We start from the raw sequence: 57,671 nt of genomic DNA on the forward strand, positions 1-57,671 counted from the left end.
AATAAAACAAAAATAGTTATTGCCCCTAAAACACCTGATAAATAGGGAATTAATTCCCTGAAAATTAGAATTAAAATAAATAAAATAAGTAATAAAACAAATATTTGTCTTATTATTCTTGGTGCAATAGTATCTTTCATATGTAGTAGTTTATCGCAATTTAGAAATAAAATAAAATTAATATTATAACTATCAATTTATAAATTAACACAAATGTAATCTATACTTCTTCTCTATGTACCAAGTCTATAGAAAAAGCTGGTAAACAAACTGCCATATATTCACAAGGATCTGTAAAAGGATTTGAATATTGAACTCTGGTATTTTTTTCTATTTTAATAGATTCACCTGCAGATAAAATAATGGTTTCGCCATCTATTATAAATTGTTTTTTTCCTTTAATAATATAGGTGTATTCTTCAAACTCTGGAGTTTGAAAAGGTTCACTCCAACCAGAAGGCGCAACCATATGCGCAATACTTATTTGAGAGTTTCCATCGGTTGCTTGTCCGAAATGTTCTTCTATTATTTTACCATCTGTGGTTGGAACCACAAAGGGTGCTTTTTGAATGGTATATTTTTTCATCTGTTAAAACTATAAAATGCGGCAAGATATTCGCTTGTTATTATATTTTCTATTCTACTTAAATCATCAACGTTTTTTTCTACAAAGTAAACCGTATCTGCTTTTTCTAATTCTTCAGCATTAAATAATGAACTTGCTAAATTAGATAATTTTTTATTTGACAAATTTTTAGAACCAATCGCTAACCTAAGAGTATTTAAATGAGTGCTATCATTTAATAAACACCCTATAATACCAATAGACTCATGTTCTGACACATCTGTTTTTAAAAGAATCTCTTTTTCTTTGGAGTTTATTTTAATGTCATTATCTAAATAATATTGAAAGATAATTCTTCTTTCAAACTCAGAATTTGGTCTTAAAACTGTTCCTTCACTGTTTTCAATTGAATATGTTTTCATAAATATTGGTTTTGCGAAAGCGATTGAAACGGCATCCTTTTTATGTAAAAACTCTTATTTAATAAATATAACAAAATATTATTTATTAAATAAGAGTTTTTAAAGTATCAATTTATTTTTACATAAAAAGATATAGTTGAAAGCGCGGTTTTGTTAAAAAAATAAAGCGACAAAATTTGCCCTAAAATTTAATTAAACCAAACGATAAAAGATTTCATTTTTGCTAAATCTGGAATTTGTTCTTTTGTTACTTTTTGAGTAATCAATTCTTTTAGACCTAACTCTTCTTTATCTATAGCAACTGTTGCATTTAAGTCGTTTAAAAAAAGCGTTGCAGAAGTTAAAGTAGTCTCTATTCTGTTAATATTGTTATTGGCATTTATTTCTGAAAAACTAGAATTTAAATTAATTCCAGATGCAGTTGTATAACGCACATCATTAATTTCTATACTTTTTATGGTAGATGTAGAATCTAATTGTTGTTTTGGCAAAATTGTAAGTAACAATTTTCCTCCTTTTTCAAAAATGAAATATTCATCGTCTTCTTGAAAATAATTATCTCCTTGTGCACCTTCACTTAAATTTTTAACAATAGAATCGTTTTTAAAAATAGTACTTAATTCCTTTATTGTAGTTGTGGTTGTAAGCGCACCAACTTTACCTTTTTCTATTTTAAATTTACTAGTATTATCACAGCTAATTACAAATAGTGAAAATGCGATTGCAATAATTGGAAGGATATTTTTTTTAATCATTATAGTATGTTTGTTATTTAAATGTTCTTTTTATTTATTTCTTATTTTAATACTTTTTTTAAAATCCCAAATGCAGCTCTAATAAAAGTTGCACTTGTTAATACTTTAATTAATGGATTTTGTGCCGTACTTCTGCGTCTGGTAGTACTTCTAGAAGCTCTTTCTTCTCTTATTCTTTCCTTATCTCTTTCTTTTGCTAATTTTTCTCTTTCTTTTTTATCGGTTTCTGCTTGTATAGCTTTTGCTTCTGCAATATTAACCTTTTCTATCTTTTCATTCAATAATTCGTACGCACTTTCTCTGTCTAAATTTTCATTGTATTTATAGAAAAGACGTGAGTTGTTAATTACATTTTTTAACTCTTTATCAGTTAGAACATCCATTCTACTCATTGGAGCACGTAACATGGTTCTTGCCAACGGAGTTGGAATTCCTTTTTCGTTTAAAACGGATACAAAAGCTTCTCCAATTCCTAATTGCGTTAAAACTTCTTTCGTGTCATAATACTCAGAAGATGGATAATTTTCTGCAGCCAACTTAATAGCTTTTCTATCTTTTGCTGTAAATGCTCTTAATGCATGTTGAATTTTTAAACCTAATTGTGCTAAAATATCTTCTGGCACATCTTTAGGGTTTTGCGTAACAAAATACAAACCAATCCCTTTAGAACGAATCAATTTTACAATACTTTCTATTTGATTTAATAAAGCCTTAGAAGCTTCTTCAAATACCAAATGCGCTTCATCTATAAAGATGATTAACTCCGGTTTGTCACTATCTCCTTGCTCTGGGAAAGTTTCATAGACCTCAGCTAATAATTGTAACATAAATGTTGAAAACAACTTTGGTTTGTCCTGAATATCTGTTAAACGCAAAACAGAAATAATTCCTTTTCCGTCTTCATCTACTCTTGTTAAATCTTCTACTTCAAAAGATCTTTCGCCAAAGAATAAATCTCCTCCTTGTTGTTCTATTTCTACAATTTTACGCAAAATTGCACCTGTAGATGAAGATGAAATTCGCCCATACTCCGCTTGAATTTCTTCTTTACCTTCATTGGTAACGTATTGTAAAACTTTTTTGAAATCTTTAATATCTAAAAGGGCAAATTTATTATCATCACAATATTTAAAAATGATGGCTACGATTCCGCTTTGAGTTTCTGTTAAGTCTAAAATTCTTGATAATAAAACAGGTCCAAATTCTGAAATTGTAGCACGCATTCTTGTTCCGTCTTGTTCAGAAATCGTTAAAACTTCTATAGGAAATTTTTGTGCTGTAAACGGAAAACCAATTTTTGCGTGACGTTCGTCTATTTTTGCATGTCCTGGACTAGGTTGTGCCAAACCAGAAAGGTCTCCTTTAATATCCATCAACAAAACAGGGACTCCTTTTTCTGATAAGTTTTCTGCTAAAACTTGTAGTGTTTTTGTTTTTCCTGTTCCGGTTGCTCCAGCAATTAAACCATGCCTATTTAGAGTTTTAAGTGGTATTTTCACCAGCGCATCTGTTACGGTTTCTTCCCCTAACATTGCGGCACCTAATGCTATAAAATCGCCTTTGGTTTTGTAACCGTTATTGATGTATTCAAAAAATTCTTCTTTCTGACTCATTTAAAACTAAATTTTGATAAAAATAATCAAAGTTTGATTGTTGTGAAATTATTTAAAGAGTTTGTTTTGCTTATTTAATAATTTCTACAAACAGATCTGCAACATTGCCATTATAACTATCATAATAAGAATTTCTAGGAAAACCAGAAGACAGACTTATTATATTTCCTAAATTATCTTCTGCAATGTATAGTGGAAATCCTTTTGTAGGTAAGGTTCTAAAATTATTATTTAAAATACTATAAACTATAATTTCCTTTTTAAAATTTTTATGATTATCATAAACTTCTGAATCATTATTTGTACCATAAATTTCAGTCCCATTTTTACTAAAATTTGATGTAACTATTGGAGTAGAATAACTTACTATTTTAGAAAAGTCATCTAAAGAATAAACCGTATTTCTTTTTTTGTTTAGTAAATAAGAACTTGTTGTATTTGTTGACACATCACTATTATATTTGAATTTTAAAGGAATTTCTATTATTCCATTATTAGAGATTTCTCCTGTATTACTAATACTATAATGTATTGCTCTGCCCTCGTTATTATGACTTAAAAAAAAGTTGTTTTTATCTAATTTTGTAATTTCATAATTCTGACCTCCTTGGTGATCTGAAAAATGTGGTTTTTCATCAATTTCTACAAATTGATCTCCATTTCTTTTGTAAGTAAAAACATCATCACTGTCTGATAAAACCCAGATATTATCATCAAAATATTCAAAACTACCCATTGCCCTATATGATGAAACTAAAGAATATTTATAATTTAAGGTTTCTGCGTCGTAAATAAATAGGTTATCACTTTGAGAAAAAACTAGTTCTTTTCCATTTTCTGAAGTAATTAATCTCATTTCCACTTCTGTATACGACGTTGGTAGTTTAAAAGCTTCTGCTGTTATTTCTTGCTTGATATAATCATATTTTATCAATCTTGGCTCGTTTTTGGTATTTCTTAAATAAAAGTAAAAGGATTGACCTTCCGGATCAAAACTTAAATATTTAATATAATCAGCGTCTAACAATTCTGGTCTTATAAAAGCTGTTTCTACAACAGATTTCTCATCATTCAAGTTACTAATATTCCCAAATATATTGTGCACATAAATAGTATAAATAGGATTGTTTACATAAGGTGGGTTCTCATCTATAAAGGAGGTTGTATTGATATCCGAAATAATTTTAACGCTTTCTATATTTGGACTCGAATTTTCATTCTGATCTTGCACTCTTATCTCATAATGAGAAAAATAATAACCAGAATATTTTTCCCAAGATAAAGAAACTTCATTCTCAATTACCTCCGCATTTTTAAAAACAACATTTTCTGGAAATATAAATTCAGGGTTTATATACCTCGGATCACTTTCTCCTAAAAGTCCTTTATTAGTGTAAATTTTTAGAAAATAACACGCTTCGCTATTGGGCAAAGGTTCTTCATCTATAAAGGTATTTAAATTTACGTCTGTAATTGTCTTTAATAAAGTAGCTCCGTTTAAATTACAGTCCTTACCACTTCTATAAATCTCGTATTTTTCAAATGTATTGTAGCCGTTATATGCATCCCAACCAAATTCTATGTGATTTTCAAATGGCCCCTCTTCCTTTTTTTGAAAAGTAGCTGTATACAAATCCATTTCATTTGGTGGTAAATATCTGTAAGCAGTAAAAGTATATTGTTCTTTAACAGCGTCACCATCCGTATCTAAACTAACAAAAAACACAAAGTTATCTTTACTTAAATTTTTAATTTTTATTGTTTCATACTGATTGTTTTCATCAGAACTTAACGTAATTACTCCATTATTTAAAGTCCAGTTCAACGTATTCTGTGTCGGTTGACATCGATAAGATTCTTGATAAAGAAATTCTTCATAAGTACCAGAACTATTGTAAATAAAAAAATTTCTCCCGCACTCTTCAGTTGTTGCAGGTACAGAAGCTTCGTTTCCATCATATTCAACTTTATAAATAGACCAAGCACCCGCTAAATCTTCTATTTTAGCGTCTTTTTGTATAATTTCTTCCTCGTTAAATAAATTATCATCGTTACTATTACAAGAAAAGAATATGGTTAGAAAAGAAACAACTACTAACAGATTAAAAATTCTTTTTGTAATGCCTTTTCTATTAACAAACTCGTAATGTTGCATCATGTTTATCTAATTTTTGATAAAAATAATCAAAGTTTTATTGAACGTAAATAATTCTTTGAACTAGTTTTGAAAAAAATTAAAATTGAGCGCAATAAAAAAGAGGTATTAACTTTGTAAAGCTAAAACCTCTTTTTATATGTAAAAGACAATTGGTCTTATTTCTGAAAATACTCAGGAATTAATCCTTTTAATTTTTCTAGAGTTTCATCAACAGTTAAATCACTCATTCCTCCAGAAGCATTAGCATGTCCTCCTCCGTTAAAATGTTCTTTTGCTAACATATTAACCGGGTTTTCTGCTCCTTTAGAACGGAAAGAAATTTTCATAATTCCGTCTCTTTCAGTAAATACAATAGCAGCTTTCATCCCTTTTATTGATAAAACTAAATTTGCCAAACTATCTGTATCTCCTTTCTTATAGTGATATTTCGCCAACTCTTCTTTAGATAAAGAAATAATTGCCACATTATAATCGTATAAAATTTCTAATTTCTCACTCATTGCATATCCTTGTAAACGCAAACGAGTTTCTGTATTATTATCACTTAATTTTTCATGAATTAAATGATGTTCTACTCCTGCTGCTAAAATTTTAGCTAAAACCTCGTGTGTTCTTGGTTTTACAGAATTGAATCTAAAACTTCCTGTATCTGTTAAAATTCCTAAATATAAAGGGGTTCCTATTTTTTCATCTAACAATTCTAAATGACCAGATTGCTCTATTAAATCTATAATTAATTGTGATGTTGATGATGCTGTAGTTTCTGAAACTGTGATTGTAGGAAATTCTTCAGGGTTCAAATGATGATCTATCATAATTTTCTTACAAGTTGCTTCTTCTAACAAAACTTGCATTTCTGGACCTACTCTATTGGTTGCATTGTAATCTAAACAGAAAATTAAATCTGCTTTTTGCATTTCTACTGTTACTTCTTCCGGGTTTTCTTCCATTAAAAGAATTGAAGAAGTATCTAACCAATATAAAAAATCTGGTGCTTTATCTGGGTGACAAACAACTGCTTTCTTTCCTAACTTTTCTATAAAATGAAGTAAACCTAAAGAAGAACCTATGGAATCTCCATCTGCAGATTTGTGTGCTGTAATAATGATGTTTGAAGCAGCTTGAATTTCTGCTTCTATTTGTTGGTAAATATTCATGTCGTGTGTTTTTCAATTGCAAATACTCAGCAATTGTATTTTTTTATGAGGATGCGAAGTTAGGTTTATTATTGAAGTGAAGCAGTGAGTTCTTATTATTTAATTGCCAATAAATTATTTAAAAACAAGTTCACTAATTTTAAGATTCTAAGTAGTTAAACCTTTAAATAAAAATATTTTCTTGATAAAAACAAAAGTAATCCTTACAGAACTATTTTTATTTTAGATTTAAACCTCATTTATTTTGTTCATACAGTAATATTTAAAAAAGCATTTGATTAAACAATTACAATTTTGCTTTTATATTTTCAGTATTAAAGTAATCTATCCGCTTTATTTCTGATGTTAATTCTACTCAATTTGATTAATTTCAGCTAAAATCTCTTTTACTCTATCTATATCTGCATCATGAACTTGTAGCTCAACTTCAAATGATCCCATATGTGGCATTATTTGAGTTGTAAATTCATTTAGTAAAAAACATTTAATTCCTTCGTGCTCTAATCTGCCTTTTAGTATAAATAAATCGGAAATGTTGTGTGATTTTTGAATTGTTATTAAGCTCATAGTATTTTTTAATGAATATAATAATATTTTTACTAAATTACAATATTACTTACAATTTAATTTTAGTATTGATACATCATTAAAATGACTGAATCTTATGTTAATTAGGCGTTGTTATTTTTTTATAAAAACATCTAATCGGTTGTTGGTAGTTTTCTGAATTTTATTTCTCATAAATGAGGACCATCCCAATAAATAACCAGGAAGTCCCATTGCTTGTTTTGTCCAAGACCATAAATCAAAAGTGTCAAAATGCTGTATAATTTTACCATCTTTAAATTTAAAATCGGCAGAAACTCTATTAACCACTTTTCTTTTCTTGTCTCCATAAAGATATTCTGCTACCCAATTTGCTTTTCCGTTTTCTGCAGTTGCTTCTATATTACTAAAGTTAATAGTAGTGTCTTGTTTTTTATTAGAAAGTAGCATTTCCCACATTTTAAAAGCTCTATCTCCCTCTAACCTTCCGAATACAGCATCTTTAAAGACAACATCCTTATGATAACATTCTAACATTCCTGTTACATTTCCATTAGAAAATGATGTGTAAAACTTCTTTATTATTTCCTTATTTTCCATTTAGTTGCTGTTTTTTAATTGAGTTTAATGTTAACGATGATATCACATCGTTTCAAAGTCCAATTATCAGAAGTTAGCGAAGTTATAAGAAAATAGGTACGGAAACAAATCTAACTCTAAAACTAAAGGTTTCTTTAATAATAAATTAACGATATTAGTCAATCCAGTTCTTAAAATCTTTTACACGTTCCCTACTCACAATAATTTCACTATCAGAATAAGAATCTAAGATTAACTTTAAACGAGAATTAGAATATGCTATAATGTCTTTTATAGCATTTATGTGCACAATAAAAGTTCTGTTAACTCTAAAAAAATGTTCTGGATTTAATTGTTCTTGCCAAGTTTCTAAAGAATTATCTAGCAAGTAATTCCTATTTTCTTTAGTATGAATATAAGTAGATTTATTCTCACTATAAAAACATGTTACCTCATCAATATTTATAATTTTTATGTGCTGACCAACCTTAATCGTCAATCTCTTTTTAAATTTTCTATCTACGGGATTCACCAATAGTTTACGAATTTCATCCAAGTTTACCTGTACTTCTGCTTCTTTTGGCCGATATTCTTTAAACTTTTCTACGGCAACTTTTAGTTCATCTTCATCTAAAGGTTTTAGCAAATAATCAATACTATTTAACTTGAATGCTTTTAACGCATATTCATCATAAGCAGTAGTAAAAATAATAGCAGATTTCACTTCTATTTCTTCAAAAATCTCAAAAGACAATCCATCAGAAAGCTGAATATCTAAAAAGATCAAATCTGGATGTTCATTGTTTTGTAACCAATTTAAAGACTCTTCTACCGAGTGCAACATCTGCTGAACTTCTAAATTTAATGCTGCTAACATTCTGTTTAGCCTTCTTGCTGCAGGTTTTTCATCTTCAATTATTAATACATTCATTTTTGTAATCGCTTTTTAAGATTGTTGATCTTTTATATTTTTTTAACTCTTCTTTTTGTTAATATTCAGTTGATTTTAATCTTGCATAAATTCTTTGATTTTTTTCTCTTCCCAATTTTTATTAAAAACACCTGCAAAACCAAATGTTTTAAAAGCATCAATTAACAAAATAACTCCCCAAATTAACCAAAAAGGAATATGCTTAAATCCGTCTGAATCGTATTGATTGCTTAGCACAAAGTCACCGAAAATCTTAAAAGAAAACGTCCAAACAAATGTTAAAAATAAATTTACTAAAACATAGGTTACAACATGTTTGTAAAACTTTTTAATTTCTGCAACTCTTTGTTTTGCTTCAAAAAATCTCTTTTCGTCTAAATTTTCCATAATCTTATAATTTATGTTTCCTGAGATCTTCTTTATCCATCATTTCTTTAATTTTCTTTTCTTCCCAATCTGCGCCAAAGCCAATCGATTTAAAACCAAAAACGCCCATCCAATGAAAAAACATACCAATTCCCCAAAAAAGCCAAGTAGAATAAGTACCAAAGTTACTTATAGCATCTTCAAAATTATATCCGCTTTGCATTAAGCCAAAAATAACAACGCCACTAATAAAAATGTTTACCAAAACGTAAACCATTAAATGTACATAAAAACCTTTTATTGCTTTAACTCTTTTTTTAGCTTTAATATAATTTTGTTCTTTTGTAAAATCTCTTTCCATAACTATTTTTTTTCATTCATAAATTCTTTAATCTTTTTTTCTTCCCAATTGTTTCCTAAACCTAATAACTTTAGTCCAAAAACAGACAACCAGTGAAAGAAAAGTCCTATTCCCCAGCCACATAAAGAGAACCAAAACCAATGAAAATGAGGTTCGAATTTTAAATTTACAAAAATTATAATCGGTATCACAATACAATAAATACTTAAATGTGTGTAAAACCCTTTTATCTTTTTTACTCTTTTCTGCGCTCTAATATATTGTTGTTTTTGCGTAGTATCTGTATCCATAATTATCTTCTATAATTTTGTTCATCCATATACTTCTGAATCTTCTTTTGCTCCCAATCTTTATTCATAAACAAACTTAAACCAAAAGTATTCAAAGCCTGAAAAGCAATTCCGATTCCCCAAAAAAACCAAATTTTATAATTATGATAATTAGAAAAAGCTTCCATAAAGGTATCTCCATCATTTATATCTCCAACTATAAAAATGGCACTTAAAAAGCTGTTTACAATAATATAAGTTGCCAGGTGTTTATAGAATTTACTAATTTTTTCAACTCTTTTCTTTGCTAAAATATATTTTTGTTCTTGTGTAAGTTCCTTTTCCATTATCTTCTGTTTTTATGCTGATTCTCGGCTTCCATCATTTCTTTTATCTTTCTTTCCTCCCAATTATTGCCTAAGAAAATATTGTAGTTATTTACTTCTAAAAAGTGAAATGCCAATCCCATTCCCCATCCAAAAATTGGAAACCAAAACCAATGAAAACCTGAAGAGAACCTTAAATTGATAAAAATTAAAAAAGGAATTACAATACAATAAGCTGCTAAATTCTGATAAAATTCTTTTAACTTTTCTACTCTTTCTACTGCTTTCACGTATTTGCTATTTTCTAAATCGTCGTTGTACATAATATCGTTCATTTTATATAAGAGAGGTAAACTCACCTTAAAAGTTTTGTTATTGTTATCTATTTTCACTCCCTTTTGAGTGATCAATCCATATCTATCCGCAATATTCTGCAATCCTACTTTAGTGCTTTTCCCTATTGCTTCTTTAGGATTTACATTGTTTTCTATTATTAAATAAGTATCTTCTTCATAAATACTAACTGTTAAAGGTTTAGAAGATGAAACCACATTGTGTTTTACCGCATTTTCTAACAAAAGTTGCAAAGAAAGTGGTACAATTTTTAAGTCATTATTACTTATGGTATCTGGAATATTAAATTTCACTGCATCTTCAAAACGCATTTCTAACAACTGCATATACGTTTTTGCAAATTTTAATTCTTCTTCAATAGGTACTAAATCTTTGTTTCTTTGCTCTAAAACATATCTGTATACCTTAGATAATTTGGTTGTAAATTTTTCTGCTTGCGCAGGGTTTTCTCCAATCAAACTCGTTAACACATTTAAACTATTGAATAAAAAATGTGGATCTAATTGATTTTTTAGAGACTCAAATTTTGCAGTTTCTGTTTTTGCAACAATTTCTTGTTTGGTAGTTTCCTGGGTCATAGCACTTTTCCAATTCACCATAAAACCTTTGGCATGAAAAAAAGCAGCGACTCCTAATGAAAATATGATTGCAAATAAATGGACCCAAACTAAATATCCTTGAAAGAAGTTTTCTACTTTATATCCAAAAAGCAATATATATTGTATAAAATGAATAATTAAAACGGCAATTACTGTATAAATTACGGTAGTTATAATTCCTGCCCAAACTCTTTTGTTGGTTTCTTTAACCCAATCCCATTTGGTGTTTAAGTATTCATTAATAATTCCGTTTCCAAGTCCTAAAGTAAAAGAATACATTCCCGAAATTAAAAAGGTAATACCTGCACCTTTAAAACTAAATTGTTGGTTTATAACTATAAAAACGATCCCTATAACTATGGTAAGTTTTGTACAAAGTATAAAATCATCTTTAATTTTATTATAAATATGGTTGGTAGGTGTCTTCATTTTGGGAAATTGTTCTTATAAAAAATACGTACTAAAATTTAATTTCTAAAGATACATTTTTATCGTTAACCTTAAATTTTGCATCTTCAAATCTTGGCGGACCAAAAGTCATGTTATTGTTAGAAGCACCATAATCTTCTAAAGGCATTCCATTAGCTTTAAAATCCATTTTATCATTATCATTTTTATCATGATAACAAATAATTGCATATTCGCCTCCTTCTACGTTTTCGAAAACCACTGTACTTTTCCCTGCTTCAATTATAGCATTAGCACTCTGAATTGGTTTCATTCTAAAATTTGTTTTGTCATATAAAGCAAAACCAACTTTACCAGAATCTGAAGTAATATTTACTACAGTTGCTGTAATTGTTTTGTTTTGAGCTGTTACTAAGTTTGTAACACATAACATTGCCGTTGTTAAAATTGCTAAGATAAGTTTCATAATAAGTTGTTTTAAGTGGTTAATTATACTACAAAGATGCAAAACAACCTTAGTTCTATAAATTTAAGAATACCGAGTTGTAATTTTTTAAGGATGAATTGTAGTTTTCACATAAAATAATCAGTAATAAATAATAAGCAGTAATTTAATCACCATTAATATTATGAAAAAAAGATTTTTTAAGATATCTGTTGATTTATTTTTAACGCAAACCATAAATTTGTTTAAATTTGATAAAACTGATAAAAAAGCACTACATTTTTGATAATAATTTTTAAAAAATATTTACTTTAGCAGTATGATTACCACAAGAATAAATAATTTATGTACTACAATAGTTCCCAGCTTGCGCTTGCGCAACCGCCGTCGCTAATATTCTACTTTAGCTACAAGACAACTTATTATAGTATTTATCCATTTATTTATTTTATCGTGAACAATTCTTACAAAACTTACTTACAATCTTTCGTTATCTTAAAAAATAACAATTTACGACGTAGTTTTTCTATTCGCCCTTTGGGTGTTTAGATAATTATAGAGTTTAGGTGAGTCCGATTCTACATTCAAAAAGAACAAACAACAACTTTAATAAAATAAAAAACACAATGCAATGGAAATTGTAATTGCTAACAAGTCACATATTGTTTATGCAGATATTATTTGCAAAACAATAGAAGATGCTGCTCAGGTTAGAGGAACAGGTATCGCAAAAAGAAAACCAGAATATGTTGCCACAAAAATGGAAAACGGTAATGCTGTAATAGCATTAGAAAATGGTGAATTTGCAGGGTTTTGCTACATAGAAAAATGGGGGCATGGAAAATTTGTTGCCAACTCTGGTTTAATTGTACACCCAAATTATAGGAATATTGGGTTATCAAAAAAAATAAAACAGAAAATATTTGAGCATTCTAGAACTAAATTTCCAGATGCGAAAGTTTTTAGTATTACAACAGGTTTTGCTGTAATGAAATTAAATAGCGATTTAGGCTACAAACCTGTACCTTTTTCTGAGTTAACAGACGATCAATCTTTTTGGGATGGATGCCAAACTTGTAGAAACTACGATGTTTTAACAAGAACAGACAGAAAAATGTGTTTGTGTACGGGGATGCTTTTTGATCCTGCAAAAATAAAAAAAGAAGAGAAAACTCCTTTTAAAGAAAAAACATTTCAAAGATTAAAACGAATAAAACAAGCATTGTTTCTTAAAAAAAATAAAGAATAATATTATGAAAAAATTAGTAATAGCTTATAGTGGAGGTTTAGACACATCTTATTGTGCAGTTAGTTTATCTAAAGAATATGATGTACATGCCGTAAGTGTTAACACAGGCGGATTTACAACAGAAGAGATTAAACACATTGAAAGTAACGCCTATAAAATGGGAGTTTCTACGTACAAAAATATTGATGCAGTTTCTACCTTCTACAACAAAGTAGTAAAGTATTTAATTTTTGGTAACGTATTAAAAAATGCTACGTATCCACTTTCTGTAAGTGCAGAGAGAATTATTCAGGCAATTGAAATTGTAGAATACGCAAAGAGTATTGGTGCTGAATATATTGCTCACGGTAGTACAGGTGCAGGAAATGATCAAGTTCGTTTTGATATGATTTTTCAAACTTTGGCTCCTGGAATCAAAATTATTACACCAATTAGAGACCAAAAATTAACAAGACAAGAAGAAATAGATTATTTAAAATCTGAAGGTATTGATATGCCTTGGGAAAAATCTAAATATTCTGTAAACAAAGGTCTTTGGGGAACTAGTGTTGGTGGAGTAGAAACTTTAAAGTCAGAATTACCTTTACCAAGTGAAGCATATCCTTCTCAATTAGAAAAAGAAGGTGAAGAAAAAGTAACTCTAACTTTTAAAAATGGTGAATTTGTTGCTTTAAACGGACAAGAAAATGCTCCGGAAGTAAATATCGAAAAATTAAACGACATCGCTTCTGCATATGCAATTGGTAGAGACATTCATGTTGGTGATACAATTGTTGGTACAAAAGGAAGAGTTGGTTTTGAAGCTGCAGCGGCTTTAATCACAGTAAAAGCACACCATTTGTTAGAGAAACACAACTTAACAAAATGGCAATTACAGCATAAAGAGTATTTATCTAGTTTTTACGGAATGCATTTACATGAAGGGCAATATTTAGATCCTGTAATGAGAGATACGGAAGCTTTTTTACAAAGTTCTCAAAAAATGGTTTCTGGTAATGTAGTGGTTTCTTTGAAACCTTATCATTTTACTTTAGACGGAATAATTTCTGATCACGATTTAATGTCTAGCGCATTTAGTACGTATGGAGAAGAAAACAAAGCTTGGACAGCAGATGATGCAAAAGGTTTTATTAAAATTTTAGGAAATCAGAATAAAATATACAGACAAGTAAATAACAAATAATGTTGAATCGTGTAATTGTTTAAGTGATTATTTCACAACGATTACACAACATAACAATTACACGATTAAACAGTTACACAGTTAAAAATTTTCAAAAGCATGAAAAATTTAGAAGTAGGAATTATAGGAGGAGCTGGTTATACTGCTGGTGAATTAATTAGATTATTGTTGAATCATCCAAAGACAAATATCAATTTTGTATACAGTACTTCTAACGCTGGTAACAAATTGTATAAAGTGCATCAAGATTTAATTGGTGATACAGACATCAGTTTTACAAGTGAAATAAATGCTGATGTAGATGTTTTATTTTTATGCTTAGGTCATGGAAACTCAACTTCATTTTTACAAAAAAACAGCTTTTCTGATAACACGAAAATTATTGATTTAAGTAATGATTTTAGATTACTTGCTGATAAGAATTTTGAAGGTAAAGATTTTGTGTACGGTTTACCAGAATTAGATAAAGAAAGTATAAAAACAGCAAAATACATTGCAAATCCTGGTTGTTTTGCCACTGCAATACAATTGGCTATTTTACCTTTAGCAGCAAATGGTTTGTTAAAAGATGATGTGCATATTAATGCAGTAACAGGTGCAACTGGAGCAGGAACGTCATTATCTGCAACGACACATTTTACATGGAGAGATAATAACTTTTCTCATTATAAAGCATTTAATCATCAACATTTAGGAGAGTACAACCAAACTGTAAACCAACTACAACCTAGTTTTAATTCTGAAATTAATTTTATGCCAAATCGTGGTGATTTTTCTAGAGGAATTTTTGCAACTACGTATACAAAGTTCGATGGTTCTCTTAAAGAAGCAACAGAAATTTATAAGGCGTATTATAAAGATGCTGCTTTTACATTTGTTTCTGATGAAAGCATTTTTATGAAACAAGTTGTAAACACCAACAAGTGTTTAATACAGTTAGAAAAACACGGCAATAAGTTGTTAATTACAACCACTATTGATAATTTATTAAAAGGCGCTTCTGGTGCTGCAATTCAGAATTTAAACTTAATGCATGGTTTTGAAGAAACCCTAGGTTTAAATTTAAAAGCAAATTACTTCTAGTAGTAAGTAACTCGAGTTAGCGATTGAAACTTTTCGGCTACGCTCAAGACAGGCTCCATCCTTTTTGGTGTCGGTTTAAAAAATTTGTATCGAGAACAAAATAAGATATAGTGTAAAGCGCAACCTTTAGGGAACGTAAAAAAATATTAATTATGAAAGCAGCAATTATTGGAGCAGGAAGTTTAGGACAGTCTATTGCCAAAGGTTTATTAAAAAACAAAGTGGTGAGTTCTTTGTATTTAACAAAACGAAATACAAGTTCAATAGCAAGTTTTAACACTTATAATGAAGTAGTTTTAACTTCGGATAATGAAGAAGCTGTTAAAAATTCTGATATTTTAATATTTGCTCTTCAACCAAGGCATTTAGAAAAAATTTTAAAAGATTTAAAACCTCTTTTAAATGAAAACCATGTGATAATTACAGTTATTACAGGTTTTTCTATCGAAAAAATTGAAGCTATTATTGGAATCGATAAATTTATTATTCGTTCTATGCCAAATACAGCTGCTGCAGTTGGGCAATCTATGACGTGTCTTTCTCCGAATGTAAAAGGGAAAGAAAAAGTGGAATTAGCGAAAACTATTTTTAATAGTTTAGGACAATCTTTAGAAATTCCAGAAGAGCAATTACAAGCCGCAACAGTAATTTGTGCAAGCGGAATTGCTTTTTGGATGCGCTTAATTCGTGCCACTACACAAGGCGCAATTCAGTTAGGTTTTGAAGCCGATGAAGCCCATAAATTAGCCATGCAAACATGTTTTGGTGCGGCTAGTTTATTAAAAGAGTCAGGCAATCATCCAGAAGCAGAAATAGACAGAGTTACCACTCCTGGTGGTTGTACAATAGAAGGGTTAAACGAAATGGAACACCAAGGTTTAAGCTCTTCTTTAATTAAAGGGATCAATAAATCTTTTGATAAAATTAACCAAATTAAAAACTAATCAACGGGTGTAAACCCATTGCTACTAAAAACTATCATTATGCCATTATTTAACGTTTATCCACTGTACAATGTTACTCCTGTAAAAGCTAAAGGAGTTTATGTTTATGACGAAAACAAAACGGAATTTTTAGATTTATATGGCGGACATGCTGTAATTTCTATAGGTCATGCACATCCTAAATACGTAAAAGCGATAACCAGTCAGGTTGAAAAACTAGGTTTTTATTCGAATGCTATTCAGAATCCTTTACAAGTTCAATTAGCCGATAAATTAGAAGCCCTTTCTGGCTGCAAAGCCTACGAATTATTTTTATGTAATTCTGGTGCTGAAGCAAATGAAAATGCCCTAAAATTAGCTTCTTTTAAAACGGGAGAATCTAGAGTTATTGCGTTTAAAAATGGTTTTCATGGTAGAACTTCTGCTGCGGTTGCTGCAACCGATAATAAAAATATTATTGCACCAATTAACGCGCAACAAAAGGTTACTATTTTAGAATTAAATGATATTGATGCTGTAAAAACAGAACTAGAAAAAGGTGATGTTTGTGCGGTTATCGTTGAATTTATTCAGGGAGTTGGTGGTTTAGATCAAGCAACTAGTGAGTTTTTCGAACAAGTAGATGTACTTTGTAAAGCAAATAACACCTTTTTTATTGCCGATGAAGTGCAGTCTGGTTACGGTAGGTCTGGTAAATTCTTTGCTTTTCAGCATTATAATGTAACTCCCGATGTTATTTCGATAGCAAAAGGAATGGGAAATGGTTTCCCGATTGGAGGAATTTTAATTCACCCAGATGTTGAAGCTAAATTCGGAATGTTAGGGACTACTTTTGGAGGAAATCATTTGGCTTGTGCTGCTGGTTTATCTGTTTTAAAAGTAATTGAAGAGGAAAACTTAATAGATAATGTAAATGAAATGTCTTGCTATTTCATAAAAATTGCAAAGACAATTCCACAAATAAAGAATATAAAAGGTAAAGGATTAATGCTTGGTTTAGAATTCGACTTTGAAGTTGGAGATTTACGTAAGAAGCTAATTTATGACTATCATATTTTTACAGGTGGTGCGATGAATAAAAACCTTTTAAGAATTTTACCTCCATTAACTCTAAAGAAAGAGCATATCAATCAGTTTTTTGAAGCTTTGGTTGATGCTTTAGGAGAATAATTTGTTCTCGCAAAGGTGCAAAGATTTTTGCTTAAACTAATACTAGAAACTGCAACTGATTACTAGAAACTTAAACTATGAATACGTTATTATCAATTGAAATTAGAAATGCTGTTTTACTTACAATGGCAGAACTTCTTGATAAAGAAAGAGAAGCTATTATTTGTATCAACAAAAAAGATTTAGAAGCTTATAAAGGAGATGACATTTCTATGTTCGATCGTTTAAAAGCGGATGATAAAAAAGTGGATGAAATGATTGCTGCTGCAAAACATTTAGCTTCACAAGAAGATCCGGTTGGTGTAGAACGTTTTAGTTTTAAGCATGATAACGGAATGCAAGTCTATAATAAAACGGCTTCTTTTGGAACGATTCTTATTATTTATGAATCGAGACCAGATGTTACTGTGGAAGCTGCAGGAATTGCTTTTAAATCTGGAAATAAAATATTATTAAAAGGTGGTAAAGAATCTTTAAATTCTAACTTAAAAATTGTGGAATTATGGCACAAAGCTTTAAAACAGCACAATGCAGCTACAGATTGGGTAGAATATTTACAATTCAACAGAACAGAAACACAGGCTTTTTTAGAAAAACCTACACAAAAGGTAGATTTAATTGTGCCTCGTGGTGGCGAACGTTTAATTGCTTTTGTAAAAGAACACGCTACGTGTCCTGTTATAATTAGCGGACGAGGAAACAACTTTGTGTATGTAAGTAATGATGCTGATTTAGATATTGCAATTGATGTGATCATCAACGGAAAATCAAAAATATCTGCTTGTAATGCTGTTGATAAAGTATTAATTGATGCTAATCTTACTAATAAAGAAGTATTCATCAATAAATTAATATCAAAATTAAACGAATCTAAAATTGAAGTTCTAGGTGATGCAACTGTAGCTAAAAATCATAATTTAGATCAGATTTCATCAAACGAAGTTTGGTACGAAGAATTTTTAGATTACAAAATTGTTATTGGAGAAGTTGCTTCAAATACTAATGCTATTGCAATGATTAACAAATATGCTGGCGGACATTCATCAGCAATTATTACCAAAGAAATTAAGAAAGCTAAAGTATTTATGGAAAACGTAGATACCGCAGTTGTCTATCATAACGCTTCTACTCGTTTTACAGATGGTGGACAATTAGGTTTGGGTGGCGAATTAGCAATTAGTACAGACAAATTACACCAACGTGGGCCAATTGGTTTACAGCATTTGGTTACCAATAAATGGTACGTTTATGGAAATGGACAGGTGAGAAGTTAAAAATTTTAGTTGCTAGTTTACAATCACAGTAAACAGTTGAAAATTAAACACAATGCAAAAAAAGAAACGTATTTTATTAAAAATAGGCTCTAACACGCTTACCAAAGAAACGGATAATATTTCTAGAGGAAAAATTGAAGATATTGCGAATCAGATTGCAAAATTACAAGATACTTGTGAATTTATTATAGTAAGTTCTGGAGCAATTGCCGTTGCAAAACAGTTTGTAAAACTAGAAAGTAAACATGAAGAAGTTTTTGTAAAACAAGCTTTGGCTTCTATTGGTCAGCCACATTTAATTAGAATCTATCAAGAAATTTTTAGAGAATACGGTTTATTGAGTTCTCAATGCCTTCTCTCCTATTCAGATTTTGAAAAACAACAAAGTAAAACCAATATTGTAAACACTATTAATGTGTTGGTAAACAACAACTACATTCCTATTATTAACGAAAATGATACGGTTGCAACAGATGAAATTCAGTTTGGTGATAATGATAAATTGGCAGCTTTAACAGCTACTTTACTTGATGTAGATTTATTAATCATTGCAACAAACACAAACGGAATTTATACCAAAGAATCTTTTAAAAATAATACACCAGAAACTATTTTGGTCGTTGAAGATTTTGACCATTTAAAGGATGAAGTTGTAAATTCTAAATCATCCCACGGAAGTGGCGGAATGGCTTCTAAAATTGAAGCAGCAGAACTTGCAAAAAACGCAAACATAGAAACTTGGATTGTAAACGGTTTAGAAGACAATTTTATGACCAATGCTATGAATAATACAGTACCGTTTACAAAAATAAAATAAGACTATCAATTTCAATGGACTTAAGTACATTGTTAAAATAAAAACATGAAAAATTACACCTCCATTAACGACATAGAACATATTGACAATTGGATTCTAGAAGCAAAAGAAATAAAAAGAAAGCCTCTAAGTAATAATCACTTAGGAAAAAACAAAACATTAGGTTTGTTATTTTTCAACTCTAGCTTGCGTACACGTTTAAGTACACAAAAAGCAGCTTTAAATTTAGGAATGGATCCTATTGTAATGAATGTTTCTGGAGATGCTTGGGGAATTGAATTTGGAGAAGGAACGGTTATGAACGGTAATACTGCAGAGCATATTAAAGAAGCTGCCGCTGTAGTTTCTCAATATTGTGATGTTATTGCCGTTAGAGCTTTCCCTAGTTTAACAGACAAAGAAAAAGACGAAAGCGAACAAGTTTTAAAATCTTTTGTAGAATTTGCTTCAGTACCAGTTGTAAGCATGGAAAGTGCTACTGGTCATCCTTTGCAAGGTTTAACAGACGCAATTACTATTTCTGAAAACACTACAAAAAAGAAACCAAAAATAGTGTTAAGTTGGGCTCCACACGTAAAGGCTTTGCCACACGCTGTTGCTAATAGCTTTACACAAGCAATGCAAAAAATGGATGTCGAATTTGTAATTGCAAACCCTGAAGGTTATAATTTAAGTTCAGAAATAACAAAGGACACTCCTATTTATCATAATCAGGAAGAAGCTTTTAAAGATGCAGATTTTATCTATACAAAGAACTGGAGTTCTTACGATGACTACGGAAAAATATTAAAAACAGATTTAGATTGGATGATTACCAAAGAAAAAATTGGTGAAGCAAAATTTATGCACTGTTTACCTGTTAGAAGAAATGTTGTAGTAGAAGATGCTATTTTAGATTCTAATAGTTCTTTAGTCATAGAGCAAGCAAACAACAGAACCTATGCTGCGCAATTAGTATTAAAGAAAATATTAGAAAATTTATAACATTTGTCAGTAGAATGCAGTTGCTACCTTGTTAACACCTCGAGTGCAATCTAATAAACACAGAAACAAAAATGGAAAAACTATCAATCATAAAAATTGGAGGAAACATCATTGAAGATAAAACTTCTTTAAATGCTTTTCTAAAATTATTTTCTAACTTAGACGGAAACAAAATTTTGGTCCACGGAGGAGGAAAACGTGCCACTCATATTGCTTCTAAATTAGGTATCGAATCTAAAATGGTAAATGGTAGACGTATTACAGATGCAGAAACGCTGGAAGTAATTACCATGGTTTATGGTGGCTTGGTCAATAAAAATATTGTAGCCAAATTACAAGCATTACAAGTTGATGCTATTGGTTTAACAGGAGCTGATATTAACAGTATTAAATCAGAAAAAAGACCTGTTAAGGAAGTCGATTTTGGTTTTGTAGGTGATGTAAAACAAGTGGCTTCTAATTCTATTGATAAATTAATTAAAGCTAATTTTACACCTGTTTTTTGTGCAATTACACACGACGGAAACGGACAATTATTAAATACCAATGCAGATACAATTGCGAGTACCATTGCAGTTGGTATGAGTGAAATCTACGAAACATCTATTTATTATTGCTTTGAATTAAATGGTGTTTTAAAAGATTTTAATGATAAAAATTCTGTGGTAAAAAAAATCGATACGGATACATATAAAGAATTATTAGACGCTAAAATTATTACAGACGGAATGATTCCAAAAATAGACAACTGTTTTGATGCTTTAGATAATGGAGTTTCAAAAGTACATATTGGAAATACATCTATGCTAACAAAAGAAAACGATAATTTTACCACAATAACATTATAAAAAATGAATATTGAAAAATTAACAGAAAACGCTATTTCTCTTTTAAAGAACTTGATTGAAACACAATCATTTTCTCAAGAAGAAGAAAATACAGCAAAATTGATAGAAGGTTGGTTTATAGAAAATAAAATACCTTTTAAAAGAACAAAAAATAATATTTGGGCAACCAACAAATATTTTGATGACAGCAAACCAACCTTATTGTTAAATTCCCATCACGATACCGTACATCCAAATTCAGCATACACCAATGATCCTTTAAAAGCCATTGTAAAAGATGGTAAATTATATGGGTTAGGTTCTAATGATGCGGGTGGTTGTTTGGTTTCTTTAATGGCTACATTCACTAATTTTTATGCACAAGAAAACCTAAAATACAATTTGGTAATTGTGGCTTCTGCAGAAGAAGAAAATAGTGGTCCTAATGGACTAAATAGTATGTTATCTATTATTCCACATATTGATGTAGCAATTGTTGGTGAACCTACTTTAATGAATTTAGCGGTTGCAGAAAAAGGTTTAGTTGTTTTTGATGCTATTGTAGAAGGAACTCCGAGTCATGCTGCACATCCAAATAATAACAACTCTATTTACAATACTATTGAAGTATTACAATGGTTTAAAGATTTTAAGTTCGAGAAACCTTCTGTAGCTTTAGGTGATGTAAAAATGACCGTTACACAAATTTCTGCAGGTTCTCAACACAATGTTGTGCCAGCACATGTAGATTTAGTAGTAGATGTACGTGTAAATGATGCGTATTCGAATAAAGAAATTAATGAAATATTACAAGAAAAAGCACCTTGTACTACAATTACACCAAGAAGTTTACGATTAAACTCCTCTTGCATTTCTACAAATCATGACTTGGTAAAAGCAGGAATTGCGATGGGAAGAGAAACTTACGGTTCTCCTACGCTATCCGATCAATCTGTATTAACTTGCCAATCCTTAAAGTTAGGACCTGGAGACAGTACTCGTTCTCATTCTGCCAATGAATTTATTTATCTTGCAGAAATTGAAGAAGGAATTCAGATTTATGTAGAATTGCTGAATAGAGTAATTGTTTAAAAAGTAATATAACAAAACGTCAAAACGAGGAAGTATCACAAAGTTATCTCTCAATTAATAAAGAGATTGCTTCGTACCTCGCAATGACAACAAAATATAAAAAATATGAAACTTTGGGATAAAGGATTTTCAATAGATCAACAAATAGAAAGATTTACCGTTGGAAATGATAGAGAAATTGATATGCATATTGCTAAATATGATGTTCAGGCTTCTTTGGCTCATGCCATAATGCTAGAATCAATTGGTATTATTACTGCGGATGAATTGAAAGACTTAAAAAGAGGATTGCAAGAATTAGCGGATGATATTGAAAACGGAACCTTTGTTATAGAAGCTTCTTTTGAAGATGTACATTCTAAAATTGAATGGGAATTAACCAATAAGTTAGGCGAAGTTGGTAAGAAAATCCATACTGCTCGTTCTAGAAATGACCAGGTTTTAGTAGCACTACAGTTGTACTACAAGGAGAACTTGGCAATTATCAACGATAAAACAAAAACACTTTTTGATACCCTTTTAGGATTAGCAGAAACACATAAAGAAAGTCTTTTACCTGGTTATACACATTTGCAAGTTGCCATGCCATCATCTTTTGGTTTGTGGTTTTCTGCGTATGCGGAATTGTTAATAGACGATGTATATATGTTAAATGCAGTTTCTAGAGTTGTAGACCAAAATCCATTAGGTTCTGCAGCTGGTTACGGATCTTCTTTTCCTATAGACAGAGAATTAACCACCAAGGAATTAGAATTCGCTACCATGAAATACAATGTAGTTGCAGCCCAATTAAGTCGTGGAAAAAGCGAGCGCTCTATTGCTTCCGCCTTAGGCGGATTATGTAACACCATGTCTCGTTTTGCAATGGATGTTTGTTTATACATGAGTCAGAACTTTGGGTTTATTACTTTTCCTGACGAATTAACAACAGGAAGTAGCATTATGCCACACAAGAAAAACCCTGATGTATTTGAATTGATTCGTGGAAAGTGTAATAAAATTCAGGCATTACATACAGAAATGGTGATGATTACTAATAATTTACCAACCGGATATCACAGAGATTTTCAGTTATTAAAAGAAAATATTATTGCAGCTTTTGAAGATGTAAAAGATATTTTAGACATCTTTAATTACTCTATTCAACAAGTAATTGTAAAAGATATTGATTTGAATGATGAAAAGTATCAATATTTATTTACAGTTGACAGCATCAATAATTTAGTTGTTGACGGTATGAGTTTTAGAGAAGCTTATCAGAAAATTGGTGGACAAGTACAAGCCGGAACTTACAAACCAGATTTAGGAAAACAGCATACACATGTTGGTAGTATTCACAATTTATCTTTGGATAAGATTGCTGAGAAATATCCGAAGTAGAAATTATCTATTCCATAAAAAAGCCTTGTTTACAAATTGTAAACAAGGCTTTTTATTTTATTAATTAACTTAAATATTGTTTAAAAATAAAAGTTCACTCCAACATCAGCACTAAAAACATCAAGTACCCCAACCTCTTTAGACGTAATTGCATACCATAAATAGGTTTCTACAGTCCCGAATTCTAAATAAAAATCTACTCCTTTAAAAATTTTTGGCTTTTTAAAATCCTTATGCAATAAAGCTCCTCCAAAAAAAGTAAAATGAACAGCTGTAGGCACATAATAACCATCAGGATACAAACTAGGAAGCGTAGTAAAAGAATTCGTTCCTATGTCTAAAGTTGTTGTAAAACCCGCTATAGGTGTTATTGTTAAGTTTTCACCAATTACTTTTCTATAAATAGGAAACGTATTCTTAATGGTAATTAAATGTATGTTATCTGCTCTAGATGCAAACTCAGGAACAAAGCCGTATAATAATTCTGAGTACAAAACATCATTAAATAATTGATAACCTGCACCCACAGAAACAAGACCAATATTTCCTGCAAATTGTGCTTTTACATAATCTGGTACATACCAAGATTTTTCTTTTACTACATTAGTTTCTTGAGCATAAACATTGTTAAATAATAACAATAATATAGATACTATAAATATTTTTCTAATTTTCATTTATTTTATAATTCGATCAATTCAACACTAAACCCTTTATCCTTCACAGATACTATATTATACGCCTTCTCTTTAACAGCAGGCGCAGTTAAATAACTTACATCACCTTCTTCATAAAAATAACTGTGCGTATGTCCATGAATAGATAATGGAACATTGTATTTTGACATGGTAGATCTGTATTTTTCTCTTAATTCATCATCAAATTGATCTCCATAAGGAGGAATATGAGCAATAACAAATACTTGATTAAAAGATGTATTGTCTTCTAATTCTGATATTAACCAATCAAAATCTAACTCCTTTTCACTTTCCCAAACAACATCATCAAAAAGAACAAACTTGTTGTTATTAAATTCAAAAGAATAATTATAATCACCAAACATTTTCTTGTAGATGATTCCTCCATTTATATTATAATCATGATTTCCAATAACGGTGAGATAAGGTTTCTTCAATTTAGACATTATATCATGAAAAATCTCATATTCTCTTAATAATGCTTGATCTGCAATATCACCTCCAAAGATTACAAACTTAATATCATCTCTTTTATTTATATCATCAATTACTGTACTAAGTTGATCATAAAAAAAATGTACATCTGATAAAAAAGCGAATTTAAATTCTTTAGAGTCTACTGTAATATTCTCCAATAATTTTAAATTTTTATCAGTAGTATTTTGTTGTTCGGTTTTAACGTTTGCTTCATAAACACTAAACTCAAAAGGATGTTTACAGCTTGTAAAAACGAGTGTAAGACCTAGTATTAATATTCTAATATATTTCATATATTTTAACTATGTTTTATAATTTAATGCAAATTTATTCAATAAGTAGACGACACAAAAACATAAACTTACATTAAGTAAAATAAAAAATGATTCCAAAAACACAAACAGACCTAACCAACTATAAATAAACTACATAAACAACAAACTTTACAAATTAAATAAATAATATAATTAATCGCTGTACTACCAAAAAACCATACTTACTTCTTTTATGAATTGATAATTGAACTCGAAAAAATCACTTTCGTAGACATAAAAAGTGATTCTACTTGTATTTTAGTAGGGATATCCCTTAAAAACGCAGGGACAACGCTTAATTTTATAACCATTTTAATACTATTTAACTTTTTAATTATATATTGAAAATTAACCCTAAAAAAATATACATGTTTTGGTATCATCCAGATTTAGAACGATTAGAAAATCAAATTCAAGAATTAGAATATCATCCCAAAACGATTTTTTACGGAAGTTCTACATTAACCCTATGGAATAACTTAACTACTACTTTTAAAGAACACAAACCTATAAATTTAGGATTTGGAGGCTCTACACTGGCTGCTTGTACTTGGTTCTTTGATCGGGTTTTTGAGAATATAAAAGACATAGATGCTATTGTAATTTATGCAGGAGATAATGATTTGGGAGATGGCAGACATCCAGAAGAAATTATTCTATTTTTAGAAAACTTACTACTTAAAATTAGAACTAAATACGGTAACATAAAATGCACTTGTATTTCTATAAAACCTAGTATTGCACGCAGTCATCTGCAAGAAAGCATCAATTATACAAATAAAAAAATTCAAAAATTAATGTCTAAAGACGATAATTTTCATTTTGTAAATATTTATGATGACTTATTAGATAAAAAAGGCAAACCTAATAGCAAGTATTTTGAAGAAGATGGATTACATTTTAATACCAAGGGTTACAACTTATTAGAAAAAGCACTCCAGAAACATCCTATAATTTTCCCTCAAAAAATACTCGAAAAAACATTTTAAAATAGTATCTTAATGGAAAATTAATTTTTCATGAAAAGAGAATATCATAAATGGTATAGTCAAAATCTTGAAAAAGAAATGGAACTCCTTGTATTTGGATATTCAGGTGAAAAAGTTTTGTTTTTCCCACCTAGAATGGGACGTTTTTATGATTATGAAAACTGGAAAATTATTGCCTCTGTAGAGCAAAAGATTAAAAAAGGAGAATTACAAGTTTATTGTGTAGACAGTGTAGATTTAGAATCTTTTTACAATAGTTTTAAAGATCCAGGTTATAGAATTTATAGACATATACAATATGAAAACTACGTTATAGAAGAAGTACTCCCTTTTGCCAATTTACAAAATTCAAATAAAAATATAGTTTCTGCAGGTTGCAGTTTAGGTGCTTACCATGCAGTAAACATAGCCATGCGACATCCAAAATTGTTTTCTAAAGTTGTTGGTATGAGTGGACGTTATGATTTAACGAAATCTAATGGTTACTTTAAAGACTTGTTAAGTGGTTTCCATAATGATTTTGTGTATTTTAACATGCCGAATCAATATTTAAAAAATTTAGATGATCAAATTTTACTTAGTCAATTGAGTAAAATGAATATTATATTAGCAGTCGGAAAAGAAGATGTTTTTCTAGAAAGCAACTATAAACTATCTAATATTTTACAGGAAAAAGGAATTCCACATCACTTATTTGAATGGCAAGAAGAAGCTCATAGAGCATGTTATTGGCGTACAATGGTAAATCTCTATTTTTAAAATTATCTATATGAAACTAATACTTATTTTTTTATTTATGATGATATCCTTTGGTCAATTACAAGCACAAAATAAAGTTGTCTCTCTTTGGAAAACCATACCAAATAGCAAAGAAACCAGCGAAGAAGAATTTATAGAACATGGAGATATTGTTAAAATATCTAAAGTTAAAAAACCAACATTAGAAATTTATGCTCCATCGAAACGAAATGCAACAGACAAAGCTGTTATTATATGTCCGGGGGGAGGTTATACTATGTTAGCCTATGATTGGGAAGGCACTGAAATTGCAAAATGGTTTAATAGCAAGGGAATTACTGCTTTTGTTCTAAAATATAGATTACCAAATTCCAAATCTATAAAAACTCCCAATGAAGCTCCTTTTCAAGATGCCCAAAGAGCTATGAGATGGGTTCGTTTTAATGCTGATAAATTCGGTATTAATCCTAATAAAATTGGTGTTATCGGTTTTTCTGCTGGAGGACATTTAGCCGCTACTCTAGGGACTCAGTTTCATACTAAAAATAACTTTAAAGAAGAACCTACAGACACCATTTCTGCAAGACCAGACTTTATGGCTTTAATTTATCCTGTAATTACGATGAAAGATGATTACACACACAAAGGTTCTCGAAATCAATTAATAGGTAAAAAACCTACCCAAGAATTAATAGAACAATACTCTAATGAGTTACAAGTTACAGAAAATACACCTCCTACTTTTTTAGTACACTCCTCTAATGATACTGCAGTACCTGTAGAAAACAGTTTACAGTTTTACAAAGCTTTAAATGATAAAAAAGTAAAAGTAGAAATACATATTTATCCTTATGGAGGTCACGGTTTTTCTTTAGCAATAAATAAAAAAGGGTACTTACACACTTGGTTAGATCGATTAGAAGACTGGCTAAAAACCATATAATTTTAAATCTTTTTTTAAGCTCTATATTTAACAATATACCAGGAAATTATCTCTTTTTAATAATTTAGAAATCTTAAATACTTTAATTAATTCAGAAAAAAGAGAATCCATTAATTTTTTAACTTCGTTCTATTAGTTCTTTAAAATGGATCACACAAACCAATATCTTCAATATAAATTTCTATATATTTACTTATAAGAGAATTATTTATCTTTTACATAATTTAACCGTACAATAATTACTGAAATCTCAACAAAAATCAGTTTTAAAAACCTCAAGAAACAAGTATCTTTGTGCTCTTAAAATAAAAAAAATGCCAAAGATTTCATCTGTAAAACATTCCGAATTTGTACTTATTGGAGGCGGTATAATGTCTGCAACATTAGCCATCTTACTTTATGAAAAATTTCCTGGAAAGAAAATAACCATCATAGAAAAGCTACCTACAATAGCCCAAGAAAGTTCTGAGGCTTGGAATAATGCTGGCACTGGACATGCTGGAAATTGTGAATTGAATTATACTCCAGAAAAAAAAGGTGTTGTAAATATTACAAAAGCCATCAGTATATCGGAGCAATTTACAGAAACTTATAATTTTTGGAAAGACTGTGAAGAAAAAGGCTATATCAACAATTTATCAAAATGTATAAGTGAAGTTCCACATCTTAGTTTTGTTAGAGGAAAAAAGGACGTTGCTTTTTTAGAAAAGCGTTATGAGGTTATAAAAGATACCCCTCAATTTAAAGACATGCTTTTCTCTAAAGATAAAGAACAAATAAAAAAATGGCTACCTTTAATGATGGAAGGAAGAGCCGATAAAGAAGAAATTGCTGCTACCTTTTTTGAAAAAGGATATGATGTTAATTTTGGTGAAATTGCAGAACAAATATTTCGTTTCTTAAAAAAACAAGACAACGTAGAATTATTAAATCATAGCAATGTTAACAATATACAAAAGTCTAAAAGAGGTAATTGGGTAGTAACTATAAAAGGGCAAAACGTTGTTAAAAGTTGGATGCTTGCCTCTAAATATCTTTTTATTGGAGCTGGTGGAGGCACATTGCCTTTATTAGAAAAAGCAAATATAAAAGAAGCAAAAGGTTATGGAGGTTTTCCTATAAGTGGTCTATGGTTACGTTGTACCAATCCAGAAATTATAGAAAAACATAACGCAAAAGCTTACGGTAAAGCAGGACGTGGTGCACCACCAATGTCTGTTCCTCATATGGATTCTAGAATGATTAACGGTAGAAAAGAATTATTATTTGGCCCTTTTGCGGGCTTTACAACTAGATTCTTAAAACATGGTTCTATGTTTGATTTACCAAGATCTGTTGAGTTTGATAATATTATGAGTTTATTAGGTGCAGGTTATCAAAATTTACCGCTTGTAAAATACTTAATAAAACAAGTAAGATTATCCTTTAAAGACAGAATGGAAGAATTAAGAGCTTTTTATCCTGAAGCAAATAACGACGATTGGAAAACTGTAATTGCTGGACAACGTGTTCAAATTATAAAAAGAAATAAAAAAGGGTTTGGTAAATTAGAATTTGGAACAGAAATAATAATTTCTGAAGATAAAACAATTGCTGCTCTTTTAGGCGCTTCACCGGGAGCATCTACTTCTTACTCTGTAATGAAAGAAGTGTTTGACAAAAGTTTTAAATTATAAAATTCTTTTAAAAAGTGCTATGATAAAATATTTTGGAGGCATTTTAAGTATCACTTGTAAATCTTCAAAAACAGAAGTTTCTTCATCTAAAAATTTTAATATTTTTTTAGGTGAAGAACGTTTAAATAAATTTGAAAAAAGAAAAGATCCTATATGGTTTTTTTCACTTAAAATATCTAATAACAATAAATCATAAAACCAAAATTTATTTATTTTATGAAATTTTGGTAATGGTTTATTTTGTTTTAAATGATTGATTAAAAGGATTGTTTTTTTATTAATCTTATTAAAAGTAAAACCTGTACTTGCTTTAGACCAGCCACCTGCAGTACCAATATTAATAATATTTTTAGAGTTTTTATTCCAAAATTTATAACAGGTCATTGGTATTAAACCTTGCTCTTTTTCAATAATTTTATAATTGTTAATATTTTTACTTTGTAGATATTTTTCTATTTCTGTTTTATAAATATTATAAGCTAATAAATCTTTAGAAAACAAGGTATACTCAAACAATGCTTCTTTTTTATTGTAAGGAAGTATATACATAAAACGTGTATTTCCTTTTTGCTCAACCGTAAAATCCATAAAAGTTGCTGCACTATCATCAAAAAAATCTTCTTCTGTTTGTATAAAAAAACCAACAAAATGTTGTCTTAAAACAGGGTATTTAGACTGTTTTTTATAATCATCACTCAAAATACTATTAAGTACAGTTCGTGTTTTTAATACCTTATTTTCTGTTATTACTTCTGCTTCGGAGGATAATTGATTAATATTAATCACACTTTCTTCAAGAAAGGAAATATTTATTTTTGAGGCTATTTGATTCCATATTTTTAAATAAAAATCTTTACTACGAATCATTTTATACTGATAAGGAGCAATATTTTCTACCTTATTATAAATAGCACTCTTAAATACAATATTTTTCCAAGAAGTAGTTAAAATGTCATTCCATTCGCCATCTTGTTCTTCCCAATAACACCAAGTTTTATCGTTAACTTGCTTTTTTACTTCGTCTACAATCAATATAGATTTGTTATCAAAGAAAGAATCTTTAGACATTCTGTAAGCCATCATTAAGCCAGATGCTCCCCCTCCAACAATTATGTAGTCGTAATAATTCAAAATAGATAAAATAATGTGTTTAGTAAAAATTGAAATAATTCGAAGAAACTAGTAAATTTTTAAACTCTAAAGTTTAGGTTTTTTAAAATATTTAAAAGGGACAAATAACATTCCAAAACACTCTCCTTCTTCTTTTCCTAAATGTTTATGATGCATTTTATGCGCTTTTCTCAAACCTCTTAAGTAACGGTTATTAGTATGTTTAAACCATTTAAAACGCTGGTGAATTAAAACATCGTGCACTAAAAAGTAGGCTATTCCGTAAAACAGAATTCCAAGTCCAATAAAAAACAAGAACGTGTATTCAGTATACGTACCAAAGTAAAAAAGTAAAATACTAGGTATTGCAAAAACAATAAAATAAGCATCGTTTTTTTCGAATATACCTTGGTATTTTGGTTGATGATGATCTGCATGCAAATACCAACCAAAACCATGCATCACAAATTTATGCGTACACCAAGTAACACATTCCATAAAAAGAAAAACACCTAAAGTAATTAGTACAAAAATCATTAAATAATGTTTAATTTATATTTTACGTAACTTCTAGCTAACAAATTTATTTTCATCGGATTCGATATACGAATTCTAGTATCCATAATTTTTTCTGATGGAACTTCTTTTAATTTCTTCAGTAATCTTTTATAATATCTATATGCCATATAAACACCAAACTTAGCTTCAACAGGCAATTTAAGAATTCCGTTTTGATAAGCAAATTCAAAATCTGCTTCTATTTCGTCAATAATCAACTGCTTAGAAGATGCATCTAATTCTCCCAAATTTATATTCGGAAAATAAGAGCGATTCAACACCTCAAAATCATCTTTTAAATCACGTAAAAAATTTACTTTCTGAAAAGCAGAACCCAAACGCATTGCAGCCTCCTTTAGTTCTTCAAACCTTTTATTATCACCATCAACAAAAACCTTTAAACACATTAACCCAACAACATCTGCAGAACCATAAATGTACGCATCATATTCTTCTTTAGTTTGGTATTCTGTTTTAAATAAGTCTGCTTTCATACTTTTTAAAAAGGCTTGCACCATTTCATCTGGTATTTTGTATTTATGAACCGTTTGCTGAAAAGAATTTAAAATGGGATTTAAACTAATACCAAGCTCTTTTGCTAGATAATAATCCTTTTCAAAATGTTCCATTAAAAGTTCTTTATTATAATCATGAAAAGAATCTACAATTTCATCTGCAAAACGCACAAAACCATAAATATTATAAATATCTGTTCTAATTTTTGGAGACAACATATTTACAGCCAAAGAAAAAGAAGTGCTGTATTTTTTTGTAACCAACTTACTGCATTCACTAGAAACGCTATCAAATAGTTCTTTCATAATTATAGTTGATTTTTAAAGATTAATTCTGATGCAATTTTTCCAGATATTAAAGCAGGAGGAACTCCAGGACCAGGAACCGTTAGCTGTCCCGTAAAATACAAATTTTTTATTTTACTACTTTTAATTTTTGGTCTTAAAAAAGCAGTTTGTAAAAGTGTGTTTGCCATTCCGTACGCATTTCCTTTGTATGAGTTGTATTCACTTTTAAAATCATTTACACAAAAAGACTTCTTAAACAATACATGTTTTTTTACTTCCTGACCTGTTAACTTCTCAAACCTGTCCATAATTTTATGAAAATATTCTTCTCTTAGTTCATCCGTATCCTCTATTCCAGGAGCCAGAGGTATTAGAAAAAAACCAGCTTCTTTACCTTCAGGTGCAGAAGTTTTATCTGTAATAGATGTAAAATTCGCATAAAAGAGAGGATCTGTTGGCCATTGCGGTTTATCATAAATTTCTTTAGCGTGTGCATCAAAATCGGTATCAAAGAACAGCGTGTGATGACTTACGTTTTCTATTTTTTTATCAAAACCAACATAAAACAACAAAGAGGATGGAGCAAAGGTTTTTTTCTCCCAATAACTTTCTGAATACTGTCTTACATTTTTATCTAACAAAGTTTCTGTGTGATGATAATCTGCTCCACTTAAAACTAAATCCGTTTTAATTTCTTTTCCATTTACCAATAAACCAGTTATATTTTTAGAAGTATCAGTTATAATTTTTTCAACATTGGCATTCGTTTTAAACTTAACCCCTAAACTTTTAGCCAAGGAAACCATACCTTCTATTACGGTATACATACCTCCTCTTGGGTGCCATGTTCCTAACCCGAAATCTGCATAATTCATAAAATTATAAAATGCAGGTGTATTATTTGGTTTTGCTCCTAAAAACAAAACAGGAAATTCTAAAATCTTGATTAATTTTTCACTTTTTATATCCTTTCTCACTTGTTTTCTTATGGTTGAAAAAAACTGAGAAACTCTTGCAATAGTTGTTGTATTCACTAATTCTAAAGGAGAAACTCCTGGTTGATACACCAAATCTTTTATGGCAGTATCATAATTAGATTTTGCTGAATCTAAAAAAGTTTTTAAATGCTTGGCACTTCCTTTTTCTTCATCTTCAAAAAGTTGATAAATCTCTTTTAATTCACTGGCTATTTTAACAGATGAGTTTTCTCCAAAATAAACTTCGTAACCAGGATTTAATTTATCCAAGGTATAATAGTCTGATGGTTTTTTATCAAAATCAGCAAAAAAACGCTCAAACACATCGGGCATCCAATACCAAGATGGCCCAATATCAAAAGTAAAACCATCTTTTTTATACTGTCTTGCTCTTCCTCCTAAAGTATCGTTTTTCTCTAAAATAATAACTTCATAACCTACTTTTGCTAAATAACAAGAAGCTGATAAAGCAGAAAAACCCGATCCTATTATATAAATTTTCTTCTTCATTTTTAATTTTGTTTAACAAATATACAATTTTATTAAACATAAAATTGAAAATATAAAATTATATCACCTTTAACAAATCAGTTATAGTGTTATGTAGGTGAATTTGTGGACTTAAATCTAAGTGTTTAACCTGATTTACTTTTTGACCAATAGCTATAAAAGTCTTACCTGAATTACGTATCATAACATCTATTTCTTTAAAATAATCTTCTATTTTATCATCATACGGTTTAATAGTTAAAGAAGTAATAAAACAAATTTCATTATCACTTTCTAAAAAATAATCCAAATTGTTTAAAGGCAAACTTTGCCCTAAATAAACGGTATGAGCCCCTCTTAAAACAAGTTCGTAATTTAAATATAAAAGTCCAATTTCATGAATTTCATTTTCTGGCAAAAACAACACATACGTTTTACTTGTTTCAGAAATATTAAACTGTAGTTTTTCTGTATTTATAAGAATTTTCTGAACAATTAAATTAGAAATAAAATGTTCGTGAGCTGGTTTTAAAGTATCCGTTTGCCACAATAAACCAACATCATTTAAAAAAGGAATAAAGACTTCTTGAAAAATTTCTTGAAAAGTTTTTTCTTCTAAAAGTTTTTCATAAACATTATTGAACAAGCGTTTATCAAACTGAAACATCGATAGTTTAAGAGCATTAATAGATTCGTCATTTAAAGATGTTACAAAAGCTAATGCTCTAGTTTGTAAAATTAGCTCTTCATCAGACATTTTTGAAATCTTAGAGATCTTAATATCATTATTATTTAATAAAACAATATTTAGGAGTTTCTGTAAATCTTCATTTGAATAAAAACGAATGTTTGTTTCACTCCTTTTTGGCTCTAAAAGATTATACCTTTTTTCCCATATACGGATTGTATGTGCTTTTATCCCTGAAATATTTTCAAGGTCTTTAATGGTAAAATCCAATTTAATATTGTTCAATGTATTTTATTTTTAGTTCAACAAAGTTAACGAAAAAACAAAGAATAAAATATTTTTTATTTAAAATGTAACAATTTATACTTTTACCCTACTAATAGGTAACTAACTAATTTACACAAGTGCAAAAAGATTTAGAGAAAAATTTTTTATTGGACTTTGAAGAAAATCAAAATATTGCTCATAAAATTTGTAGAATTTACACTACAAACCAAAGTGCTCATAATGATTTATTTCAAGAGATAACCATTCAGCTTTGGAAAAACTATCCAAAGTTTAGAGGAGACTCTAAATTTAGCACCTGGATGTACAGAGTGGCTTTAAATACAGCAATTTCGTTGTATAGAAAGTCTACAAGAAGAGTTAAAACACAAGATATTAGTGATTTTGCTTATAAAATAAAAGCGACTGATTATGATGATACGGAAGAAATTCAGTTAAAAGCTTTATATAAGGCAATTCACAAATTGAATGATATTGACAAGGCGTTGATATTTTTATATCTTGAAGACAAACCTTACAAAGAAATTTCTGAAACATTAGGTATTTCATCTGTAAATGCAAGAGTAAAAATGAATAGAGCAAAAGAGAAATTAAAAAACATTTTAAACCCATAACAGCATGGATTTATTAGATAAATATAAAAAAACTTGGGAAAATCAACCAGAAGAAGGAAATAAATTTTCTGCTGTTGATATCTACAAAATGGCTAAATCTAAGTCATCGTCTATTGTAAAATGGATCTTTATTATTGGTATTTTAGAATTTGTATTTTTAAATTCTATTTGCTTTTTCTTAGATATGGAAGAAGCATATTTAGAATATGAAAAAATTGGATTAATGAATTTTGTTTATTATTCTCAAGTTTTGGCATATATAATTTTGTTCTATTTTTTAGTAATGTTCTACAAGAATTACAAAAGTATTTCTACCATTGATTCAACTAAAAAGTTGATGAAAAAAATTCTTAAAACTAGAAAAACAGTAAGAAACTACGTAATCTTTATCTTAGGTTATATGGCTTTATTGATGATTATTGTAATGGTAGCAGAAATAAACTTTAAATCTGAAGAGTTAGAAACCAAACAAATATTTTTAATAATTCTTTTAACTCTTGTTGTTACATTGGTATTATTAGGTGTATTATGGCTCTTTTATCAATTGCTTTACGGAATATTATTAAAAAAATTGAATAGAAATTATAAAGAATTAGCTAAATTAGACGAGAATAATTAATTTTTATTATGAAAAAGTATTTCCTTCTTTTGTTTTTAAGCACTTCTTTTACCATGATTTCTCAAGAAAACACTGATTTTTGGGACAATGTACAGTTTGGTGGTGGCGTAAGTATGAGTTTTGGTTCACAAACCACTATTGGTGTCTCTCCAAGTGCCATTTATAATTTTGACAATGGCTTTGCTTTAGGAACTGGTTTAACCTATGTTTATAGTAAAAACCAAGATGTCAAAACAAATGTTTATGGAGCAAGCATTATTTCTTTATACCAAATACCTAATATAGGTATTCAGCTTTCTGGAGAATTTGAACAATCATTTGCTAAACAAACGTTTAATTCACAAAGTACAAGTACTAGTTTTCCTGCATTATATTTAGGAGCTGCTTATAATACGGGGCGTTTTGCTATTGGTATAAGATATGATGTTTTGTATGATGACAGAAGCGTTTACTCTTCTGCCATATCACCAATTATTCGTTTTTACTTTTAAAAACTTTTCAATTCCCTTAAAAGAATTTCATGCATTTCCCCTGTGTAATCTAAATGGGTAACAATTCTTATTCTTCCCTCGCCCATTGGCGTTAAAAGAATATTTTTTGATTCCATTTTATGGATAAATTTGTCTGCTCCTATTTTAGCATCAACATAGAAAATTACAATATTAGTTTCTATAGGTTCTACTTTTGTTACATAAGAAACAGCTTCTAAAACAGCACCTATTTCTTGTGCTTTTTTATGATCTTCGGCCAATCTTTCTACATGATTATCTAAAGCATAAATTCCGGCTGCAGCTAAAAAACCGACTTGCCTCATTGCTCCTCCTAATAATTTTCTTATTCGTAATGCTTTTGCAATATGCGCTTTAGAGCCTAAAAGAATAGAACCAATCGGTGCACCTAAACCTTTAGAAAGACAAATAGAAATCGTATCGAATAACTCACCATATTGTTTTGGTTTTTCATTTTTTGCAACCATTGCATTAAATAAACGAGCTCCGTCTAAATGAAAAGCTAAATTATTTTCTTTCGATATTTTTTGTAATTTCTCTAATTCAGAAAACTCCCAACAAGCTCCTCCTCCTTTATTTGTAGTATTCTCAATACAAACCAAACTCGCAAATGGCGTATGAATACCAAAACCTTCATCAATAGCATCTTGTAATTGCTCTGCAGTAAACATACCTCTATTTCCATCAATTAACTTACAAGTAACACCAGAATTAAATGCTGCTCCTCCACCTTCATAATTATAAACGTGCGCGTATTTATCGCAGATTAATTTATCTCCTGGTTGTGTGTGTAATTTTATGGCAGTTTGATTTGCCATGGTTCCGGACGGAAAAAACAACGCATCTTCCATACCAAACAATTTTGCCGCTTTTTCTTGTAATTCGTTGGTAGTTGGGTCCATTTTAAAAACATCATCACCAACGTTGGCAGTCATCATTGCAGCCAACATCTCTTTTGTTGGTTTGGTAACTGTATCAGAAATTAAATCAATTATCATTACGTCTTTTTTTAATATTTATAATCTGTTCCTATTGGAGATCCATCAGGAATTTGTAGTGCTTTTGTTTTCTTAAATGATGTAGGCTTTTTCTTAAAACCATCAATCATTTTTATCATTGCAATATCATATATTTTCTGAACTCCTTTTGACTTTTTGTTTTCTAAAATTGATTTTATTTCATCTAATTTAAAAAACACAATTGCATTAACTTGTTTGTACTGATTTTTATAAGACGCTAAATAAAACAATTGCTCTAAAACAGTGGTATTAATTACGTTTTGTAACTCTTGATAATAAGAATCTTTATGTGTTTTTTTTATTGATTTTAAGATCAATTCATCAATTAACTCATCTAAACCTAATTGTTTATCATTTAAACTCTTGTGAGCGATTAATCTTGATGCTCTTTGTGGGTTTAACAACAAGTTTAAAGTCATTTCAGAAGCAGTTTCTACGGCTCCAAAAGCATCAAATTCTACACCTAAATTACTTTTAAAAGACTCTCTAGTTCTACCAAAACCCATCGCCCTTGGCGGAAACAAAGACAATTTTTCTTTAGGAATTGTAATTTCATCAACAGCTATTGTTTTTAAAACTGCTTCTAATGCTATTTTTTCTAAAGAACCAGAAACTCTTTTTACAACAGTTTCTTTACCTCCTTTTACTGCATAAGAATACTCTAAACCACCAATTAATTTTACGGTTGCTTCTGTTTGAAATCTGTGGAAAAAATACAACGGAACAAATACATCTTCTAAAACAGAGTAAGGTTGATTGGTTTTTATATTATCGGTAGAAAAATTAGCAATCGCCATTTTTCTAATTTCAAGTAAATTATATAATTCTTCATAGATCGTACCTCCATTATCCCATAAATGAGAAGATGCACTTGCGCTTCCTTGAGATCTAGAGTCTGCATCAGATAAATACTTAAATCCTTTTGCAGTAGCATTTTCAATAATTTTATTTAATTCATTTGCTTCATCCGTTTTATAATCTTGATAAAAATAGGCGACAATTACTTTATCCCAATCTCCTATATTGTTATCATAAGCATTTGAAAAATCAATTTTACCTCCTTTTAAAGTAAACTTTGGATGCGGATAATCCATTACAGAAGCTCTACCATTTGTACTAGCAGCAAAATTATGAGCAAAACCTAACGTATGCCCTATTTCATGTGCAGATAATTGTCTTATTCTTGAAACTGCCATTTCTAAAGCAAAACTATCATCAGAATTATTATTTGCATAAGGAGCTTGCAAAGCTTGTGCTATTAAAAAATCTTGACGAATTCTTAAACTTCCTAAACTAACATGCCCTTTAATAATTTCTCCCGTTCTTGGGTCAGAAATACTAGCACCATAACTCCAACCACGGGTAGAACGATGTACCCATTGTACCATATTATAACGAACATCTAACGGATCTGCTCCCTCTGGCAACATTTTCATTTGAAAAGCATTTTTGTAACCAATCGCTTCAAAAGCTTGGTTCCACCAACGTCCGCCTTCTAACAAAGCAGAACGTACAGGTTCTGGAGTTCCTCTATCTAAATAATAAATAATTGGTTCTTTAGCTTCAGAAATTGCTGCTTCTGGGTTTTTCTTCTCCAATCTATGACGACGAATAAATTGCTTTTTTATGGGCTCGTTTACTGGAGTTGCATAATCTAAATAAGACATTGGATACCCACCAGAACGAGGATCGAACTTTCTTGGTTTGTACTTATTATCTGGTAATTCTACAAAAGAATGATGTTGGTTTACTGTTACCAAACTAGCATTAGGACTTACACTACTTATGTCACCTCCTTTGGCAGTACCTTTAAAGGTTAACAAAACATCAAACTCAACATTTTTAGGAAACGCTTTTGTTCTTTTAATATTAAAAGCAGATTTACTTTTATCTAAACTATAACTACCTTGTTTTGTTCTTACTAATTTTGCAGAAACTCCATGAGCATCTCTTATAAAAAAATCTGTTGCATCTACTAAATACACGCCTTTTTTAGTTTCTTTTATTGTAAAACCATGCAAAACAGATTTTGCAAATGCTTCTTTTACAGATTCTTTTTCTTCCTTATTATCTGTTATAGCTCTATATTCTAAATTAGGCTGTATTAACAATAATTTATTACCAGCTTTTTTAAAATAAACTACTACACCACCTCCTAACTGGCCTCTATCTAAACCAATATCATTAGACCCAACTCCTTCAGAAAGAGAACGTACATAAAGAAATTCTTTTTCTAAAGTATCTATTTCAAGAAATATTTTATCAGAGTTATCATTATAATAAAAGGTAAAATAACCTTCGAATTTAGTAATTCCTTTTTGCAATTTATTACCTGTTTTTTCTGTAAAAAACTGAGAAAATCCATCAACAGAAAGTGTAATTAAAAATAAAATAAGTAGTGTTTTTTTCATGTTTTGTATAATTTCTATAAAACTATAAAATAACTATCACCTTTTAAAACAAGAAATCTTAAAATTTCATTTATTTTTGTTCTACTTATGATTACACAAGAACAACTTAAAGATATTGCCGAAAGAATTGAAAAGTTAAAATCTTATTTAGAGATTGATAAAAAACTGATTGAAATTGCCAATGAAGAAGAGAAAACGGTAGATCCAGATTTTTGGAACAACCCTAAAGAAGCAGAAGTTTTTATGAAAGAGCTTCGATTAAAGAAAAAGTGGGTAGAAGACTATCATAAATCCATCACTTTAAGTGAAGATGTAAATGTCTTATACGAGTTTTACAAAGAAGGTGAAATTGAAGAAGCAGAAGTTGTAGAACAATTTGAAAAAGCAAGTACATTTTTAGAAGATTTAGAGTTTAAAAACATGTTATCCGACGAAGGAGATGTATTATCTGCTACCATACAAATTAATGCAGGCGCAGGTGGAACAGAAAGTTGCGATTGGGTAGAAATGTTGTCCAGAATGTATACCATGTGGGCAGAAAAACAAGGTTATAAATTAAAAACACTTAATTACCAAGCAGGTGATGTAGCTGGTATTAAAACCATAACCATAGAAGTAGATGGCGATTATGCCTTTGGATGGCTAAAAGGAGAAAATGGCGTGCATCGTTTGGTACGTATTTCACCATTCGATTCTAATGGAAAACGTCATACAACCTTTGGCTCTGTCTATGTTTTTCCTGTTGCCGATGATTCTATAGAAATAGAAATTAATCCGGCAGATATAGAAATTGTAACTGCGCGTTCTAGTGGTGCTGGCGGACAAAATGTAAACAAAGTAGAAACCAAAGTTCAGTTAACACACAAACCAACCGGAATTCAGATTTCTTGTTCTAACTCACGTTCTCAGCACGATAATAGAGCTACCGCATTAAAAATGCTAAAATCTCAATTATATGAAATTGAATTGCAAAAACAACAAGCCACAAGAGATGAAATAGAATCTGGAAAGCTAAAAACAGAATGGGGAAGCCAAATTAGAAACTATGTAATGCATCCTTATAAATTGGTAAAAGATGTAAGAACTGGTCACGAAACGGGTAATGTAGACAATGTAATGAATGGAGATATAAACCCGTTTTTAAAGTCTTATTTAATGTTAAATGGACAAAAAAGCGATTAGATTTAAAACACAATTATTAGAAGCTGTTTCCTGCTTTCCATTATATCTTTTTTTAAGAAAAATAAAAAAAGGATGTCATTTCAATCAGGGCTAAACTTGTTTGCTAACAAATAGAAAACTAAAAACATACAAATGATTAAAATATATCACAATCCACGTTGTTCTAAATCTAGACAAGGCTTAGAAATTATAGAAAACTCTAAGAAAGAGTTCGAAATTGTAAAATATTTAGAAAAAATTCCATCAGAAAAAGAACTAACAGAAATTATTAAAATGTTAGACATCTCTCCTATTCAGTTAGTTAGAAAAACAGAAAAAATATGGAAAGAAAACTACAAAGGGAAAGAATTATCAGACAAAGAGATTATCAAAGCAATGATAGAATCCCCAAAGCTAATAGAACGCCCAATTGTTATCAATAATAACAAAGCAGTTATTGGCAGACCTCCAGAAAATATTAAATCAATAATTTAACCTTAACTTTTTTGTGTTTTGTTTAACTTTTCTTTAACTACTTCTAATTAAACTTAGAGAGAACTTTGCTGTCTTAAAATAACAAGATTCAAAGACAATTATGAAGAAAATTACACTCTTATTACTTTGCCTATTAACATCAACCTATTTGCTAGCTCAAAAGCCTAGTAATGAAACCATTTCTATTACAGGTAAAGTTGTAGATGCAAACACCAATCAACCATTAGAATATGCTACTGTAGTTTTAAAAAACACTGAAACGCAAGTAGTTTCTGGTGGAATTACAGATCAAACAGGTAGTTTTAATATTAAAAACCCAAAAGGAACGTACGAAATAAGTGTAGAGTTTATTTCTTTTAAAACCATCAAATTTCCAGTTCAAGAAATTTCATCAAACAAAAACTTAGGAACTATTAAACTATATGAAGATGCTAGTAGTTTAGATGAAGTGGTTGTTATAGCCGAAAAATCTACTGTAGATATTCGTTTAGATAAAAAAATATATAATGTTGGTAAAGACATGACGGTTAAAGGTGGTACCGCTTCTGATGTTTTAGACAATGTACCTTCTGTAGACGTAGATCCCGAAGGAATTGTTAGTTTAAGAGGTAGTGAAAACGTACGTATTTTAATAGACGGAAAACCATCTGCTTTAGTTGGTTTAAGCGGTGCAGATGCCTTAAAACAATTACCTTCTGATGCTATTGAAAGAGTTGAAGTAATTACATCTCCATCTGCAAGATACGATTCTGAAGGAACTGCAGGTATTTTAAATATCATTTTAAGAAAAGGAAAATCTTCTGGTTTAAATGGTTCTGTAAACGTTACTGTTGGAGATCCTAAAAATTATCAAGGTGGTGTAAATTTAAATTTACGTACCGAAAAAATAAATGTCTTTACTAATTTAGGATATAACGATAATTCAGGTCCTGGTGTTTATAATTCTGATATAACTTACCTATCTAATGGAAATATAGATAGTATTAGAGTAGAAAACAGAGATAATGACCGAAGTAGAAAAGGCTTTAATGCTAATTTTGGTTTAGAATATTATTTAAACAAAAAAAGTTCTATTACAGGTACTATATTTGTAAGAGATTCTGATGGTAATGATATTTCTAAGAATAACATTAGCTCTTTTGATGCTTTAGATAACAATTTATACAACTCTACACGTATTCAAACTGAAGGAGAAGATGATAAAACATTACAGTTTTCTTTAAATTATGTAAATAATTTTAATGAAGACGGACATAAATTAACGCTAGATTTACAACATAGTGCTAGTAAGGAAAACGAGAATGCAATTATTATAGATATAAACCCAGAAACAAACACTACAAACGAACATTCTATAGACAATTTAGTGCAGGCAGATTACGTGTTACCAATTGGTAAAAACTCGCAATTTGAAGCAGGTTACCGTGGTAGTTTCCAAGATTTATCATCAAATTACCTAGTTGTTGCTCCTAATTTAGACCCAGCATACAACCCTTCTAATAACTTAGAATTCATTCAAAATGTAAATGCTTTTTACACACAATTTGGTAGTAAAATTAACAAGTTTTCTTATTTATTAGGTTTAAGAGCAGAAATTACAAACATTGATATTCAATTATTGAATAACAATGAAAATTACAATAAAAATTATACAGATTTATTTCCAACCGTAAACTTTGGATATGAATTAAACGATGATCAAAGTTTTACCTTAGGGTATAGTAAAAGGTTAAGAAGACCAAGCTCTCGCTATTTAAACCCATTTGAAAGTAGAGAAAGTGAAGTTATTTTTTCTAAAGGAAACGTAGACCTAGACCCTACATATACAAATTCTTTCGATTTAGGTTACTTAAATACTTGGGGTAAATTAACTTTAAACTCTTCTATTTATTACCAACATTCAACAAACAATATTTCGAGAGTTAACAGTCAAGATGTTAGAGTTGTAAACGGACAAGAAACCAATGTAATTATTAGACAACCAATTAATTTGGCTTCAGAAGACAGATCTGGTTTTGAATTTACAGCAAATTATAATGCTAGTAGAAAAGTACGTTTTTCTGGTAGCTTTAACTACTATCAATTCGAAACAGAAGGAGAATACACTTACAACGTTACAGACCCAAGTAATGGTAACCTAACACCTATTACTCAAAATTTCGACACAAAAAACGACTCTTGGTTCACACGTTTCGATGCTAAAATTACACTTCCTTGGGATATTCAATCTCAAACAAGAGTTTTTTATTACGGTCCAAAAAACGATGCACAAAGCGAGAGAGAAGGTATTTTATCTACAAACATAGCACTTAGTAAAGATATTTTAAAAGACAAAGGAACCTTAGTACTTAATGTTAGTGATCTTTTTAACTCTAGAAAGTACGAGGTTGTTGGGTACGCTCCAAGTAGAGAAAACCCAACCAATATCACAGACCAAACATTTCAAAGAAGAATGCGCCAGGTGTCTTTAACTTTTACCTACAGATTTAATCAGAGTAAAAACCAAAAAGATAGAAAACCAGCTGAAAATAGAGAAGATGATGGTGGCGGAGATGAATTTTAAAAGTATTTGGGCGTTTTAACAGGCTTTCCACACTCGCTTTTTTTCTGAAAAAGAAAAAAGAGCTCAAACAATTGCTTCAATCCCTAACGCGGGCATATTTGCTAATTATTTGTTACTACAACAAGTTTTTGCAAGTTTGCCCGCGTTAGGGATTGTAGTGAAAAGCCCACAGATTTTTACCTTTGTAAAAAACGAGGACTTGTAACAGAAAGCCCGCCCCTTGTGGTAACGCCAAAAAAAAACTCGTTCAAATAAATGAACGAGTTTTTTTTAATTATATGGTTTAAAAAGACTACTTACCTTCCGCAGCTTTTTTAGCTTCTTTCTTTAACTTCATATTTTCCCAGATAGTTCCACCAATCCAGTAAGGAACCACAAATGTTAATAAGAATATTAACAACCAAAAACCAGCTGTAAAAATAAACATAAATAAAACCAATCCTGAAAATTCTGAAAAATCTAACATTTGTATATTTTGTAAAATTATTAATGCAAAAATAATATTTATTTTTAAAAGATAGGCATCAAAAAAACATTTTTTTTAGTTATCTAAAAATGATAAATATCAACTTTATGTAATCATAGTTTTTTGTAAATTTGTGTATCTAAAATTTACATTATAATTATGAAATATAGAATCGAAAAAGACACTATGGGAAACGTAGAAGTTCCTGCAGACAAATATTGGGGTGCACAAACAGAACGCTCTAGAAACAACTTTAAAATAGGTGCTTCTGGTTCTATGCCATTAGAAATTGTTTATGGTTTTGCATATCTTAAAAAAGCAGCTGCATATACAAATGCAGAATTAGGTGTTTTAACAGAAGAAAAAAGAGATTTAATCGCACAAGTTTGTGATGAAATTTTAGAAGGAAAATTAGATAATCAGTTTCCTTTAGTTATTTGGCAAACAGGTTCTGGTACACAATCTAACATGAATGTGAATGAAGTAATTGCTAATAGAGCGCAAGAAATTGCAGGAAAAGTAATTGGTGAAGGCGAAAAAGTGATTCAGCCAAATGATGATGTAAACAAATCGCAATCATCTAACGATACATTTCCTACTGGTATGCACATTGCTGCTTACAAAAAAATTATAGAAACTACTATTCCTGGAATTACACAATTAAGAGATACTTTAAAAGCAAAAACAGAAGCTTTTAAAGATGTAGTAAAAATTGGTAGAACGCATTTAATGGATGCTACTCCACTTACTTTAGGTCAAGAGTTTTCTGGTTACGTTGCACAATTAAACTTCGGTTTAAAAGCGTTAAATAATACTTTAGATCATTTATCTCAATTAGCTTTAGGTGGTACAGCAGTAGGTACAGGGTTAAATACACCTGCAGGTTATGATGTTTTGGTAGCAAAATATATTGCACAATTTACAGGAATGCCATTTATTACAGCAGAAAACAAATATGAAGCTTTAGCAGCACACGATGCTTTAGTGGAAACGCATGGAGCTTTAAAGCAAATTGCTGTTTCTTTAAATAAAATTGCCAACGATATTAGAATGATGGCTTCAGGACCAAGATCTGGAATTGGAGAAATTATTATTCCTGCAAACGAACCTGGATCTTCTATTATGCCAGGTAAAGTAAACCCAACACAGTGTGAAGCTATGACAATGGTTGCTGCTCAAGTGATGGGTAATGACGTTGCCGTAACAATTGGTGGTGCTCAAGGACATTATGAATTAAATGTTTTTAAACCTGTAATGGCTGCAAATGTTTTACAATCTGCTCAATTAATTGGTGATGTATGTAAGTCTTTTGATGAACATTGTGCTGCTGGTATAGAACCAAATCATGCTAGAATTACAGAATTGGTAAATAATTCTTTAATGTTAGTTACTGCTTTAAATACTAAAATTGGGTATTATAAATCTGCAGAAATTGCAAATACAGCGCATGCTAACGGAACAACTTTAAAAGAAGAAGCTGTTCGTTTAGGCTATGTAACTCCAGAACAATATGACGAATGGGTAAAACCAGAAGAAATGACCGGCGGTTTAAAATAAAAATATTAATTTTACATTCTCTAAAAGCTGCATACCTTATGCAGCTTTTTTTGGCTAAACAAAGTAAATCATAATAAAAGAAAATGAAGATGAACAAACACGAAGAATTTATGAGCGAAGCTGTAAAAGCAGCTTTAAAAGGAATGAATAATAACGAAGGGGGGCCTTTTGGGTGTATCGTTGTAAAAGACGGAGAAGTAATTGGTCGCGGAAATAACAAAGTAACATCTACCAATGATCCAACTGCACACGCAGAAGTTACTGCAATAAGAGATGCTTGTAAAAATATTGGTTCTTTTCAGTTAGACGGTTGTATTATATATACTTCTTGCGAACCTTGCCCTATGTGCTTAGGTGCTATTTACTGGGCAAGACCAGACAAAGTTTTTTACGGAAGTAATCAGCAAGATGCTGCAAATATTGGCTTTGACGATGAATTTATCTACAAAGAAATTCCTTTACCTTACGAGAAAAGAAGCATTCCGTTTGAGCAAATAGGAAGAGAGATTGCACTAGAGCCTTTTAATAAATGGGCAGAAAAGCAAGATAAAACAGCTTATTAAATTCCCTCTAAAAAACTGAAATTTTTCCTCAGTTTTTATATAACTAAAAAAGCATCGAATTAACGATGCTTTTTTAATTTTTAATTCTTTTTAAATAAACTAGATATTCTAGAGAAGAAGCCTTTATTATCTTCATCCTCATGATAACCATTACCGTATTTTCCATAACCATAGCCGTAACCGTAGCCATAACCATAGCCGTAACCATAACCGTATTTATTCTTTATAGAAAAGTCGTTTAAAACATAACTAATATTGGTTACTTCTTTATTTTTATACTTATCATCTATCATTCTCATCATTCCCTTTTCGGAATAATCCTGACGGATAACATAAATAATAGCATCTCCATATTTAAACAACTCTAATGCATCAGAAACTAAACCAACAGGTGGTGTATCAATAATAACATAATCATATCTTTCTTGAAGGTCTTTAATCATCTTGTCTGCTGTTTCATTCAATAATAATTCAGAAGGATTTGGAGGTATTGGTCCAGACAAAATAAGATCTAAGTTTGGCACTTTAGTCTTAATTATAATTTCATCTAATGTCTTTTGCTTGATTAAGTGGTTTACCACACCAACATCATTGGTTAAATCAAAATCATCATAAATTTTAGGTTTTCTTAAATCTAAACCTACTAAAACTGTTTTCTTTCCGCTTAAAGCAAAAACAGTTGCCATATTTATAGAAATCATTGTTTTCCCTTCACCACTTACTGAAGAAGTTAAAACCAATGTTTTGGATTTATCTGAATCTGTATTTTTAAATAAAAATTGAATATTAGACCTAAGCGCTCTGAAGGATTCTGAAACTGAGGATTTTGGCTTATTAAAAACCGCTAGATTATTATTTCCATGGTTTTTACCTACAACACCTAAAACAGGAATTGCATAGTTATTTTGAATATCCTCTGCTGTGTGAATTTTATTATCTAAAACCTCTCTAGTAATAATATAAAATAAAGGAAAAACAATTCCCAACATTAAACCAACTAAATAATTAAAACTTGGTATTGGATATACAGGACCATTACCTAAGTCTTTAGCCGTATCTATAATTTTAACATCAGATACATTTGCAGCAATTGCAGAACCTGCTTCGTAACTTTTTTGCTTCAAATAATTATAATTTGCTTCTGAAATTTGATAGTTTTTTTCAAACTTTAATAAACCTTGTTCTGTTTTAGGTAATTTTTTAAGTTTGCTTTTATAAGTAGCTAATTCAGCATTTAATTTGTTAATTTTATTTTGATTAACAACTTTTAAAGTGGATATATTTTCTAATAAATTAGTTTTAGAAATATTAATGTCATTACTCAACTTAATAACCTGTGGATGATTATCTGTTACAGAACCTCTTAATTTTTCTCTTAAACTAGATAATTGTATAAGTGTAGATATTTCACCAGAAATCTTCCCATCTTGAACAGCTATTAAAGCAGGAACAGGAATATTTTCCCCATAGGTATCGTGAGAAAGTAAATAACTTCTTAAATTATTAAGATATTCATTAAACTCTAAAACATTTTTTTTCTCTTGATCTATCTCAATAGTTTCATTAAAAACAAGACTACCTTCTTCAGATAAATTGTAAATATTATTTTTTTCCTTAAAAACCCCTAATTCCTTTTCTATTCGCTGTAAACTATCTTCTAATTGTGTAAACAAAAGCTCTATATAATCTTTCGTCTTTTTAGCATAAAGAATTTTTTGTTCTTGCTTATCTTCATCAAGAATAACAACCGTTGCATTTAAGTAGTCTACAATTCTATTTTTATTTGTACCTCCTTTAGACAATCTAAGCATAGAAGCTCCATTAGCTATACCTTCAACACCAATAGATTTATTACTACCTACAGTTCCATCAAAACTTACAAATTGAATATAAAATTTTTCACCAACAGTAAACTTTTTGGTTTTTTGCAATGAAAAATTTAAAAATTCAGTATTTATCTGTTCATCAATTTTATACTCTTTAGAAAAAAGTGGAGAGGAAAAATTGTGAACACTTGTTGTATTTGTATCATAGGTAATTAAAGCATTTGAAGTATTCTCTTTAAGATCAAAAGATAATTTATAAGTATCTTCACCTGTAATTTCTACTTGTATAAGTTGTCCATATAATTGAGGTTTACTAGTATCTAAATCTACCACAAACGGAGTGTAACCATAAACATCCACTAACCTATACCTGCCTTCTTTTAAATAGTTTATGAAGAAATTTAATTTTCTAACTACCTTTTCATTATGTGTTCTAGAAGTTAAAACTACTTTTATAGTTTCTACGGCATCACTTGCTCCTCCCCAATTAAATGCTATGTTTGTTCCTGTAGAAAACAATGGATTGTTTTCTTCTTTTACAGATATTACGGTATTTAGATTATAAATTTTTGTTTTATAATCATTCATAAATTTGGCAACTATCAAGGCAATAATAATAGTTACAAAAAAAAGTTTCCAATAAGATAAAACCTTAAAAACATACCCTTTAACATCAACATTAGCTTGAATAGTACTGTTATTTAGTTTATTTAAATTATCCATAAATCCCTATAAATTTCTTGCTAAAATAAAAGTAGTACTTATCAATGTAAATAACGAAACAATTGTTGTGAGTGCTCCAAGACCAGTAGTACCTGTTCCCCATGTTTTTTGTTTCAATGGAATAACATTTATAATATCATTTGGTTTAACATAAAAAACATCAGAATCAAAAGCACTTATTTGTGTTAAATCAATTGTAAATTTTTCTGTTCCCGTAATTGAGTTTCTAATAATTTCAACTTTTTTTCTATTTCCAACAGCAGTAATATCTCCAGAACTAGAAATGGCATCTATAATTGAAAGCTTATTTTGAAATATAACATTAGGCCCAGGACTTCCTATTTCTCCAATAACGGTATATTTAATACCAGCCAATTTTACTGAAACAAAAAGTTCTTCTTGGGTTTTAATGAATTTTTTTAATTCATTTTCTATTTTTTCCCGAACCTCCAGCACTGTATATCCTAAAACATTAATTTCACCTAAAGTTGGCATTCTAATGTTTCCGTAACTATCTATACTGTATCCAGAAAAATAAGATGCTCCTTCACTAAGACCAGCTGCAGCACCTCCTGCATTTCCTGTAGATTGTTTCTTAAAAACAGCGACTAAAGACTCTTCATTAGATTTTATATCTATATTTAAGATATCATCAACCTGTAACTTGTAGGGTATATTATTAATTCTTTTAATCTCTTTTTTTGCAATTGGCTCTCCTTGTAGATAAATTATATCCTTAGCTGGTATACACGAAAAAAGAAAAGGAATAAATAAGAGCAGTAAAAAATGGTTTCTCATTGTAATTTTAATCATAAATATGCACAAATATACTTTTTAAAAGTGGTTTACTATAATTTTATTTTACTTTCGTTTTTTATATAAAAATGATTTATTTGATAACAAAATATTTAAAATTTCTCGTAAAATCATCTAATCAACATGGGGTCCACTCTCCTTTTGTGTATGATTTAATAACCAAATGTTTTTATAAAAAAACAGATCCAATATTAGTAAAATTGTTTTCTAAAACAAAACAACAATTATTAGACAACAAAAGTTTGATAAAAGTCACAGATTTTGGTGCAGGATCTAAAGTTTTTAAAAATAATGAGCGTCAAGTTTCTAAAATTGCAAAAATTGCAGGTTTATCAAACAAAAAAGCTAAATTATTAATTCGTTTAATTCAATATTTTAAACCTGATAATTTATTAGAAATTGGTACTTCTTTAGGTTTAGGTACATCAGCAATTAAAATTGGAAATAATAAAACAAATATTACAACATTAGAAGGTTGCCCAGAAACAAGTAAAGTTGCAGATTATTTATTCTCTAATAACAATTACAAAAACATTCAAATAATTACAGGTGATTTTAAAGAAACGTTACCTTTAGCTATTAAAAACCAAGAATTCGATTGTATATATTTTGATGGGAATCATACAAAAAAAGACACCTTACATTATTTTAATACTTGTTTAGATACGGTTACTAATAATTCAGTATGGATTTTTGATGACATTTATTGGAGTGACGAAATGAAAGAAGCCTGGACAGAAATTAAAAATCACAAAAAAGTAACCGTTACCGTTGATATTTTTTACTGGGGAATTGTTTTCTTTAGAAAAGAACAAGAAAAAGAACATTTTAAAATAAGAGTCTAATTTTTTTTAAAGTGTTAAATCGTGTTAATTTTAAACAGCACTCTTTTTAAACTTTGTAACTTTGATTTAATGAAAAACCGCGACTAATATTATGAAAATATACACAAAAACTGGTGACGCTGGTACAACTGCTCTTTTTGGAGGTACTAGAGTAAAAAAATACAATTTACGTATAGAAAGTTATGGTAATGTAGACGAACTAAATTCTTATATTGGATTAATAAAAGATCAAGACATAAGTATACCTATAAAAGATTCTTTATTAAAAATTCAAAATGAATTATTTACTTTAGGTGCCATGTTAGCAACGCCTCCAGAAAAAGAAACTTTAAAAAATGGAAAAGAGAGACTTAACATTCCAAAAATTGATAATGCTTCTATTCTGTTTTTAGAAGAAGAAATTGATAAAATGGATTTAGAGCTTCCTCAAATGACTCATTTTATTCTTCCTGGCGGACATCAATCTGTGTCATTTTGTCATATTGCAAGATGCATTTGCAGACGGGCAGAACGCTTAGTTGTAGAACTAAATGATCAAGAAAACATTAATATTGACATACTAAAATACTTAAACCGACTTTCTGACTACCTTTTTACGTTGGCACGAAAGTTGTCCAAAGACTTATCAGTAGCCGAAATCAAATGGATTCCTACAAAAAACTAACACGTTCTTTTTTTATCGATTTAAAGAAGTTTTTCATTTTATCTCATCCTTAAAGCATTAATTTTAAGATATTAACAAATTGAAAGAATAACTTCTCTATATATTTCTTAAAAAAGACTTGTATAATTCAGTAAAAAAATTATTTTTGCACAAAATTAAACATTAAGAAATGTATTGGACATTAGAATTAGCATCTTATTTAGCAGATGCGCCTTGGCCAGCAACCAAAGACGAATTAATAGATTACGCTATTAGAACTGGATCTCCTTTAGAAGTAGTAGAAAACCTACAAGATATAGAAGATGAAGGTGATGCGTATGACTCAATTGTTGAAATTTGGCCAGATTATCCTACCGAAGATGATTATCTTTGGAATGAGGATGAATACTAAACATAATAATTAAATATAAAAAGTCTCTAAAGAGGCTTTTTTTTTGTTTTCTTACAACCTAGGAAACTATTTTTCAGGCTTTTAAAAAACCTGATACGGAACTATAATGCAGTTATTAATTTAACTGAAAATAACATAATAAATGAATATTTTAAATTCAGTAATCAAACTTTTTGTTGGTGATAAACAAGAAAAAGATTTAAAAATTTTACAACCAGTTGTTGAAAATGTAAAAAAATTCGAGATAGAATTTTCTAAACTTTCTAATGATGCTTTAAGGGCAAAAACCATTGAGTTTAAAGAAAGAATAAAAATCGCTACAAAAGAATTTGATACTAAAATTACTGAATTAGAAGAAGAAGCTAAGACAGCAAATATAGATCGTCAAGAAGATATTTATACTGAAATAGATACTCTAAAAGATGATGCATATAAAGTTTCTGAAGAAACTTTACTTAAAATTATGCCAGAAGCTTTTGCTGTTGTAAAAGAAACTGCAAAACGCTTTGTAGAAAATGAACAAGTAGAAGTTACAGCTTCTGCTTTTGATAGAGAATTATCTGCAGAAAGAGATAACGTTACTTTAGAAGGTGATAAAGCTTTTTGGGCAAACTCTTGGGATGCATCGGGTAAAGCTGTTACTTGGGACATGGTTCATTATGATGTTCAATTAATTGGTGGATCCGTTTTACACCAAGGTAAAGTTGCTGAAATGATGACTGGTGAGGGAAAAACATTAGTTTCTACCCTACCTGTTTATTTAAATGCATTAACTGGTAACGGAGTTCATTTAGTAACCGTAAATGATTATTTAGCAAAACGTGATAAAGCGTGGATGGGACCAATTTTTGAGTTTCATGGTTTTACAACAGATTGTATCGATTATCATCAACCAAATTCTGATGCACGTAGAAAAGCCTACAACGCAGACATTACTTATGGTACAAATAACGAATTTGGTTTCGATTATTTACGTGATAATATGGCTAGCTCTAAAGACGATTTAGTACAAAGAGCTCCTAACTACGCTATTATTGATGAAGTAGATTCTGTTTTAATTGATGATGCTAGAACTCCTTTAATTATTTCTGGACCAGTACCTCAAGGAGACAGACATGAATTTAACGAATTAAAACCTTTAGTTTCTGAAATAGTTACTAAACAAAAAAATCATTTGGTAAGTGTTTTTGCTGAAGCCAAAAAATTAATTGCAGACGGTAATGATAAAGATGGTGGATTCTTATTATTAAGAGTTTACAGAGGATTACCTAAAAACAAAGCATTAATTAAGTTTTTATCTCAAGAGGGAAATAAACAAATCTTGCAGAAAACAGAAAACTACTACATGCAAGATAACAACAAGTTAATGCCACAAGTAGATGAAGACTTATGGTTTGTTGTTGAAGAAAAAAATAATCAAATTGATTTAACAGACAAAGGAATTGCAGATTTATCAGAAAAAACTGCAAATGAAAACTTCTTTGTGTTACCAGACATCGGAGTTAAAATTGGTGAAATAGATAATTCTGAAAGTAGTAAAGAAGAAAAAACTGCTCAAAAAGAAGAGTTATACAAAGACTTTAGCATAAAAAGTGAGCGTATTCATACAATGAATCAACTATTAAAAGCATACACTGTTTTTGAAAAAGATGTTGAGTATGTTGTTATGGACAATAAAGTAATGATTGTTGATGAACAGACAGGACGTATCATGGACGGTCGTCGTTATTCAGACGGATTACACCAAGCAATTGAGGCAAAAGAAAATGTAAAAATTGAAGATGCTACTCAAACTTTTGCTACCGTAACTTTACAGAACTACTTTAGAATGTACAGAAAACTGTCTGGTATGACAGGTACAGCAATTACAGAAGCTGGTGAGTTATGGGAAATATATAAATTAGATGTTGTAGAAATCCCTACAAACAGACCTATTCAAAGGGATGATAAAGAAGATTTAATTTACAAAACTGCACGTGAGAAATACAATGCAGTAATTGAAGATATTGTAAAATTAGTAGAACAAAATAGACCTGTTTTAGTTGGTACAACTTCGGTAGAAATTTCAGAATTATTAGGTAGAATGTTACAAATGCGTAAGATTCCTCATAATATTTTAAATGCAAAATTACACAAAAGAGAAGCTGATGTTGTTGCGCAAGCTGGTAAACCTGGTATTGTAACCATTGCAACAAATATGGCAGGTCGTGGTACAGATATTAAATTATCTAAAGAAGTAAAAGACGCTGGTGGTTTAGCTATTATTGGTACAGAACGTCATGATTCTAGACGTGTAGATAGACAATTACGTGGACGTGCAGGAAGACAAGGTGATGTTGGGTCTACTCAATTTTACGTTGCTTTAGATGACAATTTAATGCGTCTTTTTGGTTCTGATAGAATAGCCAAAATGATGGATAGAATGGGCTTAAAAGAAGGTGAAGTAATTCAGCATTCTATGATTACCAAATCTATTGAAAGAGCACAAAAGAAAGTAGAAGAAAACAACTTTGGTATTCGTAAGCGTTTATTAGAATATGATGATATTATGAACGCTCAACGTGAGTTTGTTTATAAAAGAAGACGTCATGCATTAGATGGTAAACATTTACAAGTAGATATTGCAAACATGATTTATGACACTTGCGAATCTATTACAAATACGAATAAAGCTGTTAAGAATTTTCATAATTTTGAATTTGAATTGATTAAATTTTCATCAATGACTTCACCTTTTACAGAAGAAGAATTTGATAAACTTTCACAAAAAGAAATCACAGACAAATTATATGATCTTGTTACTGAACATTACAAAAACAAAATTGAAAGAAATGCCGTTTTAGCGCTTCCTGTAATTAAAGATGTTTTTGAAAATGAAGGTGATCGTTATGAGAGAATTGTAGTTCCTTTTACAGACGGAACTAAATCTTTACAAGTTGTAACCAACTTAAAAGATGCTTATGAAAGTGAAGGAAAAAGTTTAATTACAGATTTCGAGAAAAATATTACGTTGGCAATTATAGATGAGAACTGGAAAGATCATTTACGTAAAATGGATGATTTAAAACAATCTGTTCAGAATGCATCTTATGAGCAAAAAGATCCTTTATTAATCTATAAGTTTGAGGCTTTTGAATTGTTTAAAACTACCGTTGATGAAATAAATAGAGAGGTTTTATCTTTCTTATTTAAAGGAGAGCTTCCTAGTCAAGATGCAAATCAAATTTCAGAAGCGCGTCAACAAAAAAGAGAAAGTTTAAATACATCTAAAGCAGATGTTCAAAACTCTACAGAGCAAGCTATAGAAAGCTCTCGTCAAAAACAATCTGAACATGTTGAAACCATAGTACGTGAACAACCTAAAGTTGGAAGAAATGAGCGCGTTACTATTAAAAATGTAATGAGCGGAGAAGAAAAAGCTGTCAAATTTAAACAAGCAATTCCTTTATTAGAAAAAGGAGAATGGGTATTGGTAAATAACTAATCTATTTATTTTCTATTAAAAGAAACAGTATATCAATAGAAGTCCAGAGTTTTAAGCTCTGGACTTTTTTATTTTAAAGAATACAGCATTCATTTTTATTATTTCGAGAATAATTCAACAAAATATTAGATACAAAAAAACCGTTTAGAAATTTTCTAAACGGTTTTTAATATTTATAAAATTCTGTTTAAGCAGAAATAATAGTTTTATTCAAAACTTGTATTCATTTTAAGATACTCTAAAAATTCTCTTTTCGTTTCTTTTTCTTTAAATTTACCTCCAAACTCTGCAGTAACAGTAGAGCTTTCAATATCTTTAATCCCTCTAGAGTTAACACATAAATGCTTTGCATCAATAACACAAGCAACATCCTCTACACCTAAAGCTTCTTGCATGGCTTGTACAACTTGCATTGTTAAACGCTCTTGCACTTGAGGTCTCTTAGAAAAATACTCTACAATTCTATTCATTTTAGAAAGTCCAATTACTTTCCCATCAGAAATGTAAGCAACATGTGCTCTACCAATAATTGGCAATAAATGATGTTCGCAAGTAGAATATACAACGATATTTCTTTCTACCAACATTTCACCATAATTGTAATTATTATCAAAAGTTGAAGCTTTTGGTAAATTTTTAGGGTTTAATCCCATAAAAAGTTCATTAACAAAAGATTTAGCAACTCTTTTAGGAGTTCCTTGTAAACTATCGTCTGTTAAATCCAAACCTAAAGTGGTTAAAATATCCTTAACACTCTGTTGAATTCTTTCAATTTTTTCTTCATCAGTTATATCAAAAGCATCTGCTCTTAATGGAGTTTTGGCTGATGTACCAACGTGATTCTCTCCTATTTCTTCAATTCTTTCGTCATTCATTTTGCTGCTCAATTCAAACATTTCATTCTTATTATAGTGCAAATTTACGTGTTTGCAACGTATTATTTTAGTTTACGAATCAATAAAAATTATAAAACTATAATTTATGCTTTTAGTAAGGATAGTATTTCTGATAAATCACCATCTGTTTGCTCTCCTGAATTCATATTCTTTAAAGTAAAAACATCATTTACTACATTAGTAACTACAAATTCTATTTCTCTAGAACTAACGTATTTCCATTGTCGTTTTTGTGCCTTATTACTTTCTGCTAAATCAGGATAATATTCACTTTTTATATTATTTTCTCTTAAAACCTTAATGGCTTTCATTTTTAGAACATCCGTATCAGACTCAAAATTTAAGAAAATAACCTTAGGTTTTGGTAAGTCTACAGCTTTAAACAAACCTAACTCTTCTAATACTAAATAGATTCTGTCTAATCCAAAAGAAATACCAACTCCAGAAACATCTTTTAAACCAAAGATTCCTGTTAAATCGTCATATCTTCCACCTCCTCCAATAGAACCCATTTTTACTCCTTTTGGCGCAGCAACCTCAAAAATTGCACCGGTGTAATAATTTAATCCTCTTGCTAAAGTAACATCTACTTCTAAAGTTGCTGTTTCTAAACCTAATTCTTCCACAGAATTAATTACAAAACGCAACTCTTCTACTCCATTTGTTCCTTCTTCAGAAGTTGACAACATACTTTCTAACGAAGCTAGTTTATCTAAATTAGACCCAGAAAAATCGAACAAAGGTTGTACTTTTTCTATGGCATTTTCTGTAATTCCTTTAGACAACATTTCTTTAACAACACCATCTTTACCAATTTTATCTAACTTATCTAAAGCCACCGTAAAATCGATTAATTTATCTTGTGCTCCAATAACCTCTGCAATTCCAGAAAGTATTTTTCTATTATTAATTTTAATATTCGTTCCTGCTAAACCAAGTTTACTAAAAACGGTATCATATAATTGTACAAATTCTACTTCTTGCCATAAAGATTTACTACCAACAACATCTGCATCACACTGAAAAAACTCTCTAAAACGTCCTTTCTGTGGTCTGTCTGCTCTCCAAACAGGTTGTACTTGATACCTTTTAAAGGGAAACGTAATATCATTTTGATGTTGTACAACGTAACGCGCAAAGGGCACTGTTAAATCGTAACGTAACGCTTTTTCTGAAATTTGAGCAGTTACTTTTAAGCTGTTTTTCTCTGATAAAAGACCTTCATCTGCTTTCTTTAAAAAGTCTCCAGAGTTTAAAATCTTAAAAATCAAACGATCTCCTTCTTCACCATATTTCCCCATTAAGGTTGATGAATTCTCAAAACTTGGCGTTTCTATAGGTTGAAATCCGAATGTTTCAAAAGCAGTTTTTATCGTATTCATTATATACGTTCTGTTAGCTACTTCTGTTGGCGAAAAATCTCTAGTTCCTTTTGGAATACTTGGTT

57 protein-coding genes (2 of these 57 cut by a window edge) are annotated in these 57,671 nt (G+C 29.8%); 27 read left to right on the plus strand and 30 right to left on the minus strand.

The genetic code is table 11. The annotated features are described in order from the left end of the window. The 16 genes from H0I29_RS17215 to H0I29_RS17290 all read right to left on the minus strand — a co-directional run. Nucleotides 1-140, minus strand: partial view of an AI-2E family transporter gene (locus tag H0I29_RS17215; RefSeq protein WP_218753628.1) — the start only. Its footprint begins 877 nt before the window's first position; the window shows 140 of its 1,017 coding nt (coding positions 1-140); it begins with the start codon at nt 138-140; its stop codon lies beyond the left edge, outside the window. A gap of 80 nt (nt 141-220) precedes the next feature. Continuing rightward, a complete protein-coding gene (locus H0I29_RS17220) occupies nt 221-586 on the minus strand; it encodes a cupin domain-containing protein (protein ID WP_218753630.1) in 366 nt (121 codons plus the stop codon). Continuing rightward, on the minus strand, nt 583-987 hold the full coding sequence (locus tag H0I29_RS17225) for a hypothetical protein (RefSeq protein ID WP_218753632.1): 405 nt from the start codon (nt 985-987) through the stop codon (nt 583-585). The genes H0I29_RS17220 and H0I29_RS17225 overlap by 4 nt, the downstream gene beginning before the upstream one ends. Before the next feature lie 188 nt (nt 988-1,175). Then, entirely contained in the window at nt 1,176-1,742 is a 567-nt protein-coding gene (locus H0I29_RS17230) for a hypothetical protein (RefSeq protein WP_165733420.1), read from the minus strand. A 41-nt stretch (nt 1,743-1,783) separates the two neighbouring features. Next, nucleotides 1,784-3,355: a helicase HerA-like domain-containing protein gene (locus H0I29_RS17235; RefSeq protein ID WP_218753634.1), complete on the minus strand. Its 1,572-nt coding sequence runs from the start codon at nt 3,353-3,355 to the stop codon at nt 1,784-1,786. Between the two features lie 70 nt (nt 3,356-3,425). After that, nucleotides 3,426-5,513: a lipocalin family protein gene (locus H0I29_RS17240; RefSeq protein WP_218753636.1), complete on the minus strand. Its 2,088-nt coding sequence runs from the start codon at nt 5,511-5,513 to the stop codon at nt 3,426-3,428. Nucleotides 5,514-5,668: 155 nt separating this feature from the next. Further along, the gene (locus H0I29_RS17245) at nt 5,669-6,670 is read right to left on the minus strand and encodes a bifunctional oligoribonuclease/PAP phosphatase NrnA (protein WP_218753638.1); all 1,002 of its coding nucleotides are present in this window, start codon (nt 6,668-6,670) and stop codon (nt 5,669-5,671) included. Between the two features lie 351 nt (nt 6,671-7,021). Continuing rightward, the gene (locus H0I29_RS17250; protein ID WP_218753640.1) at nt 7,022-7,237 is read right to left on the minus strand and encodes a DUF2007 domain-containing protein; all 216 of its coding nucleotides are present in this window, start codon (nt 7,235-7,237) and stop codon (nt 7,022-7,024) included. A gap of 114 nt (nt 7,238-7,351) precedes the next feature. Then, nucleotides 7,352-7,816: a nuclear transport factor 2 family protein gene (locus H0I29_RS17255; protein WP_218753642.1), complete on the minus strand. Its 465-nt coding sequence runs from the start codon at nt 7,814-7,816 to the stop codon at nt 7,352-7,354. 154 nt (nt 7,817-7,970) lie between these two features. Continuing rightward, nucleotides 7,971-8,726 carry a LytTR family DNA-binding domain-containing protein gene (locus H0I29_RS17260; protein ID WP_218753644.1) on the minus strand — a complete coding sequence of 252 codons (756 nt, stop codon included), beginning with the start codon at nt 8,724-8,726 and terminating at the stop codon, nt 7,971-7,973. Nucleotides 8,727-8,801: 75 nt separating this feature from the next. Continuing rightward, nucleotides 8,802-9,113 carry a 2TM domain-containing protein gene (locus tag H0I29_RS17265; protein WP_218753646.1) on the minus strand — a complete coding sequence of 104 codons (312 nt, stop codon included), beginning with the start codon at nt 9,111-9,113 and terminating at the stop codon, nt 8,802-8,804. Between the two features lie 4 nt (nt 9,114-9,117). Then, nucleotides 9,118-9,453 (minus strand): 2TM domain-containing protein, encoded by a 336-nt coding sequence (locus H0I29_RS17270; protein ID WP_218730757.1) that lies wholly within the window; start codon nt 9,451-9,453, stop codon nt 9,118-9,120. A 2-nt stretch (nt 9,454-9,455) separates the two neighbouring features. Continuing rightward, on the minus strand, nt 9,456-9,743 hold the full coding sequence (locus H0I29_RS17275) for a 2TM domain-containing protein (RefSeq protein ID WP_218730758.1): 288 nt from the start codon (nt 9,741-9,743) through the stop codon (nt 9,456-9,458). Nucleotides 9,744-9,745: 2 nt separating this feature from the next. Then, entirely contained in the window at nt 9,746-10,069 is a 324-nt protein-coding gene (locus H0I29_RS17280) for a 2TM domain-containing protein (RefSeq protein WP_218730759.1), read from the minus strand. Beyond that, entirely contained in the window at nt 10,069-11,430 is a 1,362-nt protein-coding gene (locus H0I29_RS17285) for a 2TM domain-containing protein (protein WP_218730760.1), read from the minus strand. Before H0I29_RS17285 ends, H0I29_RS17280 begins: the two co-directional genes overlap by 1 nt. Before the next feature lie 31 nt (nt 11,431-11,461). Beyond that, nucleotides 11,462-11,875 carry a DUF2141 domain-containing protein gene (locus H0I29_RS17290; protein WP_218753648.1) on the minus strand — a complete coding sequence of 138 codons (414 nt, stop codon included), beginning with the start codon at nt 11,873-11,875 and terminating at the stop codon, nt 11,462-11,464. Nucleotides 11,876-12,485: 610 nt separating this feature from the next. On the opposite strand from H0I29_RS17290, the gene H0I29_RS17295 reads away from it, so the two are divergent. From H0I29_RS17295 to argH, 11 genes are all read left to right on the plus strand, one after another. Continuing rightward, nucleotides 12,486-13,103 (plus strand): GNAT family N-acetyltransferase, encoded by a 618-nt coding sequence (locus H0I29_RS17295; protein ID WP_218753650.1) that lies wholly within the window; start codon nt 12,486-12,488, stop codon nt 13,101-13,103. Between the two features lie 4 nt (nt 13,104-13,107). After that, nucleotides 13,108-14,286 (plus strand): argininosuccinate synthase, encoded by a 1,179-nt coding sequence (locus H0I29_RS17300; protein WP_218753652.1) that lies wholly within the window; start codon nt 13,108-13,110, stop codon nt 14,284-14,286. A gap of 99 nt (nt 14,287-14,385) precedes the next feature. Further along, nucleotides 14,386-15,369 (plus strand): N-acetyl-gamma-glutamyl-phosphate reductase, encoded by a 984-nt coding sequence (argC, locus tag H0I29_RS17305; RefSeq protein WP_218753654.1) that lies wholly within the window; start codon nt 14,386-14,388, stop codon nt 15,367-15,369. Between the two features lie 152 nt (nt 15,370-15,521). Then, entirely contained in the window at nt 15,522-16,313 is a 792-nt protein-coding gene (proC, locus tag H0I29_RS17310) for a pyrroline-5-carboxylate reductase (protein ID WP_218753656.1), read from the plus strand. 39 nt (nt 16,314-16,352) lie between these two features. After that, nucleotides 16,353-17,483: an aspartate aminotransferase family protein gene (locus H0I29_RS17315; protein WP_218753658.1), complete on the plus strand. Its 1,131-nt coding sequence runs from the start codon at nt 16,353-16,355 to the stop codon at nt 17,481-17,483. Nucleotides 17,484-17,560: 77 nt separating this feature from the next. After that, on the plus strand, nt 17,561-18,757 hold the full coding sequence (locus H0I29_RS17320) for a glutamate-5-semialdehyde dehydrogenase (protein WP_218753660.1): 1,197 nt from the start codon (nt 17,561-17,563) through the stop codon (nt 18,755-18,757). Between the two features lie 52 nt (nt 18,758-18,809). Continuing rightward, nucleotides 18,810-19,574 carry a glutamate 5-kinase gene (gene proB / locus H0I29_RS17325; protein ID WP_218753662.1) on the plus strand — a complete coding sequence of 255 codons (765 nt, stop codon included), beginning with the start codon at nt 18,810-18,812 and terminating at the stop codon, nt 19,572-19,574. Between the two features lie 45 nt (nt 19,575-19,619). Continuing rightward, complete coding sequence (locus tag H0I29_RS17330) at nt 19,620-20,558, plus strand: acetylornithine carbamoyltransferase (protein WP_218753664.1); 939 nt, start codon at nt 19,620-19,622, stop codon at nt 20,556-20,558. Nucleotides 20,559-20,629: 71 nt separating this feature from the next. Beyond that, a complete protein-coding gene (gene argB / locus H0I29_RS17335; RefSeq protein WP_218753666.1) occupies nt 20,630-21,406 on the plus strand; it encodes an acetylglutamate kinase in 777 nt (258 codons plus the stop codon). Nucleotides 21,407-21,409: 3 nt separating this feature from the next. Further along, nucleotides 21,410-22,477: a M20 family metallo-hydrolase gene (locus H0I29_RS17340; RefSeq protein WP_218753668.1), complete on the plus strand. Its 1,068-nt coding sequence runs from the start codon at nt 21,410-21,412 to the stop codon at nt 22,475-22,477. Nucleotides 22,478-22,582: 105 nt separating this feature from the next. Continuing rightward, on the plus strand, nt 22,583-23,857 hold the full coding sequence (argH, locus tag H0I29_RS17345; RefSeq protein WP_218730772.1) for an argininosuccinate lyase: 1,275 nt from the start codon (nt 22,583-22,585) through the stop codon (nt 23,855-23,857). Between the two features lie 80 nt (nt 23,858-23,937). On the opposite strand, the gene H0I29_RS17350 is transcribed toward argH, so the two are convergent. Both H0I29_RS17350 and H0I29_RS17355 read right to left on the minus strand, forming a co-directional pair. Further along, entirely contained in the window at nt 23,938-24,534 is a 597-nt protein-coding gene (locus tag H0I29_RS17350; protein ID WP_218753670.1) for a hypothetical protein, read from the minus strand. A gap of 5 nt (nt 24,535-24,539) precedes the next feature. Then, on the minus strand, nt 24,540-25,325 hold the full coding sequence (locus H0I29_RS17355) for a metallophosphoesterase (protein WP_218753672.1): 786 nt from the start codon (nt 25,323-25,325) through the stop codon (nt 24,540-24,542). 389 nt (nt 25,326-25,714) lie between these two features. Between H0I29_RS17355 and H0I29_RS17360 the strand changes: the two genes are divergently transcribed. From H0I29_RS17360 to mqo, 4 genes are all read left to right on the plus strand, one after another. Next, a complete protein-coding gene (locus H0I29_RS17360) occupies nt 25,715-26,335 on the plus strand; it encodes a GDSL-type esterase/lipase family protein (RefSeq protein ID WP_218753674.1) in 621 nt (206 codons plus the stop codon). A 30-nt stretch (nt 26,336-26,365) separates the two neighbouring features. Beyond that, complete coding sequence (locus H0I29_RS17365) at nt 26,366-27,094, plus strand: esterase family protein (protein WP_218730776.1); 729 nt, start codon at nt 26,366-26,368, stop codon at nt 27,092-27,094. A gap of 10 nt (nt 27,095-27,104) precedes the next feature. Further along, nucleotides 27,105-28,016, plus strand: a complete 912-nt coding sequence (locus H0I29_RS17370) for an alpha/beta hydrolase (RefSeq protein ID WP_218753676.1) — start codon at nt 27,105-27,107, stop codon at nt 28,014-28,016. Between the two features lie 314 nt (nt 28,017-28,330). After that, nucleotides 28,331-29,692 carry a malate dehydrogenase (quinone) gene (gene mqo / locus H0I29_RS17375; RefSeq protein WP_218730778.1) on the plus strand — a complete coding sequence of 454 codons (1,362 nt, stop codon included), beginning with the start codon at nt 28,331-28,333 and terminating at the stop codon, nt 29,690-29,692. Here the strand turns inward: mqo and H0I29_RS17380 are convergent. From H0I29_RS17380 to H0I29_RS17400, 5 genes are all read right to left on the minus strand, one after another. Continuing rightward, nucleotides 29,687-30,823, minus strand: a complete 1,137-nt coding sequence (locus tag H0I29_RS17380; RefSeq protein ID WP_218753678.1) for a lycopene cyclase family protein — start codon at nt 30,821-30,823, stop codon at nt 29,687-29,689. The two genes, mqo and H0I29_RS17380, sit on opposite strands and share 6 nt — an antisense overlap. 66 nt (nt 30,824-30,889) lie before the next feature. Continuing rightward, the gene (locus H0I29_RS17385) at nt 30,890-31,339 is read right to left on the minus strand and encodes a sterol desaturase family protein (protein WP_218753680.1); all 450 of its coding nucleotides are present in this window, start codon (nt 31,337-31,339) and stop codon (nt 30,890-30,892) included. Continuing rightward, nucleotides 31,339-32,181: a phytoene/squalene synthase family protein gene (locus tag H0I29_RS17390; RefSeq protein ID WP_218753682.1), complete on the minus strand. Its 843-nt coding sequence runs from the start codon at nt 32,179-32,181 to the stop codon at nt 31,339-31,341. The genes H0I29_RS17385 and H0I29_RS17390 overlap by 1 nt, the downstream gene beginning before the upstream one ends. 2 nt (nt 32,182-32,183) lie before the next feature. Beyond that, a complete protein-coding gene (locus tag H0I29_RS17395; RefSeq protein WP_218753684.1) occupies nt 32,184-33,650 on the minus strand; it encodes an NAD(P)/FAD-dependent oxidoreductase in 1,467 nt (488 codons plus the stop codon). Between the two features lie 58 nt (nt 33,651-33,708). Next, complete coding sequence (locus H0I29_RS17400; RefSeq protein WP_218753686.1) at nt 33,709-34,602, minus strand: MerR family transcriptional regulator; 894 nt, start codon at nt 34,600-34,602, stop codon at nt 33,709-33,711. A 119-nt stretch (nt 34,603-34,721) separates the two neighbouring features. Between H0I29_RS17400 and H0I29_RS17405 the strand changes: the two genes are divergently transcribed. From H0I29_RS17405 to H0I29_RS17415, 3 genes are read left to right on the plus strand one after another with little or no spacing between them, the layout of a single operon-like run. Further along, the gene (locus tag H0I29_RS17405) at nt 34,722-35,216 is read left to right on the plus strand and encodes an RNA polymerase sigma factor (RefSeq protein WP_218753688.1); all 495 of its coding nucleotides are present in this window, start codon (nt 34,722-34,724) and stop codon (nt 35,214-35,216) included. 4 nt (nt 35,217-35,220) lie between these two features. Next, entirely contained in the window at nt 35,221-35,835 is a 615-nt protein-coding gene (locus tag H0I29_RS17410; protein WP_218753690.1) for a hypothetical protein, read from the plus strand. 8 nt (nt 35,836-35,843) lie between these two features. Then, entirely contained in the window at nt 35,844-36,326 is a 483-nt protein-coding gene (locus H0I29_RS17415; RefSeq protein ID WP_218753692.1) for a hypothetical protein, read from the plus strand. Here the strand turns inward: H0I29_RS17415 and H0I29_RS17420 are convergent. Both H0I29_RS17420 and H0I29_RS17425 read right to left on the minus strand, forming a co-directional pair. After that, nucleotides 36,323-37,342 carry a low specificity L-threonine aldolase gene (locus tag H0I29_RS17420; RefSeq protein ID WP_218753694.1) on the minus strand — a complete coding sequence of 340 codons (1,020 nt, stop codon included), beginning with the start codon at nt 37,340-37,342 and terminating at the stop codon, nt 36,323-36,325. The genes H0I29_RS17415 and H0I29_RS17420 overlap by 4 nt on opposite strands. An 11-nt stretch (nt 37,343-37,353) precedes the next feature. Next, the gene (locus H0I29_RS17425; protein WP_218753696.1) at nt 37,354-39,774 is read right to left on the minus strand and encodes a zinc-dependent metalloprotease; all 2,421 of its coding nucleotides are present in this window, start codon (nt 39,772-39,774) and stop codon (nt 37,354-37,356) included. Nucleotides 39,775-39,861: 87 nt separating this feature from the next. Here H0I29_RS17425 and prfB point away from each other — a divergent pair, with 87 nt between their 5' ends. The 3 genes from prfB (at nt 39,862) to H0I29_RS17440 (ending at nt 43,993) form a co-directional block, all read left to right on the plus strand. Then, nucleotides 39,862-40,956 (plus strand): peptide chain release factor 2, encoded by a 1,095-nt coding sequence (gene prfB, locus H0I29_RS17430; protein ID WP_218730789.1) that lies wholly within the window; start codon nt 39,862-39,864, stop codon nt 40,954-40,956. A 132-nt stretch (nt 40,957-41,088) separates the two neighbouring features. After that, on the plus strand, nt 41,089-41,430 hold the full coding sequence (arsC, locus tag H0I29_RS17435; RefSeq protein WP_218730790.1) for an arsenate reductase (glutaredoxin): 342 nt from the start codon (nt 41,089-41,091) through the stop codon (nt 41,428-41,430). 100 nt (nt 41,431-41,530) lie between these two features. Further along, nucleotides 41,531-43,993, plus strand: a complete 2,463-nt coding sequence (locus H0I29_RS17440; RefSeq protein ID WP_218753698.1) for a TonB-dependent receptor — start codon at nt 41,531-41,533, stop codon at nt 43,991-43,993. 292 nt (nt 43,994-44,285) lie between these two features. Here the strand turns inward: H0I29_RS17440 and H0I29_RS17445 are convergent, their stop codons facing one another. Further along, complete coding sequence (locus H0I29_RS17445; RefSeq protein ID WP_165733463.1) at nt 44,286-44,459, minus strand: hypothetical protein; 174 nt, start codon at nt 44,457-44,459, stop codon at nt 44,286-44,288. Between the two features lie 159 nt (nt 44,460-44,618). Here H0I29_RS17445 and fumC point away from each other — a divergent pair, with 159 nt between their 5' ends. Then, nucleotides 44,619-46,016: a class II fumarate hydratase gene (fumC, locus tag H0I29_RS17450; protein WP_218753700.1), complete on the plus strand. Its 1,398-nt coding sequence runs from the start codon at nt 44,619-44,621 to the stop codon at nt 46,014-46,016. Between the two features lie 89 nt (nt 46,017-46,105). After that, on the plus strand, nt 46,106-46,579 hold the full coding sequence (locus H0I29_RS17455; RefSeq protein WP_165733465.1) for a nucleoside deaminase: 474 nt from the start codon (nt 46,106-46,108) through the stop codon (nt 46,577-46,579). Between the two features lie 80 nt (nt 46,580-46,659). Here the strand turns inward: H0I29_RS17455 and H0I29_RS17460 are convergent, their stop codons facing one another. Together H0I29_RS17460 and H0I29_RS17465 are read right to left on the minus strand one after the other, a co-directional pair. Beyond that, nucleotides 46,660-49,128, minus strand: coding sequence for an exopolysaccharide transport family protein (locus H0I29_RS17460; protein WP_218730794.1), 2,469 nt, complete (start codon nt 49,126-49,128; stop codon nt 46,660-46,662). A 6-nt stretch (nt 49,129-49,134) separates the two neighbouring features. Then, a complete protein-coding gene (locus H0I29_RS17465; protein ID WP_218753703.1) occupies nt 49,135-49,926 on the minus strand; it encodes a polysaccharide biosynthesis/export family protein in 792 nt (263 codons plus the stop codon). A gap of 86 nt (nt 49,927-50,012) precedes the next feature. Between H0I29_RS17465 and H0I29_RS17470 the strand changes: the two genes are divergently transcribed. From H0I29_RS17470 to secA, 4 genes are all read left to right on the plus strand, one after another. Then, nucleotides 50,013-50,789, plus strand: a complete 777-nt coding sequence (locus tag H0I29_RS17470) for an O-methyltransferase (protein WP_218730796.1) — start codon at nt 50,013-50,015, stop codon at nt 50,787-50,789. A gap of 91 nt (nt 50,790-50,880) precedes the next feature. Further along, nucleotides 50,881-51,453, plus strand: coding sequence for a cob(I)yrinic acid a,c-diamide adenosyltransferase (locus H0I29_RS17475; RefSeq protein WP_218730797.1), 573 nt, complete (start codon nt 50,881-50,883; stop codon nt 51,451-51,453). Between the two features lie 169 nt (nt 51,454-51,622). Then, the gene (locus H0I29_RS17480) at nt 51,623-51,844 is read left to right on the plus strand and encodes a DUF2795 domain-containing protein (RefSeq protein WP_065318236.1); all 222 of its coding nucleotides are present in this window, start codon (nt 51,623-51,625) and stop codon (nt 51,842-51,844) included. 142 nt (nt 51,845-51,986) lie between these two features. After that, on the plus strand, nt 51,987-55,328 hold the full coding sequence (gene secA, locus H0I29_RS17485) for a preprotein translocase subunit SecA (protein ID WP_218753705.1): 3,342 nt from the start codon (nt 51,987-51,989) through the stop codon (nt 55,326-55,328). Nucleotides 55,329-55,534: 206 nt separating this feature from the next. On the opposite strand, the gene folE is transcribed toward secA, so the two are convergent. Continuing rightward, nucleotides 55,535-56,203, minus strand: coding sequence for a GTP cyclohydrolase I FolE (gene folE, locus H0I29_RS17490; RefSeq protein ID WP_240915486.1), 669 nt, complete (start codon nt 56,201-56,203; stop codon nt 55,535-55,537). A gap of 104 nt (nt 56,204-56,307) precedes the next feature. Beyond that, a protein-coding gene (hisS, locus tag H0I29_RS17495) for a histidine--tRNA ligase (RefSeq protein ID WP_218753707.1) crosses the window boundary here: on the minus strand, nt 56,308-57,671 show its 3' portion. It continues 4 nt past the right edge of the window; only the last 1,364 of its 1,368 coding nucleotides appear in the window; the start codon falls outside the window, past its right edge; it ends in the stop codon at nt 56,308-56,310.

The organism is Polaribacter sp. R2A056_3_33 (genome assembly GCF_019278485.1).
In the GTDB taxonomy this organism is placed as follows: Bacteria; Bacteroidota; Bacteroidia; order Flavobacteriales; family Flavobacteriaceae; genus Polaribacter.

Bases quoted from the DNA above. Each gene is read 5' to 3' on its own strand.
- H0I29_RS17220 (WP_218753630.1), bottom strand. From the start codon at position 586: ATGAAAAAATATACCATTCAAAAAGCACCCTTTGTGGTTCCAACCACA.
- H0I29_RS17225 (WP_218753632.1), bottom strand. From the start codon at position 987: ATGAAAACATATTCAATTGAAAACAGTGAAGGAACAGTTTTAAGACCA.
- H0I29_RS17230 (WP_165733420.1), bottom strand. From the start codon at position 1,742: ATGATTAAAAAAAATATCCTTCCAATTATTGCAATCGCATTTTCACTA.
- H0I29_RS17235 (WP_218753634.1), bottom strand. From the start codon at position 3,355: ATGAGTCAGAAAGAAGAATTTTTTGAATACATCAATAACGGTTACAAA.
- H0I29_RS17240 (WP_218753636.1), bottom strand. From the start codon at position 5,513: ATGATGCAACATTACGAGTTTGTTAATAGAAAAGGCATTACAAAAAGA.
- H0I29_RS17245 (WP_218753638.1), bottom strand. From the start codon at position 6,670: ATGAATATTTACCAACAAATAGAAGCAGAAATTCAAGCTGCTTCAAAC.
- H0I29_RS17250 (WP_218753640.1), bottom strand. From the start codon at position 7,237: ATGAGCTTAATAACAATTCAAAAATCACACAACATTTCCGATTTATTT.
- H0I29_RS17255 (WP_218753642.1), bottom strand. From the start codon at position 7,816: ATGGAAAATAAGGAAATAATAAAGAAGTTTTACACATCATTTTCTAAT.
- H0I29_RS17260 (WP_218753644.1), bottom strand. From the start codon at position 8,726: ATGAATGTATTAATAATTGAAGATGAAAAACCTGCAGCAAGAAGGCTA.
- H0I29_RS17265 (WP_218753646.1), bottom strand. From the start codon at position 9,113: ATGGAAAATTTAGACGAAAAGAGATTTTTTGAAGCAAAACAAAGAGTT.
- H0I29_RS17270 (WP_218730757.1), bottom strand. From the start codon at position 9,453: ATGGAAAGAGATTTTACAAAAGAACAAAATTATATTAAAGCTAAAAAA.
- H0I29_RS17275 (WP_218730758.1), bottom strand. From the start codon at position 9,743: ATGGATACAGATACTACGCAAAAACAACAATATATTAGAGCGCAGAAA.
- H0I29_RS17280 (WP_218730759.1), bottom strand. From the start codon at position 10,069: ATGGAAAAGGAACTTACACAAGAACAAAAATATATTTTAGCAAAGAAA.
- H0I29_RS17285 (WP_218730760.1), bottom strand. From the start codon at position 11,430: ATGAAGACACCTACCAACCATATTTATAATAAAATTAAAGATGATTTT.
- H0I29_RS17290 (WP_218753648.1), bottom strand. From the start codon at position 11,875: ATGAAACTTATCTTAGCAATTTTAACAACGGCAATGTTATGTGTTACA.
- H0I29_RS17295 (WP_218753650.1), top strand. From the start codon at position 12,486: ATGGAAATTGTAATTGCTAACAAGTCACATATTGTTTATGCAGATATT.
- H0I29_RS17300 (WP_218753652.1), top strand. From the start codon at position 13,108: ATGAAAAAATTAGTAATAGCTTATAGTGGAGGTTTAGACACATCTTAT.
- argC (WP_218753654.1), top strand. From the start codon at position 14,386: ATGAAAAATTTAGAAGTAGGAATTATAGGAGGAGCTGGTTATACTGCT.
- proC (WP_218753656.1), top strand. From the start codon at position 15,522: ATGAAAGCAGCAATTATTGGAGCAGGAAGTTTAGGACAGTCTATTGCC.
- H0I29_RS17315 (WP_218753658.1), top strand. From the start codon at position 16,353: ATGCCATTATTTAACGTTTATCCACTGTACAATGTTACTCCTGTAAAA.
- H0I29_RS17320 (WP_218753660.1), top strand. From the start codon at position 17,561: ATGAATACGTTATTATCAATTGAAATTAGAAATGCTGTTTTACTTACA.
- proB (WP_218753662.1), top strand. From the start codon at position 18,810: ATGCAAAAAAAGAAACGTATTTTATTAAAAATAGGCTCTAACACGCTT.
- H0I29_RS17330 (WP_218753664.1), top strand. From the start codon at position 19,620: ATGAAAAATTACACCTCCATTAACGACATAGAACATATTGACAATTGG.
- argB (WP_218753666.1), top strand. From the start codon at position 20,630: ATGGAAAAACTATCAATCATAAAAATTGGAGGAAACATCATTGAAGAT.
- H0I29_RS17340 (WP_218753668.1), top strand. From the start codon at position 21,410: ATGAATATTGAAAAATTAACAGAAAACGCTATTTCTCTTTTAAAGAAC.
- argH (WP_218730772.1), top strand. From the start codon at position 22,583: ATGAAACTTTGGGATAAAGGATTTTCAATAGATCAACAAATAGAAAGA.
- H0I29_RS17350 (WP_218753670.1), bottom strand. From the start codon at position 24,534: ATGAAAATTAGAAAAATATTTATAGTATCTATATTATTGTTATTATTT.
- H0I29_RS17355 (WP_218753672.1), bottom strand. From the start codon at position 25,325: ATGAAATATATTAGAATATTAATACTAGGTCTTACACTCGTTTTTACA.
- H0I29_RS17360 (WP_218753674.1), top strand. From the start codon at position 25,715: ATGTTTTGGTATCATCCAGATTTAGAACGATTAGAAAATCAAATTCAA.
- H0I29_RS17365 (WP_218730776.1), top strand. From the start codon at position 26,366: ATGAAAAGAGAATATCATAAATGGTATAGTCAAAATCTTGAAAAAGAA.
- H0I29_RS17370 (WP_218753676.1), top strand. From the start codon at position 27,105: ATGAAACTAATACTTATTTTTTTATTTATGATGATATCCTTTGGTCAA.
- mqo (WP_218730778.1), top strand. From the start codon at position 28,331: ATGCCAAAGATTTCATCTGTAAAACATTCCGAATTTGTACTTATTGGA.
- H0I29_RS17385 (WP_218753680.1), bottom strand. From the start codon at position 31,339: ATGATTTTTGTACTAATTACTTTAGGTGTTTTTCTTTTTATGGAATGT.
- H0I29_RS17390 (WP_218753682.1), bottom strand. From the start codon at position 32,181: ATGAAAGAACTATTTGATAGCGTTTCTAGTGAATGCAGTAAGTTGGTT.
- H0I29_RS17395 (WP_218753684.1), bottom strand. From the start codon at position 33,650: ATGAAGAAGAAAATTTATATAATAGGATCGGGTTTTTCTGCTTTATCA.
- H0I29_RS17410 (WP_218753690.1), top strand. From the start codon at position 35,221: ATGGATTTATTAGATAAATATAAAAAAACTTGGGAAAATCAACCAGAA.
- H0I29_RS17415 (WP_218753692.1), top strand. From the start codon at position 35,844: ATGAAAAAGTATTTCCTTCTTTTGTTTTTAAGCACTTCTTTTACCATG.
- H0I29_RS17420 (WP_218753694.1), bottom strand. From the start codon at position 37,342: ATGATAATTGATTTAATTTCTGATACAGTTACCAAACCAACAAAAGAG.
- H0I29_RS17425 (WP_218753696.1), bottom strand. From the start codon at position 39,774: ATGAAAAAAACACTACTTATTTTATTTTTAATTACACTTTCTGTTGAT.
- prfB (WP_218730789.1), top strand. From the start codon at position 39,862: ATGATTACACAAGAACAACTTAAAGATATTGCCGAAAGAATTGAAAAG.
- arsC (WP_218730790.1), top strand. From the start codon at position 41,089: ATGATTAAAATATATCACAATCCACGTTGTTCTAAATCTAGACAAGGC.
- H0I29_RS17440 (WP_218753698.1), top strand. From the start codon at position 41,531: ATGAAGAAAATTACACTCTTATTACTTTGCCTATTAACATCAACCTAT.
- H0I29_RS17445 (WP_165733463.1), bottom strand. From the start codon at position 44,459: ATGTTAGATTTTTCAGAATTTTCAGGATTGGTTTTATTTATGTTTATT.
- fumC (WP_218753700.1), top strand. From the start codon at position 44,619: ATGAAATATAGAATCGAAAAAGACACTATGGGAAACGTAGAAGTTCCT.
- H0I29_RS17455 (WP_165733465.1), top strand. From the start codon at position 46,106: ATGAACAAACACGAAGAATTTATGAGCGAAGCTGTAAAAGCAGCTTTA.
- H0I29_RS17460 (WP_218730794.1), bottom strand. From the start codon at position 49,128: ATGGATAATTTAAATAAACTAAATAACAGTACTATTCAAGCTAATGTT.
- H0I29_RS17465 (WP_218753703.1), bottom strand. From the start codon at position 49,926: ATGAGAAACCATTTTTTACTGCTCTTATTTATTCCTTTTCTTTTTTCG.
- H0I29_RS17470 (WP_218730796.1), top strand. From the start codon at position 50,013: ATGATTTATTTGATAACAAAATATTTAAAATTTCTCGTAAAATCATCT.
- H0I29_RS17475 (WP_218730797.1), top strand. From the start codon at position 50,881: ATGAAAATATACACAAAAACTGGTGACGCTGGTACAACTGCTCTTTTT.
- H0I29_RS17480 (WP_065318236.1), top strand. From the start codon at position 51,623: ATGTATTGGACATTAGAATTAGCATCTTATTTAGCAGATGCGCCTTGG.
- secA (WP_218753705.1), top strand. From the start codon at position 51,987: ATGAATATTTTAAATTCAGTAATCAAACTTTTTGTTGGTGATAAACAA.
- folE (WP_240915486.1), bottom strand. From the start codon at position 56,203: ATGAATGACGAAAGAATTGAAGAAATAGGAGAGAATCACGTTGGTACA.